The sequence below is a fragment of the Nesterenkonia muleiensis genome, from assembly GCF_003600155.1.
Classification (GTDB): Bacteria; Actinomycetota; Actinomycetes; order Actinomycetales; family Micrococcaceae; genus Nesterenkonia; species Nesterenkonia muleiensis.
Window position 1 is genome coordinate 282393 of sequence record NZ_QWLD01000016.1, and the last position, 40871, is coordinate 323263.

The following is a 40871-nucleotide window of genomic DNA, read 5'->3' on the forward strand; positions in this document are numbered from 1 at the left end:
GTTCTCACCGCGGAGGGACTCCGGGCCTCGGACCAGGGCCGGCACCTGCTGGCCTTCGCTCAGTCCATCGCAGATGCCGCAGGTGGCGCGCGCATCATTCGCCTCGGGTATGTCTCCACGGCAGCGGGCCGGCACACCCCGGCTGTGCAGCGGCGCTGGCGGCAGGCCCGGCCTGATGTTGACCTCAGGCTCATTCATGGCAAAGGGCCGCTGGCCGGGATGGGCGAAGGCCTCTGCGATGCGGCGGTCCTGCGGCGTGAGCCCGATCCGGCCAAGTACTCCAGCGTGGTGGTGGGCACCGAGCCGCTGGTCGCTGCCTGCGCAGACAATGATCTGTGGGGCCGCCGCCGGAGGCTGAGGCTCGAAGACTTCGCCGGACGTCCGCTGGTGGTCAACGTGCAGTCGGACCTAAGGGTGATGCCGTGGCCCTCCGGCGTCGGTCCCGTTCCTGCCTTCGACGTGGACAGTGTGGACGCCTGGCTGGATCTGATCGCCGCGGGCCGCGGGGTGGGCATCACCACTGAGGCCACCGCACATCAGCACCGCCCCATCGGTGTGCGGTATCTGCCCGTCACTGATGCGCCGCACGTTGAGGTCCGGCTCAGCTGGCCGCGCGGCCAGGGCATCTCCGGCCTGGGGGTGCTGCAGGAGATTCTGCAGGATCTCTACAGCAGATGACTGACAATTCCCGCAGCTTTTGCCATGATGGACCTTATGAAGGTCACGCATCTGGGACATGCCTGCGTACTGGTCGAAGCTGCGGGAGCACGGATACTCATCGACCCTGGTGCGTTCTCTGATCTATGGCACGGTGTCACGGGTCTGGACGCTGTGCTGATCACCCACCAGCACGCTGACCACGTGGATCCCGAACACGCTCCTGCCCTGCTGGAGGCCAATCCAGAGGCCCGGGTGTTCACCGCCGATGATGTGCACGAGGCCGTCGCCCTCCCCGGCGCCGTGCCGGTCACTGCCGGCCAGCAGGTTGCTGTGGGCAATGTGGAGGTCGAGGCAGTGGGCGGAGACCACGCGATCATCCACCAGGACATCCCGCGCATCCACAATATCGGATACCTTCTGCGCGCAGAGGAAGAGCCCACGTTCTTCCACCCCGGCGATGCGCTCGATTCCGCCCCAGCGGGTGTGGATGTGCTGGCCCTGCCGCTGATGGGACCCTGGGCCGCGATGAAGGAGCATGTGGAGTTCGTCCGGAGCCTCGGCGCACCGCAGTTCAGCATCCCGATCCATGACGAGCTGCTCTCCGACCGCGGCCGCGGGCTGCTCTCCCGCCAGATCGGCAACCTCACCGGCACCCAGGTCATCAGTCTGCGCGGCGCCGCCTCCCGCGAGTTCTGAATACCTCATACGTAAGGAGCTATGCCGAGCGCGAGCGGCGCTGGGCTGCGGCGGTCCACCAGGCACCGGCGATGATCATGGCGCAGCCCACCACCTGCCAGAGGGTGGGGATGTCGCTGAACAGCAGCGCGCCCAGCAGGACCGCGAAGATCGGCCCGGTCAGCATCAGCGTGCTGGCCAGCACCTCACTCAGTCCGGTCATCGCGATGTTGAGGCACAGATAGACCACCACCTGGCCGACGAAGGCCAGGGCCAGCAGCCACAGCCACTCGACGCCTTGGGTTGGCACCTCGAACCGTCCTGACACCAGCGCACCCAGGCCAGCAGTGAGACCGGCCGAAAGGCACACGATGCTCAGCACGGTGAACGGGGCCGGCCGGATGGTCTTGGGCGCTGTCCGGCGGATGATGGCCAGATACGTCGCATACCCGGCCCCGGCGATCAGACCTGCCAACACACCGAACCAGTTGAGCCCGGCGTCGTCGAAGGCCCCGGCGGCAAAGGCCACACCCAGCATCATCAGCGGCACAATGACCGCCAGCTGCCGCATGGGTCGCACGCCCTCCAGCGCCCAGGCGATCATCGGCAGGATCACGATTTGAATATTGATCAGCACCGTGGCCAGCCCCGGCCCGATCAGCCCGATGGAGGTGTTGTAGAAGCTGTAGTCCACACCGATGGCGACGCCGCCCACAGCCGCCCCGATCACCGTGATCCGCGGCAGGGCCTGGGCCCGGTCAACGCGCCTGAGCTCCCAGATCACCAGCGGCAGCAGCATCGGCACCGCCAGCAGGCAGCGGAACGCCGCCACCGTCATCGGCTCAGCGCCGAGGTTGAAGACGATCGCCGCAGATCCGGCCATGGCCAGACTGTCCAACAGCATCAGCGCCGTCCCACGCGCGGGGGTCATCACTGGGACATCGTAGAACAGTCCCCGGCGGTCAGCCGAAGCGGCGCAGGCGCAGGGAGTTGGCCACCACGCTCAGTGAGGAGAGCACCATGGCCAGACCGGCCAGCATCGGATTGAGCAGCCCTGCCGCGGCCAGCGGAATCGCCGCAGTGTTGTACAGAAACGCCCAGAACAGATTCCCGCGAATGGTGCGCAGAGTGCGGCGGGAAAGCCGGACCGCGTCGGCCACCGAACGCAGGTCACCGCGGATGACGGTGATATCGGCGGCGTCGATGGCCACATCGGTGCCGGTGCCCATCGCGATGCCCAGCTCAGCCTGAGCCAGAGCGGCGGCGTCGTTGACCCCGTCGCCGACCATCGCCACGGTCTTGCCCTGCTGCTGCAGCCTCTGCACCGCGGCCACCTTGTCCTCCGGCAGCGCTTCGGCGATGATCTGATCGATCCCCACCTGCTCGGCCACCCGGCGAGCCGCACCCTGGTTGTCGCCGGTGAGCAGCACCGGTTCCATACCCAGGCTCTTGAACTGTTCGACCGCCTCAGCAGAGGTCTCCTTCACCGTGTCGGAGACGGTGAGCACTCCGGCGAAGGTACCGTCGACGGCCGCCAGCACCGCGGTGCTGCCCCGGGATTCGGACCCGGCTATCAGCTCATCGACCTCAGCTGGCAGTCCCACCCCGTGCATCCCCAGGAGATGACGCCTTCCGATGAGCACCTGATAACCATCGACGACGCCGGAGACTCCTCTGCCCTCATGGTTCTGGAAGTCCTCCGGCTGCGGGAGCGCGCTCTGGCTGGAGCCGAGGGATTCACGCGCAGCGGCGGTGATCGCCCGGGCCACCGGGTGCTCCGAACCGGATTCGAGCCCTCCGGCCAGCCGCAGCAGCTCGGAGGACTCAGACTCCCCTTCCCATGTCCTGGCAGGCAGCAGCGAGGTCAGCTGCATGACTCCGGTGGTGACCGTCCCGGTCTTGTCCAGCACCACGGTGCTGATTCCGCGGGATGCTTCCAGCACCTCAGGTCCCTTGATGAGGATTCCCAGCTGAGCGCCACGGCCGGTGCCGACCAGCAGCGCGGTGGGGGTGGCCAGGCCCAGAGCGCAGGGGCAGGCGATGATCAGCACCGCGACTGCCGCGGTGAAAGCCGCCTCCGCCGGGGCGCCCAGAAACAGCCAGAGGGCCAAGGTGATCAGGGTGACCACCAGGACGATCGGCACGAAAATCCCGGAGATCCTATCGGCCAGTCGCTGGACCTCGGCCTTGCCGGACTGAGCCTCTTCGACCAGCTTGGCCATCTGTGCCAGCTGGGTGTCGGAGCCTACCCTGGAAGCACGCACCACCAGCCGGCCCGAGGTGTTGACCGTGGCCCCGACGATGGCATCGCCTTCGGCCACCTCCACCGGGACCGATTCTCCGGTCAGCATGGACATATCCACTGCAGAAGCTCCTGAGATCACCACCCCGTCGGTGGCGATCTTCTCCCCGGGCCGGACCACGAACTCATCGTCCACGGAGAGCTCTTTGACCGGGATGCGGATCTCACTGCCGGATTTCAGCAGCGCCACCTCTTTGGCTCCCATGTTCAGCAGTGAGCGCAGTGCTGCTCCCGCTGAGGCCTTGGAGCGCTTTTCGAAGTAGCGGCCCAGCAGCAGGAATGCGGTGACGGCGGTGGCCACTTCGAAGTAGACGTTCGCTGAGCCCATGGAATGCCCGGATAGCCAGTAGGGCTCATCGAAGAGGCTGAACTCGTGCCGCATACCGGGATCGCCGGCATGGCCGAAGACCAGCGCGTAGACCGACCAGCCTAGGGCGGCGAGCGTGCCCAGGGAGATGAGCGTGTCCATGGTCGCGGTGGCATGCCGGGCGTTGAGCGCGGCTGCCCGGTGGAAGGGCCACCCCGCCCAGAGCACCACCGGGACGCTGAGCACCAGGGACACCCAAGTCCAATAGTCGAACTGGGTGGCCGGGACCATGGCCCAGAGCACCACCGGGACGGTGAGTGCGGAGGCAATGAGCAGCCGAATGCGCAGAATCCGCAGATCACGGGTGCCTGGCTCGGCGGCGTCGTCGTCCTGGGGGTCCGGGGGCAGCTCGGCGCGGTAGCCGGTTTTCTCCACGGTGCTGATGAGCTGGTCGACAACATCTTGGCGACCGGAGGCATGTCCTTCGTTGATCGTGTCGGTGGAGATCCAGGCCTTCTCCGTGGCGTAGTTGACGCTGGCGGTGACTCCCTCGAGCTTGTTGAGCTTCTTCTCCACCCGGTGGGCACAGGCGGCACAGGTCATGCCGCCGATGGCCAGCTCGATGCGCTCCGGCTCGGCCGGGCCGGAATCCTCAGTGTGAAGAGTCTGGGTCACTGCACACGCTCAGCCTGGTAGCCGGCTTCGTCGACGGCCTCGACGATGGCCTGGTCGACAAGTTCGGCATCTTCGCTGAGTGTCACCTTCAGCGAGCCGGAGGCGGACGAGACCTCGATCTCTTCGATGCCGGCCAGTTCGGCCAGTTCGCCGCGCACTGCCGCCTCGCAGTGGCCGCAGGACATTCCGGTGACGTTGAAGCTCTTGGTAGTAGTCATAGCTCCACCATACCCCTATAGGGTATAGTTTTGTCTATGGAATCCTCCTCACACGGCTATATGAGTGACAAAGACAAGTACCTGACCCGCCTGCGTCGGATAGAGGGCCAGGCCCGCGGGGTACACCGCATGATCGATGAAGATACCTACTGCATCGATATTCTCACTCAGATCAGCGCTATGACCTCGGCGCTGGAGAACGTGGCCCTCGCGCTTCTCGACGATCACCTCAAACACTGCGTGGCCGACGCCGCGGCCACCGGCGGCGACACGGCCGAAGAGAAGATCCGGGAGGCCAGTGCCGCCATCCAGCGGCTGGTGAAGTCTTAGAAGACGGCACAGCAGCGCCGCCATGATCACTGGTCATGACCATGGTCATCGTCTCCATGACCGTGGTCATCGTCATGCTCGCCGTCGTAGTCCGCAGAGACGCTGTCCACCGGACGGCCGTCGATGACGACGATCTCATTGGGCGCGAAGTCCAGCTCGCCGGCGGCGATGATCTCACCCTCGGACAGATCAACCAGGTGGACCTCCTGGTTGTCCGGATCGGTCACATACACTAGGTCGCCGCTGGCGCGGATTGCCGGGCGGGGCTCCTGCCACTGCTCGGGCTCAGTCCACTCGTCGAGCATCTCGATATGGTCCAGGTGCTCGCCGGTCTCTGCATCGATGATATGCAGCCGACCGTCCTCGGTGAGCACGATGGCTTCACCCTCGGGGCCGCGTGCCAGATTCCGGAAGGTATAGGGAGAGCTCACCTCTGCGGTGGTGATCTCCAGGGACTCGGCGTTGACCAGTGCCACCTCGGTCATCGGCTCGTCCTCGCCGTCACGGTAATCGCCCAGGAAAATGTGTGAACCATCGGCAGCGAAGAGGTTGCCGGTACGCGCGTACTCCGGGCCGGCATCGATCTTATGGAACTCACGTCCATCCCAGATCAGCGCACCGTCCTCACACCCCACGGCGATGATCTCATCGGGCCCGGCAGCCTCACCGTGCACACCGGGGCAGTCCTCGCTGCGGGCGATCTCCTCACCGTCAGCGTCGATGAACCGGGCGCCGGAGCGGTCTTGAAGGGTTTCGAACCGGGAACCGTCCTCCCGCACCACGGCCACACCGTGATGCGGGCCTTCGGTTTCGTCAGATTCAGTCACAATCTCAGACTCCACATCCAAGTCGGCCAGCTCGAACCAGCGGTATTCGCCGGAGCCGTCGAAGAAGAGCGTGCCGACCCCCCGGTGGGACACCACATGGGCGGGCGCATCACCATCCACCGTGATATCGCTGAGCAGCGGCTCGGTGGTGAAGTAATGATGGTGTCCGCCGTGCGGCTCGCCCCAGGTCCCGACGTCGATCAGCCGGAAGCTCTCGCCCTCGGTGAGGAATGCGTGGCGACCGTCGCCGGCTTCGTTGACCCGGAGGAAGCCCTGGACCTCGAAGTCACCGACGACTTCTAGGCTGACCCCGTCGAGCACCGCGACGCCGCCGTCATAGGTCACCACTGCACGGGGCTGCGGCCCGCCGGCCTCATGGGCCTCCCGGTCGGAAGGCTCTAGGCCCTCGTCATGGTCCTCGTCGTGCTCGTCATCGCCATCGGAACCGTTCTCCTCGGTTTCGGCGGCGACTGCGGTCTCGGCATCATCGGGCTCCTCTGCGTCACTGTCATCGGCTGCGCAAGCGGAGAGCGCCAGCGCAGAGATCATGATCAGGGAGGTGAGAGAGATCATTTTTTTGCTCATGAGACTTATTATCAAGAGTTACCTCGCACAATTGCAAACCATTCGCAATACCGGGTTGTGTTGTGATTCTGTGCCCCTACCCGGGCAAGGTTCCGCACTGTGAGAATCTCGACACTTTCGGGTTACATATCCGATAACGCTGGGTAACCGAGCGCATCTACGCTGATCAGCGAGGAGGTGGCCGGTTGGCTGACGTGACCGAACCTGTGGTGGAGGATGACCACTATCTGCGTGTCCACACACCGCAGGGCACAGTGGAGATCATCGGCAATGAGGTGCATCTGCCCGGTGCGGAGCCGGCACAGCTGGCACCCGGGCCGATGTCCGTGATGCGGGCGCTGGTCAAGGCACAGGGCGCGGTGATCTCCCGGGAGCATTTGCTGCGCGTACTGCCGGACTGCGGATCAGCCCACGGCCTGGAGATGTGGGTCTCCCGGCTCCGCCAGTCACTTCCCAATCCGGACACCGTACAGACAGTGGTCAAACGCGGCTACCGCCTGGCGCTGTAATGTTCCGCCGGCGAGGAAACCTCGCTCGGCTCTCGGCCGCGTGACCGCGGCCATCACGCCTAAAGTCGGTGCCATCGCTTCACTTGAGGCTCACCACCTGCACGAAGCTAGGGTTTGCGCAGGTAGTTGAGGTCGAAGATCTTCCGGCCGGCGCGCAGGGCCTTCTGCTCAAAGTCGGTCACCACCCTGGCGGCGAACCGCGGCGCCCAGCCCCCCTCATCATCGCGGGCCTGAGGCAGCGGCAGCGGGTGAGCCGGTTTCCCCAGGCTCGCCGCATCGAGATCACCCAGCCGCACCTGGGTCAGCGGCGACTCCTCCCCTGCCAGCCGACCAGCATGAGGGTTCCAGAACGACGACGACGCCCCGATCACCTCCCGCATCTGCACGGCGTAGTCGGACCAGTCAGTGGCCAGCCGCCACACCCCGGTGGGTGCGATCACCTGCGCGGCCCTCTCCGCGAAGCTCGGCTGCACCAGTCGGCGCTTCTTGTGCTTGGACTTATGCCAGGGATCGGGGAAGAACACCCACAGTTCAGCGACTGAGCCTGCCGGCAGCAGGTTGTCCATCACCTCCACCGCATCCAGGCAGGCCACCCGGACATTCGCCAGTCCCTCACGGCGGATCCGTGCTGCCAGCTGTGCGGCTCCGGGGCGGTAGACCTCAATGGCCAGGAAGTCGGTATCCGGGTTGGCCGCCGCCGCGCCGGCGATGGCCTCTCCCGAACCTGAGCCGATCTCCACGATCAGCGGAGCGGTCCGCCCGTACTCGGCGTGCCAGTCAACGCTGAACCCTGGGGCGACAGAGGTGTCGCGCTCACCATGGGGCACATCGAGCAGCTCCTGGCCGAGAGCGGCGTCCCAGGCCCGCTGGTAACTGGGCTTGAGCCTATTGCTGCGGCGCACGAATGACAGCGGCTTGCGGTAGTGCTTCTGCGGTCTCTCAGACATGGGGAATGCGCCTAACCGTCCTGCTCGTCCAGTATCTCCCGGGCGCCGATGAGGAACTCCCGCATCAGGGGACCGTTGGTTGATGAGCCCCATTCACCCTCCTCCAGGAACACTGCCACGGCGAGGTCGTCCTGGGAGCCGATCACCCAGGTATGGGAATACGTGTCATCGTCTGCCCCGGCTTCAGCGGTGCCGGTCTTGGCGTAGACGTGCGGACCGGGGATCGGGTCCAGACCGCTCAGGGTGCCGTAGTCCACGGTGCCGTGCATCAGCTCGCGCAGCTGCTCGCCCTCCTCCTCGGTCAGGCCGCCCTCCTGGGGGTGGTCCTCGCGCTGGACCAGCCAGGGGTGGACTGTGCGCCCGTCAGCGATCGAGGCCGCCACCGCGGCCATGCCCAAGGTGGAGGTCTCCACCGTTCCCTGTCCGAAGAGGTTGGCAGCATGCAGGTTCAGCTCGGAGTCCTCCGGCACCCGTGCCTTAAGCGCTTGGATGCCGATTCCCACGTCATTGTCCATCCCGAGGTCCAGGGCGGCTTGGGCGAGGTCGGCAGAGCTGACATCCTCCCAGGCCCCGGCAAAGGTGGTGTTGCAGGAGACCGCCACAGCGGTGTTGAAGGGGATGCTGCCAACATACTGGTCCTGGAAGCCGGGCACATTGCGAAACTGCTGGCCGTGGACAGTCACCGAGTTCGGGCAGGGGACCGTGGACTCGGGGGTGAGGCCCCCGCGCAGCATCGCCAGGGCGGAGACCATCTTGAAGGTGGAGCCCGGCGCATACGCCGACTGGGTGGCGGTGTCCACCTGGGGTGCCTCAGGGTGGTGGCTGGCAGCGGCCAGCACCGCACCGTCGGAGGGCCGGATCGCCACCAGGGCAGCATTGACCTCCTGCTCATCGACGATGCCCTGGGCAAGGTCCTGAACCCTGGGCAGCAGCCCGGTGTGTACATCACCCCCCTCCTCCGGCTCCGATGAGTAGAGGGTGGTCTCTCCCATGCTGATGCGCACACCGGGGACTCCGCGAAGCGTACTCTCATGCACCGCCTGGATGCCGGACAGTCCGACCATGTCGCCGTGACTGAGCGTAGGGTCATCCTCCAGATGCTCGGCAGTCACCGGACCCACCCGGCCTAAGAGGTTCGGGGCGAAGTCAGAACTCTCCGCCAGCGGCAGCTGACTGTACTGCAGGTGCACCCCGGCGATGTCCTCCACATCCTCGGCACTGACGTGGCCACCCTCGGTGCGTACGGTGATGGCTTCGACGAACGCCTCATCCCCGTAGGCCTGGACTGTTTCCTGGTAGGTCTCAGCATTGACCCCCACCACCTCGGCAAGCTCCCTGGCCGCCTCCTGCTGGTCCTGCTCCGACTCCAGCTGGGTCTTGTCCAGGCCGATGCGCACCACATCTCGGTTGTAGACCATAGCCCGTCCGCTGCCGTCTATGATGCGGCCGCGGTCCGCGGTGGTGGTGGAGATGCCGATGTTCTCATGGCCGGCGTAGTCGGGCAGGATGATCTGGGTCTCACCGTCCACAAGCCACGTGTCGGATTCCTCGTCGTAGGTGTAGTCGGCCTCGGTGGTGTAGGTCCACTCCTGGCCGTCGAGGCCGATCTCCTCCAGCTCCCAGACATGCTCGAAGGCGGCCTCCGCAGTGGGCGGGCGCACCGAGTCCTCCTCCGGCTCGTGGACCTGGACGCCGGCGACCTCGACCTCTGGTCTCAGCCCATCGAAGGGCTCCTGGAGGTTCTGGACAGCCTCCTCAAGCGCCTGGGGAGTTCCTGCGGCCAAGCTGATCCCCTCAAAGCTCCCTGTGCTGATCGCCTCAGCGGTGACCGCCGCGGCCACCGAGACATCTGCGCGCTCATCCTCTCCGCCACACCCGGTGAGCAGCACCAGGAGGGCACAGCAGCCGGTGAGTGCTGCGGACCTGGAAAATGTCATCCGTCCAGTCTACGTGGAGGTTCAGGGGGTCTGGATGAACGCCAGACGACCAGCTCCCTGCCGGCGGGCCTGGGACGCTGTCCTCTGGTCAGGGTGACCACATCTCCCCGGGAACCCACGGCGAAGACCCGCCTGCTGCCCGGCTCGCGCTGGGCCTCACGCAGCGCCTGCCGGAGCTCACCGACCTCTTCTTCGAGCACCTCCACCCGGTTCTGCAGCTGGATGATGCGCCGGATGCCCTCGAGGGAGACGCCCTCCTGGCTGAGCTGCTGGATCTGCCGCAGCTGCTCGATCTCATAGGGGGAGTAGCGACGGTGACGCCCGCCTTGGCGGCGCGGACTGACCAGGCCGATCCGGTCGTACTGGCGAAGGGTCTGCGGGTGCATATCGGCCAGCTCCGCCGCCACAGAGATCACGAAGAGCGGGTCATGCCGGTGTGTGGCAGCGAGCATGCGAGGGTCGTCGTCGTACTCAGCGATATTCTCCCGAATACGAATTCTGGTGTAAGCCACAGACGTTCACCTCCTTTCGCTGATGCCTGTTACAACGCGGCCTGACCCTCCAGACCTTCCCGAGGATTGACTCCGGCCGTCGCGGCGGCGAAGGCACGCACGGCTTGCTCGGCCTCTTCACTGAGCTGGTCCGGCACCACGACGTCCAAAACCGCCAGCATGTCCCCGGAGCTGTTCTTCCGGCGGATGCCATGGCCTTTCAGCCGCAGCGTCTTGCCGGTGCTCGAGCCGGCGGGGATTCGTATTTTAACCTTCTCCCCGTGGATGGTGGGCACCTCGGCGGTGGCACCGAGCGCCGCCTCGTCGAAGCTGACCGGCAAATGGACGCGGATGTTGTCGCCCTCGCGGGCGAAGAAGGGATGGTCCTGAACCGAAACCTCCACCAGCAAGTCCCCGGTACCTCCGGGACCAGGCTGGCCCTTGCCCTTGACCCGGACCTTCTGCCCCTCTTTGATCCCGGCGGGGATACGCACATCGATGACGTTGCCCGAAGGCTCGCGCAGCCCGACGGTGGTCCCACGCACCGCTCCCTTGAAGGAGATGGTGGTCTTCGCCGTCCGGTCAGCACCCTTGGCGGGAGCGCCGCCGAAGCGTCCGCCGAAGCGCTCACCCATGCCGCCGAAGATGTCCTCGAAGCCCCCGCCAAAGCGTCCGCCTGCGGTGCCTGGGGAGCCTCCCTGACCGAAGAGCCCGCCGAAGATGTCCTCGAAGCCCCCGCCATCGCCGCCTGGGCTTCCGGAGAACCGGGCTCCGGAGCCCATGGCTCGGATGGCGTCGTACTGCTGGCGCTGCTCCGGGTCGGCGAGCACGGAGTGCGCCTCGGAGATGTTCTTGAACTTCTGCTCGGCGGCCTCATCGCCGGGGTTCTTATCCGGGTGGTGCTGGCGCGCCAGCTGCCGGTAGGCCTTCTTGATCTCCTCGGCGGAGGCATCCTTGGCCACACCCAAGGTCTTGTAGAAATCCTTGTCGATCCAGTCCTGCGAGGCCACGGATGCCTCCTCCTTCCTCTGCTGGTCCCGCTGGCGGGGAAACCCCGCTCAGCTCTCGGCCAGCTTACGCTGGCCCTCACGCCTAAAGTCGGCGTGGTCGCGTCGCTCCACGCCTCACGGCCTTCGCCACGCCAACTTTAGCTACTGCTCGGCGCTGCCGGTGGAGACGATCACCTGGGCTGCGCGCAGCAGCCGGTCACCGAACCGGTAGCCGGAGCGGACCACCACCACGATGTGGTCCTCCTCGACCTCCTCATCGGGCTGCTGCATGATCGCCTCATGCTCAGTGGGGTCGAACTTCTCCCCCACAGCACCCACTGGCGTGAGACCCTGCTGGGTGAGCACCTGTTCCAAACGCCCGGCGATGTGGGCGAACGGTCCGTCCTCAAGATCACCGGCAGCACGTGCTGCGGCAATATCGTCGAGCACCGGCATCAGCTCGGAGATCAGATGTCCTTTGACACGGTCCTTCTCCAGCGTACGGTCGCGGTCGACCCGGCGCCGGTAGTTCACGTACTCGGCCTGCACCCGGCGCAGATCGTTCTCCAGCTCAGCCTCCCGGTCATACCCCTGAGCCTCGAGCTCCTCCTGTGCGGCATCAATCCGCTCAGCCGGCTCCGTCTCTCCGCCGCCGACGGCCTCCCCAAGAGGCACTTCACGCAGTTCGGGGCCCTCAGCCACCTCGGGGTCCTCCCCCGGCGGCGGTTCGTGAAGGTCGAGTGTTGGGTCTGCCGACTGCTCGTGAGCCTGCTGAACCTCAATCGACTCATCAGGCACATCGGCGAGGATTCGCTCGGCCTCTGCCAGCGGGTCCGCCGTCGGGTCAGTTGCTGCGGCCTCTCGGTCCTCAACGGTGGCTTCGCCCTCCGCGGGCTGGCGGGCGGCACCGGTCTCGGGGTCGATCCGGCGCTTGTCTGTGAAACGGACCGGCTCGGCCGCCTCATCACCCTGTTCGGGGTTGTACTTCTTCTCTGCCATCGCAGTGTCCTTCCAGTGCTGTGCTGGTCCCGGCGGCGGGGGGGACCCCGCTCGCCTCTGCGCACCCAAGGTGCGCAATCCTCAATCGCCTCGGAGGCTACGAGCAAGCTCACACCCTCACTCGGCTCAATCGGATCTCGGCCGCGTCACCGCGGCCATCACACCTAAAGTCGGTGCACCGCTTCGCTGGCACCTCAGGCATCCCGGTCGCGCTCCCGTATCCGGCAGCGCGACCCGGATCAGCCTATGCGCCCGCTACTGCTTGTTCTCGGCGTCGTCGTCCTCGTCCACGACTTCGGCGTCGACGATGTCCTCGTCATCCGCCGGAGCCTCACCGGCGGGGGCATCCTCTGCACCAGGTGCGGACTCCGCGCCCTGAGCGTAGAGCGCCTCGCCGATCTTGACCTGGGAGGCCTGGAGCTTCTCGAAGGCGGCGTTGACCTCGTCGTCGTTGTCAGTGCCCTCCAGCGCCTTCTTCAGGGCATCGACGTCGGCCTGGACCTCGGTCTTGACCTCCTCGGGCAGCTTCTCGGCGTTGTCCTTGAGCAGCTTGTCCACCGAGTAGGCGGTGGCCTCTGCCGCGTTGCGCTTCTCCGCGGCCTCGCGGCGGGCCTTGTCCTCCTCGGCGTGCTTCTCCGCGTCGGCGACCATACGGTCGATGTCCTCCTTCTCCAGCGAGGTGCCGCCGGTGATGGTCATCGACTGCTCGGTGCCGGTGCCCTTGTCCTTGGCGGAGACGTGGACGATGCCGTTGGCGTCGATGTCGAAGGTCACCTCGACCTGCGGCATGCCGCGCGGAGCCGGGGCGATGCCGGTGAGCTCGAAGGTGCCCAGCGGCTTGTTGTCGCGGGTGAACTCGCGCTCGCCCTGGAAGACCTGGATGGCCACCGAGGGCTGGTTGTCCTCTGCGGTGGAGAAGACCTCGGACTTCTTGGTGGGGATGGCGGTGTTGCGCTCGATGAGCTTGGTCATCACCCCACCCTTGGTCTCGATGCCCAGCGAGAGCGGTGTGACGTCGATCAGCAGCACGTCCTTGCGCTCACCGGCGAGCACGCCGGCCTGCAGGGCTGCGCCGACGGCCACGACCTCATCGGGGTTGACCGACTTATTGGCCTCCTTGCCGGTGAGCTCCTTGACCAGGTCGGCCACCGCGGGCATCCGGGTGGAGCCGCCCACCAGGATCACATGGTCAATGTCAGAGATCTTGACCCCGGCCTCGGTGATGACGTCCTGGAACGGCTTCTTGGTCCGGTCCAGCAGATCAGAGGTCAGGTCCTCGAACTTCGCCCGGGAGAGGGTCTCATTGACGTGCACCGGGGCGCCGTCGTGCTGGGTCGCGTAGGGGATGTTGATGTTGGCGGTGGAGGTGGAGGAGAGCTCCTTCTTGGCGCGCTCAGCCTCCTCCTTCAGGCGGGGCACGGCGATCTTGTCCTTGGAGAGGTCCACGCCCTCCTTCTGCTTGACCTGCTCGACCAGCCAGTCGATGATCCGCTGGTCCCAGTCGTCGCCGCCGAGCCGGTTGTCACCGGCGGTGGAGCGCACCTGGATGGTGGAGAAGTCGTCCTCATCCTTGCCGACCTCCAGCAGGGAGACGTCGAAGGTGCCGCCGCCGAGGTCGAAGACCAGGATCTGCTCGTCCTCCTTGCCCTTCTCCAGGCCGTAGGCCAGGGCGGCGGCAGTGGGCTCGTTGACGATGCGGGAGACCTTCAGACCGGCGATCTCCCCGGCTTCCTTGGTGGCCTGGCGCTCGGCGTCGTTGAAATAGGCGGGCACGGTGATGACAGCCTCGGTGACGTCCTCGCCCAGGTAGGACTCGGCGTCGTGCTTGAGCTTCATCAGGGTGCGTGCGGAGATTTCCTGCGGGGTGTAGGTCTTGCCGTCCACCTCGGTGGTCCAGTCGGTGCCCATATGGCGCTTGACGGAGGCGATGGTGCGGTCCGGGTTGGACACGGCCTGGCGGCGGGCGACCTCGCCGACCAGCACTTCACCGGTCTTCGAGAACGCCACCACCGACGGGGTGGTGCGGGCGCCCTCGGCATTGGCGATGACAGTGGGCTCGCCGCCTTCGAGGACGGTGACTACAGAGTTGGTGGTTCCAAGGTCGATTCCGACTGCGCGGGACATCTGGGTTCCTTTCGTCAGGGTTCTGCGAAGCAAAGGCCTCTCGCATTGAGCGAGTTCGGCTCAAGTCTGGAACTTGAGCTGACCGCTGTCAAATTGACTTGAGTCGATGACGCTCAACTTTGCTTTCAGGGGTCCCAACAACGCCGCCGGCGCAGCTATTCCCGCGCCGAGCCCCGGCCACAGTGGCACTCCCCACACTCTAGGACAACGCCTCGCGCGATCCGGTCGAGTCTTCATGGGCATCTTGGATTTTCACGGACCTGTGGGGGCATGATTTCGCAACATCAGCATGACTTCGCCCAGAAGACTTCGTGCGGCAGCGCAGGTTATCCACAGATTGCAGGACCCTCTAGCGCACTAAACGTCACTCAACAAAACTATCCACATGTCTACTACACGAAATGATCCTCAGCGCATTGAGCTTATCCGCAGTTCGTGGCAGGAGGACGGTGTCCATTCCAGCGCCCGCCTGGTAGGCCAGGTTGATCGAGGCGAGCTGGTGCGAATACGCCGCGGGATATACCTGCCCGCCCACATGTGGGCGGCGGCACCGCCCTGGACCCGGTACGGGATCGCGATCTCCGCAGTGGCCATGACCCGAGAGCTGATCTTCTGCCGTGAGACCGCGCTCGTCCTTCACGGGATCCCGCTGCTGAACACTCCGTCGGTCCTCTTTGCCCGCACGGCAAATCCCGGCGAAGCGAAAACCCATGCGCCATCGCACATGACGGGCAAAGTGCCACGTCAACAGTTTCTGCAGCGCTATTCACAGTCTCACCCTGAGGCAGCTCCGCTGAGAGCGGCGCAACTGAGGAATTTTCCCACCAGACTGCTCGAGCCTGCCTGCCCCAGGAACGTCTCGCGTCCCGATCAGCGCGCTCGAATACGTACCGGGAAGTTCAGCATTCCTGAAGTCCGCCTGGCATCCGATGCTGTGGAAGCGGTCACCGGGCCCGCGCGGGGGTATCGCGCTGAACCTTTGGGGCTCTCGGCACTCGACGCCACCAGCCGAATGTCCTTCACCGAAGCTGTAGTCGTCCTGGACACGGTGAAAGCACGGGACGACGCCGCCCCGGAACCCTGGCTGCATTACTTGCGCACACACCGGCAGCAAGCACGCTGGGAAAGGGCCTGGAATTTCGCTGATGGTCGAGCTGAGTCTGCCCTGGAATCAGAATCACGCGTGGTGCTTGCCCAGGTCAACTGTCCGGCACCGACGCTCCAGAAGGTCGTCCGAACATCCATCGGCAACTTCCGGATGGATTTCTGTTGGGAGCACGAACGGGTGGCAGGCGAGGTCGATGGCAAGGCCAAGTACTTCGACCCCCAGTACACCAACGGCGCCGATCCTGCCGAGGTCCACTACCGGGAGAAGCAGCGCCGCGAAGCTCTTGAGGGAGAAGGGTGGCACCTGGTGCGTTGGGGCAAGGCCGAATTGAGGAACCCACGGGAACTGATCAAACGGCTCAGCAGAGCCGGCCTCCGGCCTGTCCAGACGACGCCTGGTGCATAGTGAATCTGCCCGCAGCAACGCCGACCTCGTACACCGCATCGTTCGGATGGGTCAGCTCTCGAGCCGCACGGGCTTCAAGGCCGAACAAGACCTTCAACACCATTCTGTTGATCATCTCGTGGGCAACAATCACAGGTCGCTCGAAGTCACCAGTCGGGCCGCATGGAGAGCCGACGCGGCGCGCTCTGCCACCCCTGCATCGCTCTCTCCTCCGAGAAACCGCCAGTGATGCCAATTCTGCGACCGCTTGTGGAGCGCTCCGGGGTATGGCTCCCCAAACTCCCCGCGGGTCAGACCGCCCATCTCCCCGAGATTGAGTTCTGCGAGGTCCTTACAGACCGCGACCAGCACGCCCAGAGCTTCAGCAATTATTGCCGCCGTTGCCCTGGCCCGTCCCAAGGGACTGACTAGGATCCCGTCGACTGAGAGGTCTCTGAGCAGCTCCGCGATTTCATGGGATTATTGGGAAATCATGCTCCTGCAGGTCCGTGAAAATCCAACAGCCCCATGAAAATGAGGGGAGTCAGTCCATTGCGATGCCGATGTACTTGGTCTCGAGGAACTCCTCGATGCCGGTCTCACCGCCCTCACGGCCCAAGCCGGACTCCTTGATGCCGCCGAAGGGTGCGGCCGGATTGGACACCACACCCTGGTTGAGGCCGACCATGCCGGACTCAATGCTCTCCGCCACCCGAAGCGCCCGGGTGAGGTCATTGGTGTAGACGTAGTTGACCAGGCCGTACTCGGTGTCGTTGACCAGATCCACCACCTCGTCCTCCGCGTCGAAGGGGGTCAGCGGTGCGACGGGCCCGAAGATCTCCTCGCTCCACATCCGGGCGCTGCGCGGCACATCCTTCAGCACGGTGGGTGGGTAGAAGAACCCTTCGCCACCTTCGGGCTCACCGCCGAGGAGCACCTCGGCGCCGGCGCCGACGGCGTCGTCGACCAGGTCGGCGACCTTGTCGCGCTGCGTGGCATCAACCATGGGGCCCACGTGGATGCCCTCGTCCACGCCGCGGCCGACTTTGAGCTCACCCATCCGCTCAGCCAGCTTCTGCGCGAATGGGCTGATCACACTGCGGTGGATGAACATCCGGTTGGCCGCGGTACAGGCTTCCCCGGAGTTGCGCATCTTGGCCAGCATCGCACCCTCGACGGCCTTGTCCAGGTCAGCGTCCTCGAACACCACGAAGGCTGCATTGCCGCCGAGCTCCATGGAGGTGCGCAGCACTTTGTCCGCGCACTGCTCCAGCAGGATTTTTCCCACGGCAGTGGAGCCGGTGAAGGAGAGCTTGCGGGCGATGCCGGAACGGATCAGCGGCTCCATGACACCTCCGGAGTTGGAGGTCACCAGAATGTTGACCACCCCTGCCGGCACCCCGGCCTCCTCGAGGATTCCCGCCAGGGCGAGCATGGACAAGGGGGTCTGCGCGGCGGGCTTGAGCACAGAGGTGCAGCCTGCGGCAATGGCCGGGCCAATCTTTCGGGTACCCATGGCCAGCGGGAAGTTCCACGGGGTGATCAGGATGCTGGGCCCCACCGGCTCTTTGCGGATCAAGAACCGGGCATTGCCCGCCGGAGCGGTCTGGTAATTGCCGCCGATCCGTGTGGCCTCCTCGGCGAAGTGGCGGAAGAACTCAGCGGCATAGACCACCTCTCCGGCGGCCTCGGCCAGCGGCTTGCCCATCTCCAGGGTCATCAGCAGCGCGAGGTCATCCTTGCGCTGGTGCATCAGCTCGAAGGCGCGCATGAGAATCTCCGCGCGCTTGCGCGGAGCCATGGCGGCCATCTCGCCTTGGGCAGCCTCAGCGGCATGAAGCGCATCCCAACCGTCCTCCACAGAGGCATCGGCCACGCGGCACAGCACTTTCCCGGTGGAGGGGTCATGGACCTCCAGGGTGTTTCCGCTGCGCGCATCACGCCATTCACCGTTGATGTACAGCTGCTTGGGCGCAGCGTTGACGATGCTGGTCTCTCGATCCTGAACGACAGCACTCATGATCTTTCCTCCTGATGTGTTGGCGGAGCATGGCTGAACGCCTTGTGACATTCGGGGCTTTGATCGGTAGCCTAGTCGACAGTGCAGATTGTCAACAATCCGAACAGGAGTTTCTCGTGGCACAGCTCTCCCCCTTGCTGAAGCAGGCGACACCGGTGGTTGCGACCCATGGTGAAGGCGTGTACCTCTACGACGACGCCGGCAACCGTCATCTCGACTTCACCGCCGGCATCGGGGTCACCAGCACCGGACACTGCCACCCGAAGGTTGTCGAGGCCGCACAGCGCCAGGTGGGCAGTCTCATTCACGGGCAGTACACCACCATCATGCACAAGCCGCTGCAGCAGCTCACCGCCACCCTCGGAGAGGTGCTGCCGGAGGGACTGGACTCCCTGTTCTTCGCCAACTCCGGCTCCGAAGCCGCGGAGGCCGCACTGCGTCTGGCCCGCCAGGCCACCGGCAGGCCGAATATCGTGGTGTTCCAGGGCGGCTTCCACGGCCGGACCGTCGCCGCAGCCTCTATGACCACCTCCGGCACCAAATTCAAGGCCGGCTTCTCCCCGCTGATGCCCGGCGTCGTCGTCTCCCCGTTCCCGAACCCGGCTCACTACCGGACTTACGGTTGGGACCAGGAGCAGGCCACTGACTTTGCCCTGCGCGAGCTGGACCTGGTGCTGACCACCCAGTCGAACCCGGCCGACACCGCAGCGTTCCTGGTGGAGCCGGTGCTCGGCGAGGGGGGCTACATCCCCGGCAACCAGCGGTTCTTTGCCGGACTGCGTAAGGTGGCGGACCAGCACGGGATTCTGCTGATTGTTGACGAGGTGCAGACCGGGTTCGGCCGCACCGGGAAGTTCTGGGGCCAGGACCACTTCGGGCTGAGGCCAGATATTCAGATGTTCGCCAAAGGTATCGCCTCAGGCTTCCCCATCTCCGGGATCGCTGCCTCCCAGGACGTGATGTCCAAGGCCTGGCCGGGCTCCCAGGGCGGGACCTACGGAGCCAACGCGGTGGCATGCGCCGCTGCCCTGGCCACCCTCGAGGTGATCGAGGAGGAGGGGCTCGTGGCCAACTCTGAGGCTCGGGGTGAGCAGCTGAAGTCGGGGCTGAAGAAGATCGGCGAGAAGCACAGCCAGGTGGTTGACGTGCACGGGCTGGGGCTGATGGTTTCGGTGGAGTTCGCTGATGCCGAAGGGAAACCCGACGGTGCCACCGCTGCGGCGGTGCATAAGAAGGCCGCTGAGAACGGTCTGCTGCTGCTGACCAACGGCATGTACGGGCAGAACGTCCGGTTCATCCCTGCTCTGGTAGTCACTGAGGCCCAGGTCGACGACGCGCTGGCCATCTGGGACAAGACGCTCACCCAAGCGCTGGGCTGATCCTCAGGCCCCTGGAGGCTGGACCCACCGCCGGTAGATCCTCTCGGCGGCCCAGAGGAACAGTGGGGCCGACCAGATCACCGTGAACAGCCGGACCATATGAGCTCCAATGACCACCGCGCCGTCGTATCCCAGTGCTACGGCTGCGGCGACCATCTCGGCCACTCCTCCTGGCATCAGCGAGAAGGCGGACTCTGCCGGCTCCAGCAGGCCTAGCAGTGCAAAAATCCATGCGAAGACGAGCCCTGCGCCGAGCACCACCACCACGGCGAGTGTGCCAGGGGCGATGATTCGGATAAAGTGCCGGAAGATCTCCGGCCCAATGGTCGCCCCAATCGCTGTGCCGATCATCAGCTGAGCGAGCAGGGCGACGACGCCGGGCACCTCAACTGCCAGCTCGAAACCCAGATTCACCGCTGCAGCGCCCACCAGGCCCCCGGTCAGTGGCCACAGGGGCAGCCTGGCCCAACGGAAGAGCAGCGCGGCTGCGGCAGAGCCGGCCATCACTGCGGCGATCATCAGCACCTCCATCACGTGAGCACCGCCAGCAGGATCGGCAGCACGATGAGCACCAAGGTGAACAGGCGGACTGCGTGCACGGTCAGCACGACAGTCACCTCAGCGCCTTTGTCCATCGCCATGGACATCACCTCGCCCAGTCCACCGGGAATCACCGCGAAGGCGGCGGTGGCGGGGTCCACCCCGTAACGCTTCATCAGCAGGGTCACCAGAGCCAGGTTGAGCACTCCCACCAGCAGATAGGCCGCCACCACTGGCAGCGCGATGATGGCTGTGCTGGTCAGCGACTCCCAGGTCAGCAGCACTCCGGTGACGAATCCCATGGTGACCAGCCCGGACTGGCGCAGCGGCAATGGCACCTCGGCCGGACGCATACGCTCAGTCCACCGCTGGTTGACCAGGGCCGCACCGATGGTGGCGCCCAGAAGCATCCCGGCGGGGACTCCCAGCAGCTCGAAGAGTGTGCCGACCACCGCTGCGCCGGCGAACAGCCGGAGCAGGCCCCACAGATGACGTGGACGACGCCGCGGTGCACCCTCGCTGCCCACATCCCACCCTTCAACACGTCACAAGTTGCTCAATGCAACTATTCTACCGCTCCATGCTGAACGCCCCGGGCTCACCGGCTTACTGGTCCTGGCCGCACAGGATGCGCGATTCAGCCGGCGATTCGGCGCAGCTGGTTAGCCAGATGGCGCGCGGTGCGCTCAGCGTCCAGCACCTCACCTCTCGGCACGCCCTCAGACTCACCCACACCGTCTGATTCCTTGACGTCAAGATCGAAAGTGATTAAGTCGCCGCGATGCCACGTGCAGAAAACCTCCACCACCGTGCCGTCGGAAGCCGTGGTCGTGCCCTCCAGCAGCAGCAGCGGCGCACCCTGGCGCGTGCTCAGCAGCCTGGCGAGCTCATCGTCAGCGGAGACCGCACGAACCTGTCGTGAACCGCCTGTGAGCGCGATCCCGTGTCGGTCCTCCAATATGCGGTGCAACGAAGTGTCCGTCAGCTCTGCCTGGGTGAGGCCCTCCCCAAACCGGACCGGCAGCCAGGTTCGAATATAGGCAGCAGGTAGTCCTTCGATGCTGCGCACCCGCTCCATGTAGATGCTCCTGTCTCCTTCCAGCCCCTCAGCGTGCGCCGGCTTGAGGCTTTCCTCAAGGGCCAGGACATGAGTCTTCACCTCAACTCCGGATTCGGCGACCTGGCTAGAGAGCCCGGCGGCACGGTGCGCCAATCGGTGATGCTGACGGCGTGGAGCGACCACCGATCCCCGCCCGCGGGATCGGGCCACTGCCCCTTCAGCGACCAGGGAGTTCATCGCCTGCCGGACCACAGAACGGGAGACTCCCAGCCTGGCCTGCATCTCGGTATCCGACGGCAGGGTCTCTCCCGGCTGTAGGCGGCGGTCGCGGATTCTGTCCCGGAGCGCAGCCGCCAGCTGAATATGAAGGGGCTCGCGAACATCTGAATCGAGGGCGACGTCGTCCAGCAGCCAAGAAGTCATGGACGGCAGTCTAACGACGACGCCAGAAGTTCAGGCCCCAAGCACAGATTCGGAGGCCTGAGCCTCTTTCCAGACCAGATCCCATCCCGGGGCCAGCTCCGCGGCACGCTCCATGGCCAGCACCAAGCTAGCCTCGCGGGCGATGCCCCGGCCTGCGATGTCGAAGGCGGTGCCGTGATCGACCGAGACACGAACCACCGGAAGCCCAACGGTGATGTTGACGCCGTCATCGCCGTACACTGCCTTGAACGGAGCATGGCCCTGATCGTGGTAGCAGGCGATGACGAGGTCCCACTTGCCCTTGACTGCCTGGGGGATGAGCGCGTCGGCGGCAATGGGCCCGTGGGCGTTGATGCCGCGTTCACGAGCCCGCTGAACAGCGGGGGCGAGAATCTCGCTATCCTGGTGACCGAAGAGGCCACTCTCACCGGCATGCGGGTTCAGGCCTGCCAGACCGATAGGCTCATCTGGTTTTCCCAGCGACCGCGCGAAAGCGCCCACCAGGCGCAGCACTCCGTCGACACGCTCTGGGGTGATTCCTTCGATGGCCTGCTGCAGTGACACGTGAGTGGTGAGGTGGAAGAAATAGAGGTCACCGGCAGAGAGCACCAGTGAATAGTTGCTCACTCCGAATTCATGGGCAAGCAGCTCGGTGTGCCCCGGGAAGCTGTGCCCACCTGCGTGCATTGCAGCCTTGTTCAACGGCGGAGTCACGATGGCATCGACCTCACCTGTCTTGGCCATACGGCAAGCCTCCACGACGAACCGGTGGGCGCCGTCGCCGGCTTCGGCCGAGAGCTGGCCCATGGGCAGATGGGCAAGGCTGGGCCCAGCTTGGATGACCTCGATCGTTTTCGGATCGTTAGTGGCCTCGGCAGGGGCAGAGATGGTGCGCACCGCCTCAGGATCCAGCCCGGAGAACTCGGCGCCGCGACGCATCGCGTCGGCATCTCCGATTACCACCGGCACGGCCTTTCTCCGCAGCTCGGGGTTCCTCAGCAGAGCCTTGGCGGTGATCTCCGGACCGATGCCGGCAGCATCGCCCATCGTGACAGCGAGGGTAGGGACAGCGGTCATGCAATATTCCTTTTCAGTATTCGTCTCATGGATTCGACAGCCTGGGTCAGCGAGGTATCGGCACCGAACCCTCCGGCTTTGGTGAAGATCAGCATGCCGGCCAGTTCACCGTCAGTGGCGATGGCCAGCGGTATGCCCTCTTCAATGGCTTCGAGAACCCGCAGGGCAGTGCACCCTGCGGCGCGCAGAGCGGCGAAAGCACCATCTCCGCCCACGAAGCCAGCAGCGGCGAAGGCTCCGCTGCGCAGAAGTGTGGCAGAGATCTCTCCGAGCCCTTCCGCAATCATGCGAGCATCGCCTGCCCGGTCTCGAGGCGCGGTGATCACTGTGACGCCGTCCGGCACCTGCCTAAGGTGGTCCTCCATCCACTCGTGCATCGCCTGTTCAGTGGCGAAATCAGCTGGCTTCGGCTCCAGCACGGTGACCCGGGTACCAGGAGCGCTCCGCAGCGCCTCGAGCTGGGCCAGCGAGACTGGATTAAGCGAACTGACCTGAACCAGGATGTTGTCTACGTCCGAAACCCGCTGCTGGGAGGAAGGCTCCATAGGCACCTGGTGGCGCTCCCAGGCGCCGGCCAGCGCTGCTGCGAGTCCCGCCGAGCCGACTGGGAGCACCCGATGGGAGGCTGTAGCGACAGCACGGGCAAGGCTGTCCAGGTCCGCCTCAGTGGAAGCGTCAGCGATCACAAGACGGTCACCCCGGGCATAGGCGGCTGCCATGGCAGCCGCGTAGCCGTCCGCGCTGTTGGCACGCGGCAGCGCTGTAGCACCGGGGACGAGCTGACGCATATCGCTGGAGCTCACCGGCGTCGTCGGGTCGTCACGCAAAGAGGTCTCGGCAACCGGTATTCCGCCGACCAGCAGCACGGCCTCGTGCAGCGTCCTGCCCATGTGTGGATATGCGGGGCAGATCACGGCAAGAACCTCGCCGCCGAGCGCCTCAAGCGCTCCATCGACCTGCGCAGCGATACTACCGCGCACGGTGGAGTCAACCTTCAGATAGAACCTCTCCGCTCCAGCTTCCACCGCACGAGCTGCCGCATCAGAGGTCACCCGGCGGGCGTCGTCGTAGGGCATAGGGCGGGCATCGGTGGTGGCGGCGAAGACGGTGGTCGCCTCCGAGGAGAGCTCGACCGCATTCAGCTCTGCTAAGACCAGTCGGGCATCCCAGCCCTGACGCGTGAATTGGACCGCCGTATCATTGGCGCCGGTGAGGTCATCAGCGATGATTGCGACAGGGGCGCCTGGTGCAGCCGTCACGGGTTGGACCGGGGGTCGGCTGGCGGGTTGGGATCACCCGGGGCTTCGGTAGAAGTGGCGGTTTCGGCTGCCTCTGCTATATCAGATGCGGGCTCTAAAGCGCCGGCACGCTTGAGGACCAGCGAGGCGATCAGCGGTGCGAGGATCGCAGTGATCAGCGCCGCAGCAGCTACCTGAGCAGTCGCAGTCTCCACGTACGGAACGAAGCTGGAGTCGACCTGGGCGATGACGGCCGGGGTAGCGATCGCATTGCCGGCAGTGGTGCCGGCGGCGAAGCCCAGCCCTGACTTAGCACCGCGTCGCAGCATGAACCTGTAGCCGAGGTAGACCAGGAAGCCCGTGAACGGCGCAGCGATGAGCCCGACGACCAAGCCCTGCACGCCCCCGGTGACCACAGCGGTCAGGTCGATGCTGGTGCCGAGCGCGAAGGCGAAGAAGGGAATGACGATGTTGGGCACCGGGACCATGATGTTCTTCCACTTCTCATCCAGGTTGCCGACCAGCATGCCCAGGAAGAACGGAAGGATCGCCGCGACCATCGCCAGCAGAGGAACGTCGGCCAGCCCGGAGACACCGAGGAAGAGCATGCTGACAAACGGACCGTCATTGATGGCCGAGGCCATATATGCCCCGCGATCCCGATGGTCGCCGTAACGTCCGGTGAAAGCCAGCCAGAGGCCACCGTTGCTGTTGTCGAGGATGACCAGCAGCGCCAGGATCGAGACTCCCAGGATGCCGTCTAGTCCCACCCAAAGACCCAGCAGGATCACCAGTGTGGCGGGGATCAGCGACTTCATCAGCAGAATGGTTCCGGTGTGGGCAAGAACCGGCCCGGTGGAACGCATGCTGACTTGGGTGCCTGTAGCGAAGATGAGCAGTGCGATCAGCGGCAGGGCACTGTCGACGAAGAGGGCGGTGGTGAAACTGCCGATCTCCAGAGCCGGCATGAAGAATGTGCCGATGACGGAACCTAGCACTAACGGAATGAGCATTAGCCCGCCAGGAACTTTGTTCATACCGTCGAAGAGCGGGAGGCGGAATCCGCGCCGGGGCATATGGGCATCGTTGGCCATGGGGGAACACTTTCTCGTTACGGATGATCTGGTAGTTGTCAGCACCACTCGTAGAAAAGTACGTACAACATGGCAGTATCTTTACAGAGGTTTGACCGTGAGGCAAGCCACATAAGCAAAAGGACGTTCGTGGTGGCACATCTTCCCGGGAGGCAGGGAGACCCACACCCCGGGGACTGACCTATCCATCTCCGATCAGCACGGCGACAAATGCCTTCGGCATTGCAGAGACCAGCCTTACCACCCGAGCAATTGCCCCTGCCGAGCATCGGCTCCGCCTATTTCTGTCGATCCAGCGACTCCAAAGCCGCGGCCGGGCCAGCATCTACGGCAAACCTCGGGAGGGCACTGCTCTCGTCTGCCTCTTGACTGCACTCGCGGAATGCGTCAATGCGTTCAGCCGCCGCTGAGGATTCCTGGTCAACGCCGAGGAAAAGCACGCGACGGCTATCCGCCACGCAGATGCTCAAGCATCTGCGGCACCGCGGGGTCTCTTACAGAGACTTCTTTCATGACCGATCCGCTAGTGCGCCCGCAAGAAGCAAGGGCGCTCCTGCTGCTGCAGAGTAAGGCTCCCTGGAACGCGGCGGAAACCGCGCTGATCACCAGATGCGCTGAGTCAGCTTGGGGTACTTCGGTGAGAGATCATCGCCGGAGGACTTCCGGGTCACCCGGCGCTTGACCCAGGGGTAGAGGTAGTCCTTGCTCCAGACCACCTCAGCGGCCATCCGCCCCGGAAGCGAAGAGACGGGGGGTTCCTCCATCTCGGGGAGCTCGATGTCATCCTTCTCGCCGAGGACCGCCAGGACCTCCTTGGCCATCAGGATATGTCCCTCAATGCTCAGGTGCATCCGGTCCGGGTCCCAGTAGCGCCAGTCCTGGAACTGCTTCATATGCCAGAAGTCCACCAGGTCCAGGCCAAGGTCATCGACCATCTTCCGGAGGTGCTCGTTGTAGATGGCCGTCCGGCCCCGGGTCATCCGGAACATCGGAGCCTTGCCGGAGTCGAACCCAGTGAAGACCACCACGCGGGCACCGGTGTCAACCAGCTTCTCCAGGGCCCAGCGGTAGCGCTCCATGATCCCGTCGAGGTTGACCACCGGGCGCAGAATGTCATTGCCGCCGGCGTAGACGGTGATCAGAGTCGGCTCTAAGCCCACAGCGGCGTCGAGCTGTTCGTCTAGGACCTGCTGGAGCTTCTTGCCCCGGATCGCGAGGTTCGCATACCCCCAGCTGCTGTCATAGTCGATCAATTGGGCGGCTACGCGGTCGGCCCAACCGCGCACCCCGTTGGGGCTGGAGGGATCGATGTCGCCCACGCCCTCGGTGAACGAGTCACCTAGGGCGACATAACGCCTCTCAAACGGTCCGTCGAGCTCATCACGCACTGGCATATTTCCACCCTACAGGTGCCCAAGGATAAACTCTTTTGCTCACTCAAGATGTTCTTCGATCTGCTCCACGTTGAGAGGGCGTTCCCACGCTCCGCTCGCGGAGCGGGGGCCAATTGTGCTGAGAGCTCCAGCTCCTCAGCGGCATTCATCGAGCTCTCCAAGGAATCTACTGCCACAACCGATCAGCAGTAGCCTGGCAGTGATCGTCAACCGCGCGATCCCGACTCGCAGATGACGCCACGAAGATAGCGCCTCACGAGTGTCGCATCGGAACCTGCTCAAGTAGTCGCACCGTCGGCACACTAGCCGTTTACGACGCAACCGGACGTGAACAATCACACCTGCCGGAGCGGTGCGACACCGGTAACGCTCACCCCATCGAGTTTCAACAGCTGGTTGCATAGATGTAGTAACACGGATGGTCTGTGGATCCCTGGGATTGTTGATGTGGGAGTTGAACAACTCCCAGCATCCCAGCCCATGCGTCTTTTCGCCCTGCCACGCCTACGATCCGACCCGTATCCCGGTCACTACAGATCCACACTCAATACTCGGAGACCCGAAAATACTCACCCATTATCTTCATGTCGAGAACCTGGTGATCAGTCCGGGATCAAACCTCTGCGCCGCTGCGGGCACAGTCGCTCGACTAGCACCATCAGCTAGATCCGCTAAAGCCTCAATAGTCGCTTTGGCCATGACCGGGAGAGGCGGCCTAATAGTGGTCAATGCCGGTGTCATGAGCTCCAATAGCTGAGTGTCATCAAAGCCTGTCACAGCAACCTGCTCGGGGATTGATACGCCCTGGTGCTGCAACGTAGAGAAAACACCCACAGCCAGAACGTCAGCACTGCACACAACTGCCCCAGGAAGCTCGCTATGCTCCATAATCTCTATCGCCGCGGCACGCCCTGCTTCCACCGAAAAACTGGGAACAACTCGAATCTCATCTCCCGAACCCTTATATACCTTGAATGCTTCAATTCGCTCTCCTCCGGCAGAAGACTCCTCATCTGCCCCAAGAAACAACAGCCGTTCGTAGCCACGACTCCGCAGATGCGTCACCATGAGCTGCACAGCGAGCCTGTTGTTAATTCCTACATACGGGGCCTCCACTCCATCCGCATAGCGGTCCAATTGCACAACGGGCAAGCTTTCGGCAACTTCATTGATGGCAGGACCGCTATTTACACGAGAGGTCGGCACTACAACTAGGGACTCAACTATCGAATCCCTGAATCCTAATAATCGCTCTCGCTCAACTTCTGGCTGGTCTTCTGATGCTGCAACCAGCAATCCACCGCCATGATCACTAATCTCAGAAGACAGAGAGTGTACGACATTTGCGAAATAGGCATTCTGCAATGAGGGCACCACAACACCGATCATCCTTGTGCGCTGCGTTCGCAATGCCCGGGCAACAGCATTCGTTCTGTACCCCAGTTCAGCACTCGCCTGAAACACTCGGTCGGCCAAAGCAGGGTCTACATTCCGTTTTGTCCCTGCCAGCACTCTAGAGGCAGTTGATCGCGATACGCCAGCAGCCCTCGCCACATCATTCAACGTAGTGGCCATATGGGCTCCCTACTTTCACATTGTCCACTGCTCAGGTCGCAATCTGCTCCAAACATCGAGCGAGAAACTACACCATCTCAGGGCTTAGCCGCCGTCTAATCGACCCTGACGAGCATAGTTCAAGCAACCCAGTTGGCACGGCAGAAACAGGTCACCTTTCAATGAATCTTGACAGAAAGTGACTGGTATCACTATTCTCGGAAATCGATCTCCCGTGATGGGAGCCATTCTGACAAAGGAAGATCATGGCTAGAACTCGCACCTCCGTCGCTGCAACATCTCTTCTGTCCACTGTACTTTTGCTCAGTTCCTGCGGAGGAGGTAACGGTGAGGATGAGGTAGTCCTAACTTGGCTCAATCCTCATGCTGGCGCTTATGAACCCGTCGTAGAGGCGTTCGAGGAACGCAATGAGGGCGTGCGCATCGAACTTCAGAGTGTCCCTTTTGACCAAGTGGTGGAGCAAACGCAAGCACGTCTAGGAGCCGGGGACACCGGCATCGACATTGTCTCGGTGGATCCACCTCGATTGGCCAACATGGTCGCCCAGGGTTTTCTCACCAATGAGAGCGAGTATCTCCCGGAGATGGAGGACCAGTTCATTGAGGCCGGAATCAACTCAGTCACCGCTGATGGCGAGCAGTGGGCATACCCCTTGTGGACGAGCAACAACTTCCTCTTCTACAACCGTGAAGCGCTGGAGAATGCCGGTGTCGAGATCCCCGGAGAATCTCATGAGGATCGACTGACTTGGGAGGACGTGCTCAAACGTGCAGAGGAAGTCGTGGACGCGGGCGAGACAACCTACGGCTTCGGCATGGACCAAGTGGACCGCTACTATGCGCTTCAGCCGATGATTGAATCGATCGGGGCCGGGAACGGATTGACTGGAGACGACAACCTAACTCCCGAGGTCAACACACCTGAATGGGTTGAGTTCGGCGAGTGGTACTCAGATATCCACAGCTCCGGCCTTGCACCCCGCGGCGTAGAGCCCGAGCAAATGGTCGACCTGTTTCGCTCAGGTCAGTCAGCATTTCTCCTGGGTGGCGCTTCGGCGATTGGACGGATGCAGGACGGGGATTTTTCAGACTCTTGGGGGATGGCTCCCCACCCCTATTTCGAAAATGGCGCTGTTGTAACACCTACCGATTCTTGGGCTATCGGCATTACTAGCACTACGGAGCATGAGGAACTGGCTCGCGAGTTTGTCCAATTCGCAACCCTCAACCCCGGAGGTGCCGAGCTCGCATCCAGTGTCAACACATTGCCGCCTGTTAACACGGAAGCGTTTGAAGCATATGTGGACTTTATCCAAGACCTCGCCCCGGAGCAGACTGAGGGATTTTCGGAACTCTTCCGCATAGACAGCGAGGAACATGCACGACACCGCCCAGAAAGTGTCGGTTACGTGCACTTTGAAACCCAGATGAATCAGGCATTCTCTGATATTCGCAACGGAGCGAACGTTGAGAACACCCTCAACCAGGGGCAACAGGCACTGGATCGTGAACTGGCGAACCTAGAAAACCTAGCGGCTGACAACTAGTCCAGCCACACCCCGACCCCAAGGACTACCTGTGACTACCATACAAGCTGAGACAGTCTCCGGATCCCCGCCCCCCACACGCCGCAAACCTAGGTTCGGCGCGCAACGCGCTAATACCTTGATGTGGGCAGGAATATTCCTGCTACCTTCGGTAATTTTGCTCATTCTTTTGCGTTTTGCCCCAATGGTCGCGGCTTTCTCTGATGCGTTAGCGTTCGGCTCCACCCGGGGAATCTGGTCAAACTTCTCATTTATTTTTTCTGACCCTGCTTTCTGGAACAGCTTATGGATCACGCTGATTTTCTCAATCATTATCAACCCACTCCAGATCGCCCTCGCCCTAGGATTGGCGGTTCTCCTCACTAAACATATTCCCATGGTGGGCCTATGGCGCACGCTCATTTTGCTACCCGTAGCAGTTCCCCAAGTGGTCTCGGCCATCATCTGGTTAGTGCTGTTCCGGCCTGACGGGCCACTCAATGGTATAACCCGAGCACTGGGCCTTCCCTCCATCCCTTGGCTGACAGAACCGGGTTGGGCCCTCTGGTCAATCATTGTCGTGTGTTCATGGGTAGGGGTCGGGTACTGGATGACTTTTCTCGTAGCTGGAATCCGTGAGATTCCAAACTCACTCTACGAAGCGTCCTCTATTGACGGAGCCGGAGCTTGGAGACAGTTTTGGCATATCACAGTGCCCGGGCTTCGACGTCCACTGCTTTTTGTCCTTGTAGCAGACACAGTGTCTAACTTCTTGATCTTCGCCCCAGTTCGAATCCTGACTCGCGGTGGCCCTGAAGGCAGTACAGACCTGATTATGTACAACATCACTGAACGGGCCTACACCCTCGGGGACACCGGAGCAGCGTCGGCCGCCACCCTTGTCTTGATTGTAGTTGTCATTGCCGTGGTCGCCGTTCAGTTCCGTCTCATGCCTGGAAAGGACTAAATATGGCATCCGAAACTCTGAATGAACGGAGCAGACGAACAGGACGCCGCGCCCTTTTTCTAGCCGTTCCGATCGCCTTGCTCTCAATCGCACCGCTAGTCTGGGCTTTAATTTCATCGCTTCGGCCAGGAGAGGACATCTTCCGGTTCCTCTACCCAATCTCCTGGGAAACATTTATTCCTAGTCGAATTACGTTCGATAACTTTACTACAGTGCTCACGGGGCCTTTCGGCATGGCGCTGTGGAACTCAGTCTTTGTGACTGCTGTCAGCGTTGTAGTGGGACTCGCATTGGCGTCACTGGCAGCGTTCGCGCTGGCATGCATGGATTTTCCGGGACGATCATTTATTTTTGCGTTCTTAGTGATCTGCTTCTTAGTTCCTTTCGAAGCTATCGCGATTCCCCTTTCCACTACATTCCGAGATCTTGGACTAGCCAACACGTACACCGGATTAATCCTGCCCGCGTTAGGGAACGGACTGGCGATCTTTCTGCTTCGTCAGTTCTTTATGGGAGTGCCCTCCTCCCTAGCAGAAGCAGCACGCATGGACGGTCTGGGATGGTTTGGAATTTTTTGGCGGATTTACTTGCCCCTGTCCAAAGGACCGATGATCGGAGCAGGTCTGATCTTGTTTGTCTTCCAATGGCAGTCCTTTCTCTGGCCCCTCCTCATCGCACCAGCGCCGGATGTCCGACTTGCACCTGTAGCAATTGCTGACTTCGCTCAAGAGACTGGGGTCAACTACGGCCAGATGTTCGCCGCGGCAATTCTCACAGCTGCCATCCCTCTCTTGCTAGTCCTCTTTTTCCAACGCCACTTCTCCGGTTCCAACGCCAACTCAGGGAGTAAAGAATGAAAGAAATTACCAGACAGCGTGTCATCCTCGACTGCGACCCGGGAAACGGAGTGCCCGCCACTGACATAGATGACGGACTCGCTCTCGGTCTACTACTCACAGCCCCGAATATTCATCTCGAGGCAATCACGATCGTCTCCGGGAATACACATCGCGATGTGGGCTACAACGTTGCGAGGAGTATGCTCAATACTGTGGGAGCAGATGTTCCTGTTTACCCTGGCGCAGCCACAGCACTTATCGAACCTGATGCGCCATGGGTAACTCGGCGTGATAGTAAACGTGACAATTCGTCTTCTCAGGAGCTTTGGGAGGATGTCACACCTCCAGATACGTTTAACCCAGAATTCAGTTACACCGCCGGAGCAGAACTTGCTCGTCGTGTAGCTGCTAAACCTGGCGAGATAGCAGTCGTAGCCATCGGCCCACTGACAAATATCGCCCATGCCATACAGCTTCACCCGGGATTCGCACATGATGTGCGCAAATTGGTCATCATGGGCGGGGCATTCCACGTATCCGGTTATTTGCAAGAGCTTAATTTTGGCATCGACCCAGAGGCTGCTCGTCTGGTGATGTCCAGCGGTGCTGACATTACTCTGGTACCGCTGGATGTCACGATTAAGACCACTCTTCTGCACGAAGACCTTGAAGCACTCAGGTCTGCAACTACCCCCCTCGCAGAATATCTGGCGGTGACAACCGCACCATGGATCACCTATTGCGAGGCTGAGCGAGGCACAGTCGGGTGTCGTCTTCATGACCCTCTGGCTGCCGCTCTGTTGATTGAGCCCGATCTGATTACTTCTGAGCGGGGCTCCGTCGACGTCCAACTCCACGGTTTGGCGCGGAGTCGTCCTCTCTTTTGGAGAAGCGAGGACGTCAGACTCGCGGCAGGCATCGATTTGCCCAGCTCCCCTGAAGTTGAAGTAGCCCGAGAAGTCGACAATGAGCGGCTGGTACGACTGTTGCAAGAATACCTAACTCGTAGCGTTACCAACTGACCGCACCACTTCTGTCATCATCTCCCCGATTCTGATTCATGACTCACTCAAAAGGACCTGCATTGGCCACAGTTTCGACCCCCCGGGCTATTACCGTTGTCGGCTCTATCAACCGCGACCTTACTCTTCGTGTTCCTCGACTCCCTCACAGAGGGGAAACCCTGAGCGGCAAAGAAACTTACGAAAGGATCGGAGGGAAAGGCGCCAATCAGGCCGTCGCCGCAGCCAAACTCGGCGGGACCGTGGAATGGATTGGAGCCGTTGGCCACGATGGAAAAGACGTTCTGTCCAAACTAAGGGATCAAGGCGTTGCTGTTGATCACGCCGTCGTTCTACCTGAACAGCTGACAGGTGTCGCTGTCATCCTTGTGGAGGACGGGGGAGAAAACGCCATTGTTCTAACGCCGGGCGCAAATGGTGGGCTCGTCCCGGATCATATCCCGTATGATGTTAAAGGACTGCTTCTGGTGCAGAACGAAGTGCCCTGGGCAGTTGTTGAATCAACGTTACGGAAATCCCCTGATGCAATAACGATCTACAACCCCGCTCCATTCTTACCTCAAACAGACACCTTGCTGGATCTGGTTGATGTCCTTGTCCTCAATGAAGCCGAACTCTCTCAGCTTGCGGGCCGGAAGATTCCTGTTTCGGCTCTTTCCGAAGCTCGGCATGCACTTGAGGAACTCCCGAAAGTGGGAGGTGCAGCTATTGCAACCTTAGGTAGCGAAGGAGCACTCGTGCGGAGCGGGACTCTCATCAGACATGTTCCCGCCCCGAAAGTTACCCCTGTAGACACTGTGGGAGCAGGCGACACATTCTGCGGAGCGCTAGCTGTGGCACTTAGCTCAAATCGATCGCTTCTCGACAGCGTAGAATTCGCTGTTCATGCCGCTTCATTATCCGTTCTCGGGGAAGGTGCGCAGGAAGCTATGCCGGATTACCCGGCAGTTCAGCGTGCACTGTCGAGACACTGCTTCTCCGCCACCCAACAAATGGTCTGAGATTACTTGTACAGCGGATTCGCACCCGGCGGCCGCTCCTCCGGAGAGACAGGCCCCGGGGCTGTGCCCTCGCCGAAGGGCGATCCGCCCAGCACATCCCGCCCGTGCGGGGCCAGCCAGCACTCCAGATCCGGTCCCTTGGGCACAATCTGGGTGGGGTTCACATCCTCATGCACTACGTAGTAGTGCTCCTTAATCTGGTCGAAGTCCACCGTGTCGCCGAACCCGGGGGTCTGGAACAGGTCACGGGCGTAGGCCCAGAGGTGGGGGAACTCAGCGAGCCTCTGCCGGTTGCACTTGAAATGCCCGTGATAGACCGGGTCGAACCGCACCAGGGTGGTGAAGAGCCGGACATCAGCCTCAGTGACGTGCTCGCCCATCAGATAACGACGCTTGGACAGCCGCTCCTCTGCCCAGTCCATGGCAGCGAAAAGCCGCCCGTAAGCCTCTTCATAGGCTTCCTGCGAACCAGCGAAACCGGCACGGTAGACCCCGTTGTTGATCTCGGTGAAGATCCGCTTGATCACCGGCAGCATGTCATCGACCAGCTCCTGCGGCACCAGATCTGGTGCCCCTTTGCGGTGGTGGCCGCGCCACTGGGTGGAGAAGTCGAAGGTCAGCTGCGGGTAGTTGTTGGTCACCACCTCACCGGTGGGCACGTCCACCAGCGCTGGCACGGTGATCCCTCGGGGATAGTCGGGGAAGCGGGCGAAGTAGTTCTCCTGCAGCCGCGCCGTTCCCAGCACCGGGTCCCACCCCTCTTCGGTGAGGTCGAAGGTCCAGGAGCGGGCATCGTGCACCGGGCCTGGGGTGGCCAGTGAGATCGCGTCCTCAAGCCCCAGCAGCCGCCGGATGATGATCGCCCGGTGCGCCCACGGACAGGCCCGCGCGGCCACCAGGCGGTACCGTCCCGGCTCCATCGGCCAGGCCTGGGCCCCCTCGGTCAGCCCCGTGATTCGCGGATCACCGATGGTGGAAGGCTCCTCAGCCGGTGCTGCGGTGACCGCCTCGACATCGGCGACCACCCGGTCTTCGATGTAGTTGGTGTCCCGGGTGAACTCCCCTCCGGTCACATAGGCCCCCTGAGTGGAGCGCTCGGAGCCATCAGCGGTCGTCGGTTCACTCATTCTCAGCTCTTTCTCTCCATCCGGGGCCACGTCATCCACAGCCTATGCCGGAAGCCCCCACGTAGGCTAGGAGCCATGATGTCGCTACCGAGCACTGTGCAGCTGCTGACCTGCCAGAACCCTTCACCGATGACGCTGGAGGGCACCAACACCTATCTCATCGGCGAGCCTTCTGCCCAGGACGTCGTCGTCGTCGATCCCGGCCCAGAGGGGCATACCGAGCATGTCCGCGCCCTCATGGCCGCCGCGGGCTCACGCACAGTGACGCAGATCCTCATCACCCACCGGCACAGCGACCATCTGGGTGCGGCCAAGCTGCTCTCTGCGATGACCGGGGCCGAGGTCCGCGGCCTGGACCCTGAGGTCTGCCTTCCCGGTGGTGAGGGGACCGTTCTGCCGCTGGCGAATCAGGAGACCGTCAGCGCCGGCGGCACCGAGATCACAGTCCTGCACACCCCTGGGCACACCTCGGACTCGGTGTGCTTCTGGCTGCCGGAGCCCCGGGCGATGCTCACCGGGGACACGGTGCTGGGCCGGGGCACCACGATGCTCGACTACCCTGACGGCACTCTGAGCGACTACCTGACCACCTTGGACACGCTGAGCAGGTACGACGACGCCGCGCTGCTACCGGCCCACGGGCCGGCCCACGAGCGCATGGGACCGGTGATCGACCAGTACATCCAGCACCGCAGGGAACGGCTGGACGAGGTTCGGGCGCTGCGGGACGAATACGGGGAGCTGACCGCCGAGGAGCTCGGACGGCTGCTCTACGGCGAGAACCCCGCGGTACACCCCAGGGTGATCAGTAAGATCGCCGGCGCGCAGTTGGAGCACCTCAGAAGGGCCTCTTGAGATAGGCCTGCTCTGTCCAGCGGATCTGCTGGATCTCGACTCCCTCCGCGTTGAGCTCATCGACCAGTGATCCGGCAGCCTTGGCCAGCCGTTCAAAGGCATTCGGCGACGCCTGACCGACCGGCCCGGAGGCGAAGAACCTCACCCGCAGCATCCGGCGGCCGAAGCTGTCGGTCCCGGCAATGTGGGTCACTGCCAGCTGCCCGTCGGTGACTCCGGTGAGGGGCGAGCCCTCAAGGTCTTCGCGGAAATAGTCCATGAACCCGGTGAGCTCGTCGAGGATGCGCTCCACGGCATCGAGGTCCGAGCTGACGATCTGCGCCTCCAACGGGGCCCACTGATCAGCTCGCAGGCTGGGACCGCCGAAAATCTCCGGTCCCCATTCGCCCCGTCTGCTCCACCGCATGCTGTCTCCTCACTGCTTGGCACATCACCCTGAACCTGGGCTGTATGTTTTTGTCCCGGGCGGTTGCTTCTGGGTTCTACGATATTCCTATGGGAACGCACACCGCAGTCATCACCGGTTCCACCGCAGGTCTCGGGGCAGCCTTCGCCCGCCAGCTGGCGGCACAGGGCTATGACCTTGTGCTGGCAGCCCGCACCGAAGAGCGGCTGGAGTCACAGGCCGAGTCGCTGGAAGCCCAATACGGGGTGCGTGCCGAGACGATCGTCGCAGATCTCACCACCGATGACGGGGTGGGTGCGGTGCAGGAGCGGCTGGCCGATGCCTCTCACCCGGTGCACCTGCTGGTCAACAACGCCGGGCACGGCCTGGCCGGCAGCTTCCTGGAGAACGAGCTGGAGGATCAGCTGGACCTGCTGCGCCTGCATGTGCAGACCCCGCTTGAACTGAGCCACACTGCTGCCCGTGCAATGGCGGCCCAGCGGGCTGGGCGGATCATCAACGTCTCCTCGGTAGCAGGCTTCACCGCGACCGGCACCTATTCCGCGGCGAAGGCCTGGGCGGTGAACTTCTCCAAGGCGCTGCACGCCCAGCTGAAGCCGGAGGGCATCACCGTCACCGCCCTGTGCCCGGGGCTGGTGCGCACTGAGTTCCACGAACGCTCCGGCATCACCATCAGCGGGTCCAAGAAGTGGATGTGGCTGGACCCTGAGGATGTGGTGCGCCAGGGACTGGCGGCCAATGCCCAGGGCGCTGCGGTCTGCGTACCCTCTGCCCAGTACCGCGCGCTGACAGCCTCGTTGAAGTTCATCCCCGGTTCAGTGATTCACTGGGCGGCGGATAAGCGGCTGGGCATCCCCGGCCAGAGCGAAGAAGACGCCGACGACGCCGGGGAGAGCACTTCGTGAGGCGTGGAACGGAAGTGCCACGCCGACTTCAGGTGCGAGCACCTCACACCAGCACATCGATGATCAGTCGGGGGCCGTTGGGATGCTCCCAGACTGAGATCCGGAACTCTCTCTCCTGGTCCAGCCCAATGTAGTAGCTGGCCGAGCCGTGGTGGACGAAGGTGGTGGCCACCTCCTCGAAGACCGTGTCCTGGGGATCTGTCCAGCCGACCACCTCCAGCTGTCCATCCTCCTGACCTGCGTTGCCGGGCTCCAGACCGACCACTCCCAGGTACAGGATGGTCTCGGAGTCCATATCGATGGTCAGGCCCGACCCTGGTTCCACCGCTTCGTCGACGTATTCAGCGACCCACCCTGGTGCTCCTGCCCCGGAGTGGTCGAAAACGATCCGGTGGTAGCCCTCGTGAATGCCGACCCGAACCTCACTGAGCAGCATGTCGGCTTCTTCGGGCACCTCGGTCAGCAGATCGGGGAATCCGCTGGACTCCTGGGACTCTGCGGTGAACTCGGAGACATCCAGCACCTCGCTGTCCTCGCTGGTGCCGGCCGGGGTGCTCTCGGCCTCCTCAGTCGGGCTCTCTGCCGGCTCGGCCTGGGTTGCCGGCTCATCAGTGGGCTCATCCAGCGGCGGAGTCTCCTGGGCGGCTGAGTCTTGGGCCTCCGAGTCTGGGGCACCGAGATCATCGCCGCAGCCCGAGAGCACCAGACTCGCCGCCAAGGCAGCAGAGACCATGACCCAGGGGGCAGCACCGCGCAGACCATCGTTCACGAGCGGCTCACCTCACTGGACAGGTTTGTTGGTACCGAATGTGTTGGCACTGAACGGGCTGGCGGGCATTCTTCCTCCTCACCGTATGCGGAATGGCCCGGGGAACGACAGCTCCACCTGACTCTGTGGCCGCATTGAGACCGAAGCGTTGCAAGGCTGTTATGTGTCGGTCCGCCGGTCTTGGCGCTCACGGTAGGCCTCTTCTCCTGGACCGGAGAAGTCCCGGTTCCGCTCCACTGCGGCGATCGAACCGGTGAACAGGCCCTCCTCCACCGGTATGTGCGTCGCCGGGGACTGCGGCTCCCCCGAGGGGGCGGCGTCGCTGTCCTGCGGCACGCTGCCGAACTGACCGGTGGCCACCGGCTCGGGTCGGCCGCCGAGTGCCTCCTGACTGGTGATCATCATCCGCTGGGTCATCACGGCATAGGGATGTTCGGTGCGCAGATAGTTGACCAGATCCTCCCGAATCAGGCAACGCAGGTCCCAGAGCTCACCGGAGTTGCGGGCAGAGACCACCACTCGCGCCTGGACGTGGCCACCCACGGCCTCGGTGACCTGCAGGCTTGAGGTCTGGCCGTCCCAGAGGTCGGTGGTGGCCAGCAGTCGTTTCAGACGGCCGCGGAGACTATCCGTGGGGACCCTCCAATCGACGTCCAGCTCCACGGTGCCGAGCAGCTCGGTGCCGACTCTGGTCCAGTTCTCGAAGGGTGTGGCCACAAAGTGGGCGCTGGGGTAGATGAACCGGCGGCCGTCCCAGGACTTGACCACCACCGTCGAGAGCGTGATCTCCTCGACGGTGCCGAAGTTCTCCTCGATGACCACCACGTCTCCGACCCGGATGGAGTCGGTGAAGGCCAGCTGGATCCCCGCGAACAGGTTGGCCAAGGTTGACTGCATGGCCAGGCCTGCGACCACTGAGACCACACCGGCTGAGGCCAGCAGCCCCGCACCAAGACCGCGGACGTTCTCGTTGAGCAGCAGCACCGCGGCCACCGCGAGAGTGATGATGACCGCTGCCAGGATGCGGCCGATGAGGGTGACCTGAGTCCGCACCCGGCGGCCCCGCCGATCCTCGATCCCTGGCTCGTCCTCGCCGATGTACTTGGCAAGGATCACCGCCTCCACGATCTTCACCAGCCGCAGGGCCCACCAGGCCACGGTGATGATCACTGCAATGTTCAGCAGCACGAACAGCGGACCCCGCCACCAGAGGTTGGCGTCCACGGCGTAACGGACGGTCAGCGCCGTGCCGGTGAACAGCAGAATGCCGAACATCGCTGTGCGGGTCCGGTCCACAGCGCGTCTGACGGTTGGCTTGCGGCGGAATATCTGCTTGAGGACCGTGGCGAAGACCACGGTGGCCACCAGCGCGAAGGCCGCGGAGATGCCCACACCGAGCAGAACGCCCATCAGGGGACCGGCCTCGGCGATCATCTCCTCGAACTGCTCAGGGATGTGGTCCTCGACCTCAGTGGTGATGCCCTCAGCGGGGTCGCCGGTGGCGCCGTCGGAAGCAGGCTCAGGATCGGCACCCAGTACCGGCGCTTGCGCGAAGTAGCTCATCATGGCCGATTGTGGCACGCGGGGCCGGCCCTCGACCAGCCTTGGGACATGCGAGCTTCGTCATGTGTCACCAGAAGGACGGCAGGCAGGGAACAATGGAAGTCATGCTTACTCTTACTGATCTGCGTGGCCGCGACGTGGATGTGGCCCACGCCCTGCCGCGGGCGGACCAGGACATTTCAGCGACCGTGGACACTGTGACCCCCATTCTGGAGCAGGTCCGCACCGGCGGCGCGGAAGCGCTGCTGGAACTCTCAGAACGCTTCGACGGGGTGCGGCCGGCCTCGTTGCGCGTTCCCGCTGAGGTGCTGGCCCAGGCCTTGGCTGGGCTGGACCCGGCAGTTCGCGAAGCCCTGGAGGCGCTGATCATGCGCGCCCGCGATGTGCATACTGCTCAGTTTCCGCCTGGTTCGATGGTCTCCCCCGGTCCGGATGCCCAGGTGACCAACCGCTGGGTGCCGATTCAGCGGGTGGGGCTCTATGTGCCTGGCGGTCAGGCGGTCTACCCCTCATCGGTGGTGATGAATGTGGTGCCCGCCCAGGTGGCAGGGGTCCCGCAGCTGGCGATCGCCTCGCCCCCGCAGAAGGACTTCGGCGGCTGGCCGCATCCGACCATTCTGGCAGCGGCCCACCTTCTGGAGGTGGATGAGGTCTATGCTGTCGGCGGCGCCCAGGCGGTCGGCATGTTCGCCTACGGCGCGCTGGAGGCAGGTGGCGGTGTCGCTGTCCCACCGGTCTCGCTGATCACCGGGCCGGGAAACATCTATGTGGCCACCGCGAAGCGGGCGGTCCAAGGTGTGGTGGGGATCGATGCTGAGGCCGGCCCCACCGAGATCATGGTGCTGGCCGACCACACCGCACCGGCAGACCTCATTGCGGCAGACCTGGTCTCCCAGGCTGAGCACGACGAGCTGGCCAGCGCTGTCCTGGTCACCGACTCGCCCGAGCTGGCCGACCGGGTGATCGCTCAGGTGCAGGAGCAGGCGGCTGCGACCCGCCATCTGGACCGGGTCAAGCAGTCTCTGGGCGGACGCCAGTCGGCCGCGCTGGTGGTGGAGTCGCTGGATGCTGCGGTGGAGGTGGCCAACGCCTACGGCGCTGAGCACCTGGAGATCATGACAGGTGACGACGACGCAGTGGCCGAACGCATCCACAATGCCGGGGCGGTGTTCATCGGCCCCTATACGCCCGTCTCCTTGGGCGACTACTGCGCCGGTTCCAACCACGTGCTGCCCACCGGCGGCGCCTCAAGATATTCCTCGGGGCTGAATGTGACCAGTTTTCTGCGCTCCCAGCAGGTGATCCGCTACGGGCAGCAGGGACTCGCCCAGGTGGCCGCCCATGTGGAGGCGCTGGCCGCCGCCGAGGACCTGCCCGCCCACGGCGATGCGGTGCGGGCCCGGTTCCCCTAAGCAGCGGTGACGTATGCGGTGTTGACCCAGCCGAGGGCGCCGTCGTACTCCACCTGGATCCATGCCCCTGTGCGCTCGCCGGTGCTCAGCACCGCTCCGCGGGGGATCTGTGCCAGCTTGTCAGAGCCTGAGCCGGGCTCCTCACGCAGGGGCACCGAGTAGGTGGCCCGCCACTGCCCTGTGGAGGTGGTCGACGAGCTGGTCTGAGTGCCGCTGTGGGCATCGAAGTAGTCATCGCCCCAACCGCCTGGATCTCCGGTCAGGCCCAGCTGCTGTGAGCAGGAGGGCCATGCTCCCCAGCCCTGACGCTGCCACAGCTGGTAGGCACGCTGGATCTGCTCCTGCTTGGACGCCTGATGCGGCAGACCGCTGCCGCCGACCCAGCGCCAGGAGGACGCGGAGAACTGCAGCCCCCCGTAATAGCCGTTTCCGGTGTTGATGGACCAGTTTCCGCCGGACTCGCACTGGGCAAGTCGGTCCCAGGCCGAGCTGTAGGGGCCGTGGGAGCTCTGCCGGTGCTGACCGGTGCTGGGCCCGCTGCGGCCGGATGAGCCCGAGGAGCTCGACCCGGAGGACGACCCGCCTGAGCCGGATGACGATGAGCCCGAGGAC

The 40871-nt window shown here is 63.5% G+C and carries 39 protein-coding genes (1 of these 39 only partly in view); 14 read left to right on the top strand and 25 right to left on the bottom strand.

Annotation, left to right across the window (positions count from 1 at the left end):
* Both DVO78_RS06300 and DVO78_RS06305 read left to right on the top strand, forming a co-directional pair.
* Positions 1-678, top strand: the 3' portion of a protein-coding gene (locus DVO78_RS06300) for a LysR family transcriptional regulator (protein ID WP_120003953.1). Its footprint begins 171 nt before the window's first position; 678 of the gene's 849 nt are visible here — the last part of the coding sequence; its start codon lies beyond the left edge, outside the window; its stop codon occupies positions 676-678.
* A 36-nt stretch (positions 679-714) separates the two neighbouring features.
* Positions 715-1356 (top strand): MBL fold metallo-hydrolase, encoded by a 642-nt coding sequence (locus DVO78_RS06305; RefSeq protein ID WP_120003954.1) that lies wholly within the window; start codon positions 715-717, stop codon positions 1354-1356.
* Positions 1357-1375: 19 nt separating this feature from the next.
* Here DVO78_RS06305 and DVO78_RS06310 read toward each other — a convergent pair whose 3' ends face one another.
* From DVO78_RS06310 to DVO78_RS06320, 3 genes are read right to left on the bottom strand one after another with little or no spacing between them, the layout of a single operon-like run.
* Positions 1376-2266, bottom strand: a complete 891-nt coding sequence (locus DVO78_RS06310; RefSeq protein ID WP_120003955.1) for a DMT family transporter — start codon at positions 2264-2266, stop codon at positions 1376-1378.
* Positions 2267-2297: 31 nt separating this feature from the next.
* On the bottom strand, positions 2298-4619 hold the full coding sequence (locus DVO78_RS06315) for a heavy metal translocating P-type ATPase (protein WP_274380736.1): 2322 nt from the start codon (positions 4617-4619) through the stop codon (positions 2298-2300).
* A complete protein-coding gene (locus DVO78_RS06320) occupies positions 4616-4837 on the bottom strand; it encodes a heavy-metal-associated domain-containing protein (RefSeq protein ID WP_120003956.1) in 222 nt (73 codons plus the stop codon). The genes DVO78_RS06315 and DVO78_RS06320 overlap by 4 nt, the downstream gene beginning before the upstream one ends.
* Positions 4838-4873: 36 nt before the next feature.
* Between DVO78_RS06320 and DVO78_RS06325 the strand changes: the two genes are divergently transcribed.
* A complete protein-coding gene (locus tag DVO78_RS06325; RefSeq protein WP_120003957.1) occupies positions 4874-5167 on the top strand; it encodes a metal-sensitive transcriptional regulator in 294 nt (97 codons plus the stop codon).
* A gap of 26 nt (positions 5168-5193) precedes the next feature.
* Here the strand turns inward: DVO78_RS06325 and DVO78_RS06330 are convergent, their stop codons facing one another.
* On the bottom strand, positions 5194-6579 hold the full coding sequence (locus DVO78_RS06330; protein WP_120003958.1) for a PQQ-binding-like beta-propeller repeat protein: 1386 nt from the start codon (positions 6577-6579) through the stop codon (positions 5194-5196).
* A gap of 194 nt (positions 6580-6773) precedes the next feature.
* Here DVO78_RS06330 and DVO78_RS17940 point away from each other — a divergent pair, with 194 nt between their 5' ends.
* Entirely contained in the window at positions 6774-7088 is a 315-nt protein-coding gene (locus tag DVO78_RS17940; protein ID WP_238385175.1) for a winged helix-turn-helix domain-containing protein, read from the top strand.
* 107 nt (positions 7089-7195) lie between these two features.
* Here DVO78_RS17940 and trmB read toward each other — a convergent pair whose 3' ends face one another.
* The 6 genes from trmB to dnaK all read right to left on the bottom strand — a co-directional run bounded on the left by trmB (position 7196) and on the right by dnaK (position 14575).
* Entirely contained in the window at positions 7196-8035 is an 840-nt protein-coding gene (trmB, locus tag DVO78_RS06340) for a tRNA (guanosine(46)-N7)-methyltransferase TrmB (protein ID WP_120003959.1), read from the bottom strand.
* An 11-nt stretch (positions 8036-8046) separates the two neighbouring features.
* Positions 8047-9972 (bottom strand): penicillin-binding transpeptidase domain-containing protein, encoded by a 1926-nt coding sequence (locus DVO78_RS06345; RefSeq protein WP_120003960.1) that lies wholly within the window; start codon positions 9970-9972, stop codon positions 8047-8049.
* Positions 9969-10424, bottom strand: a complete 456-nt coding sequence (locus DVO78_RS06350) for a heat shock protein transcriptional repressor HspR (RefSeq protein ID WP_120004009.1) — start codon at positions 10422-10424, stop codon at positions 9969-9971. Before DVO78_RS06350 ends, DVO78_RS06345 begins: the two co-directional genes overlap by 4 nt.
* A gap of 89 nt (positions 10425-10513) precedes the next feature.
* On the bottom strand, positions 10514-11473 hold the full coding sequence (locus DVO78_RS06355; RefSeq protein ID WP_202912102.1) for a DnaJ C-terminal domain-containing protein: 960 nt from the start codon (positions 11471-11473) through the stop codon (positions 10514-10516).
* A 141-nt stretch (positions 11474-11614) separates the two neighbouring features.
* Positions 11615-12451 (bottom strand): nucleotide exchange factor GrpE, encoded by an 837-nt coding sequence (locus tag DVO78_RS06360; protein ID WP_120003961.1) that lies wholly within the window; start codon positions 12449-12451, stop codon positions 11615-11617.
* Positions 12452-12706: 255 nt separating this feature from the next.
* Positions 12707-14575 (bottom strand): molecular chaperone DnaK, encoded by a 1869-nt coding sequence (gene dnaK, locus DVO78_RS06365; RefSeq protein WP_120003962.1) that lies wholly within the window; start codon positions 14573-14575, stop codon positions 12707-12709.
* A gap of 385 nt (positions 14576-14960) precedes the next feature.
* On the opposite strand from dnaK, the gene DVO78_RS06370 reads away from it, so the two are divergent.
* Positions 14961-16088, top strand: coding sequence for a hypothetical protein (locus DVO78_RS06370; RefSeq protein WP_157983893.1), 1128 nt, complete (start codon positions 14961-14963; stop codon positions 16086-16088).
* A 129-nt stretch (positions 16089-16217) separates the two neighbouring features.
* Here DVO78_RS06370 and DVO78_RS18360 read toward each other — a convergent pair whose 3' ends face one another.
* Both DVO78_RS18360 and DVO78_RS06380 read right to left on the bottom strand, forming a co-directional pair.
* Positions 16218-16538, bottom strand: coding sequence for a histidine phosphatase family protein (locus DVO78_RS18360; RefSeq protein WP_120003964.1), 321 nt, complete (start codon positions 16536-16538; stop codon positions 16218-16220).
* Between the two features lie 73 nt (positions 16539-16611).
* A complete protein-coding gene (locus DVO78_RS06380) occupies positions 16612-18087 on the bottom strand; it encodes an NAD-dependent succinate-semialdehyde dehydrogenase (RefSeq protein WP_120003965.1) in 1476 nt (491 codons plus the stop codon).
* Between the two features lie 116 nt (positions 18088-18203).
* On the opposite strand from DVO78_RS06380, the gene DVO78_RS06385 reads away from it, so the two are divergent.
* Positions 18204-19466 (top strand): aspartate aminotransferase family protein, encoded by a 1263-nt coding sequence (locus tag DVO78_RS06385; protein WP_120003966.1) that lies wholly within the window; start codon positions 18204-18206, stop codon positions 19464-19466.
* 3 nt (positions 19467-19469) lie between these two features.
* Here DVO78_RS06385 and DVO78_RS06390 read toward each other — a convergent pair whose 3' ends face one another.
* From DVO78_RS06390 to DVO78_RS06430, 8 genes are all read right to left on the bottom strand, one after another.
* The gene (locus DVO78_RS06390; RefSeq protein WP_238385170.1) at positions 19470-19985 is read right to left on the bottom strand and encodes an AbrB family transcriptional regulator; all 516 of its coding nucleotides are present in this window, start codon (positions 19983-19985) and stop codon (positions 19470-19472) included.
* Between the two features lie 11 nt (positions 19986-19996).
* Positions 19997-20533 carry an AbrB family transcriptional regulator gene (locus DVO78_RS06395; RefSeq protein WP_202912103.1) on the bottom strand — a complete coding sequence of 179 codons (537 nt, stop codon included), beginning with the start codon at positions 20531-20533 and terminating at the stop codon, positions 19997-19999.
* A 110-nt stretch (positions 20534-20643) separates the two neighbouring features.
* Positions 20644-21489 (bottom strand): GntR family transcriptional regulator, encoded by an 846-nt coding sequence (locus DVO78_RS06400; RefSeq protein ID WP_120003968.1) that lies wholly within the window; start codon positions 21487-21489, stop codon positions 20644-20646.
* 30 nt (positions 21490-21519) lie between these two features.
* On the bottom strand, positions 21520-22566 hold the full coding sequence (gene pdxA / locus DVO78_RS06405) for a 4-hydroxythreonine-4-phosphate dehydrogenase PdxA (protein ID WP_120003969.1): 1047 nt from the start codon (positions 22564-22566) through the stop codon (positions 21520-21522).
* Positions 22563-23825, bottom strand: a complete 1263-nt coding sequence (locus tag DVO78_RS06410) for a four-carbon acid sugar kinase family protein (protein WP_120003970.1) — start codon at positions 23823-23825, stop codon at positions 22563-22565. The genes pdxA and DVO78_RS06410 overlap by 4 nt, the downstream gene beginning before the upstream one ends.
* Positions 23822-24898, bottom strand: coding sequence for a 2-keto-3-deoxygluconate permease (locus DVO78_RS06415; protein ID WP_238385171.1), 1077 nt, complete (start codon positions 24896-24898; stop codon positions 23822-23824). The genes DVO78_RS06410 and DVO78_RS06415 overlap by 4 nt, the downstream gene beginning before the upstream one ends.
* Positions 24899-25500: 602 nt before the next feature.
* Positions 25501-26292 carry an SGNH/GDSL hydrolase family protein gene (locus tag DVO78_RS06425; protein WP_120003972.1) on the bottom strand — a complete coding sequence of 264 codons (792 nt, stop codon included), beginning with the start codon at positions 26290-26292 and terminating at the stop codon, positions 25501-25503.
* Between the two features lie 582 nt (positions 26293-26874).
* A complete protein-coding gene (locus DVO78_RS06430) occupies positions 26875-27867 on the bottom strand; it encodes a LacI family DNA-binding transcriptional regulator (protein ID WP_120003973.1) in 993 nt (330 codons plus the stop codon).
* 245 nt (positions 27868-28112) lie between these two features.
* Here DVO78_RS06430 and DVO78_RS06435 point away from each other — a divergent pair, with 245 nt between their 5' ends.
* The 5 genes from DVO78_RS06435 (at position 28113) to DVO78_RS06455 (ending at position 33222) form a co-directional block, all read left to right on the top strand.
* Complete coding sequence (locus DVO78_RS06435; RefSeq protein WP_120003974.1) at positions 28113-29414, top strand: ABC transporter substrate-binding protein; 1302 nt, start codon at positions 28113-28115, stop codon at positions 29412-29414.
* Between the two features lie 157 nt (positions 29415-29571).
* Positions 29572-30360, top strand: coding sequence for a carbohydrate ABC transporter permease (locus DVO78_RS06440; protein WP_202912104.1), 789 nt, complete (start codon positions 29572-29574; stop codon positions 30358-30360).
* 2 nt (positions 30361-30362) lie between these two features.
* On the top strand, positions 30363-31217 hold the full coding sequence (locus DVO78_RS06445) for a carbohydrate ABC transporter permease (protein ID WP_120003976.1): 855 nt from the start codon (positions 30363-30365) through the stop codon (positions 31215-31217).
* Entirely contained in the window at positions 31214-32221 is a 1008-nt protein-coding gene (locus DVO78_RS06450; RefSeq protein ID WP_120003977.1) for a nucleoside hydrolase, read from the top strand. The genes DVO78_RS06445 and DVO78_RS06450 overlap by 4 nt, the downstream gene beginning before the upstream one ends.
* 62 nt (positions 32222-32283) lie before the next feature.
* Complete coding sequence (locus DVO78_RS06455; RefSeq protein WP_157983894.1) at positions 32284-33222, top strand: ribokinase; 939 nt, start codon at positions 32284-32286, stop codon at positions 33220-33222.
* Positions 33223-33224: 2 nt separating this feature from the next.
* Here DVO78_RS06455 and DVO78_RS06460 read toward each other — a convergent pair whose 3' ends face one another.
* Positions 33225-34349, bottom strand: a complete 1125-nt coding sequence (locus DVO78_RS06460) for a glutathione S-transferase family protein (RefSeq protein WP_120003979.1) — start codon at positions 34347-34349, stop codon at positions 33225-33227.
* 75 nt (positions 34350-34424) lie between these two features.
* Here DVO78_RS06460 and DVO78_RS06465 point away from each other — a divergent pair, with 75 nt between their 5' ends.
* A complete protein-coding gene (locus DVO78_RS06465; RefSeq protein ID WP_120003980.1) occupies positions 34425-35204 on the top strand; it encodes an MBL fold metallo-hydrolase in 780 nt (259 codons plus the stop codon).
* Here DVO78_RS06465 and DVO78_RS06470 read toward each other — a convergent pair.
* Positions 35188-35610: a hypothetical protein gene (locus tag DVO78_RS06470; RefSeq protein WP_120003981.1), complete on the bottom strand. Its 423-nt coding sequence runs from the start codon at positions 35608-35610 to the stop codon at positions 35188-35190. The genes DVO78_RS06465 and DVO78_RS06470 overlap by 17 nt on opposite strands.
* 89 nt (positions 35611-35699) lie before the next feature.
* On the opposite strand from DVO78_RS06470, the gene DVO78_RS06475 reads away from it, so the two are divergent.
* On the top strand, positions 35700-36515 hold the full coding sequence (locus DVO78_RS06475; RefSeq protein ID WP_120003982.1) for an SDR family NAD(P)-dependent oxidoreductase: 816 nt from the start codon (positions 35700-35702) through the stop codon (positions 36513-36515).
* Between the two features lie 43 nt (positions 36516-36558).
* Here the strand turns inward: DVO78_RS06475 and DVO78_RS06480 are convergent, their stop codons facing one another.
* Positions 36559-37284, bottom strand: a complete 726-nt coding sequence (locus DVO78_RS06480) for an AMIN-like domain-containing (lipo)protein (RefSeq protein ID WP_120003983.1) — start codon at positions 37282-37284, stop codon at positions 36559-36561.
* A gap of 159 nt (positions 37285-37443) precedes the next feature.
* On the bottom strand, positions 37444-38850 hold the full coding sequence (locus DVO78_RS06485; protein ID WP_120003984.1) for a mechanosensitive ion channel family protein: 1407 nt from the start codon (positions 38848-38850) through the stop codon (positions 37444-37446).
* Between the two features lie 101 nt (positions 38851-38951).
* Between DVO78_RS06485 and hisD the strand changes: the two genes are divergently transcribed.
* Positions 38952-40259 (top strand): histidinol dehydrogenase, encoded by a 1308-nt coding sequence (gene hisD, locus DVO78_RS06490; protein WP_120004013.1) that lies wholly within the window; start codon positions 38952-38954, stop codon positions 40257-40259.
* Here hisD and DVO78_RS06495 read toward each other — a convergent pair.
* Positions 40256-40871, bottom strand: a 616-nt coding sequence (locus tag DVO78_RS06495) for a transglycosylase family protein (RefSeq protein ID WP_157983895.1), incomplete at its 5' end; no start/stop codon positions are given. The two genes, hisD and DVO78_RS06495, sit on opposite strands and share 4 nt — an antisense overlap.

Coding starts and splice junctions, on each gene's coding strand:
- DVO78_RS06305 (WP_120003954.1), top strand. CDS start 715: ATGAAGGTCACGCATCTGGGACATGCCTGCGTACTGGTCGAAGCTGCG.
- DVO78_RS06310 (WP_120003955.1), bottom strand. CDS start 2,266: ATGACCCCCGCGCGTGGGACGGCGCTGATGCTGTTGGACAGTCTGGCC.
- DVO78_RS06320 (WP_120003956.1), bottom strand. CDS start 4,837: ATGACTACTACCAAGAGCTTCAACGTCACCGGAATGTCCTGCGGCCAC.
- DVO78_RS06325 (WP_120003957.1), top strand. CDS start 4,874: ATGGAATCCTCCTCACACGGCTATATGAGTGACAAAGACAAGTACCTG.
- DVO78_RS06330 (WP_120003958.1), bottom strand. CDS start 6,579: ATGAGCAAAAAAATGATCTCTCTCACCTCCCTGATCATGATCTCTGCG.
- trmB (WP_120003959.1), bottom strand. CDS start 8,035: ATGTCTGAGAGACCGCAGAAGCACTACCGCAAGCCGCTGTCATTCGTG.
- DVO78_RS06345 (WP_120003960.1), bottom strand. CDS start 9,972: ATGACATTTTCCAGGTCCGCAGCACTCACCGGCTGCTGTGCCCTCCTG.
- DVO78_RS06350 (WP_120004009.1), bottom strand. CDS start 10,424: ATGCTCGCTGCCACACACCGGCATGACCCGCTCTTCGTGATCTCTGTG.
- DVO78_RS06360 (WP_120003961.1), bottom strand. CDS start 12,451: ATGGCAGAGAAGAAGTACAACCCCGAACAGGGTGATGAGGCGGCCGAG.
- dnaK (WP_120003962.1), bottom strand. CDS start 14,575: ATGTCCCGCGCAGTCGGAATCGACCTTGGAACCACCAACTCTGTAGTC.
- DVO78_RS06370 (WP_157983893.1), top strand. CDS start 14,961: ATGTCTACTACACGAAATGATCCTCAGCGCATTGAGCTTATCCGCAGT.
- DVO78_RS06380 (WP_120003965.1), bottom strand. CDS start 18,087: ATGAGTGCTGTCGTTCAGGATCGAGAGACCAGCATCGTCAACGCTGCG.
- DVO78_RS06390 (WP_238385170.1), bottom strand. CDS start 19,985: ATGATCGCCGCAGTGATGGCCGGCTCTGCCGCAGCCGCGCTGCTCTTC.
- DVO78_RS06400 (WP_120003968.1), bottom strand. CDS start 21,489: ATGACTTCTTGGCTGCTGGACGACGTCGCCCTCGATTCAGATGTTCGC.
- pdxA (WP_120003969.1), bottom strand. CDS start 22,566: ATGACCGCTGTCCCTACCCTCGCTGTCACGATGGGCGATGCTGCCGGC.
- DVO78_RS06415 (WP_238385171.1), bottom strand. CDS start 24,898: ATGGCCAACGATGCCCATATGCCCCGGCGCGGATTCCGCCTCCCGCTC.
- DVO78_RS06425 (WP_120003972.1), bottom strand. CDS start 26,292: ATGCCAGTGCGTGATGAGCTCGACGGACCGTTTGAGAGGCGTTATGTC.
- DVO78_RS06430 (WP_120003973.1), bottom strand. CDS start 27,867: ATGGCCACTACGTTGAATGATGTGGCGAGGGCTGCTGGCGTATCGCGA.
- DVO78_RS06435 (WP_120003974.1), top strand. CDS start 28,113: ATGGCTAGAACTCGCACCTCCGTCGCTGCAACATCTCTTCTGTCCACT.
- DVO78_RS06445 (WP_120003976.1), top strand. CDS start 30,363: ATGGCATCCGAAACTCTGAATGAACGGAGCAGACGAACAGGACGCCGC.
- DVO78_RS06450 (WP_120003977.1), top strand. CDS start 31,214: ATGAAAGAAATTACCAGACAGCGTGTCATCCTCGACTGCGACCCGGGA.
- DVO78_RS06460 (WP_120003979.1), bottom strand. CDS start 34,349: ATGAGTGAACCGACGACCGCTGATGGCTCCGAGCGCTCCACTCAGGGG.
- DVO78_RS06465 (WP_120003980.1), top strand. CDS start 34,425: ATGATGTCGCTACCGAGCACTGTGCAGCTGCTGACCTGCCAGAACCCT.
- DVO78_RS06470 (WP_120003981.1), bottom strand. CDS start 35,610: ATGCGGTGGAGCAGACGGGGCGAATGGGGACCGGAGATTTTCGGCGGT.
- DVO78_RS06475 (WP_120003982.1), top strand. CDS start 35,700: ATGGGAACGCACACCGCAGTCATCACCGGTTCCACCGCAGGTCTCGGG.
- DVO78_RS06485 (WP_120003984.1), bottom strand. CDS start 38,850: ATGATGAGCTACTTCGCGCAAGCGCCGGTACTGGGTGCCGATCCTGAG.
- hisD (WP_120004013.1), top strand. CDS start 38,952: ATGCTTACTCTTACTGATCTGCGTGGCCGCGACGTGGATGTGGCCCAC.